52 protein-coding genes (1 of these 52 only partly in view) are annotated in these 57,671 nt (G+C 67.3%); 38 read left to right on the plus strand and 14 right to left on the minus strand.

The features are described from left to right. Positions 1–80: 80 nt before the first annotated feature. Complete coding sequence (locus tag ACQCSU_RS19690) at positions 81–950, minus strand: Fpg/Nei family DNA glycosylase (RefSeq protein WP_426976978.1); 870 nt, start codon at positions 948–950, stop codon at positions 81–83. A 147-nt stretch (positions 951–1,097) separates the two neighbouring features. Here ACQCSU_RS19690 and gcvH point away from each other — a divergent pair, with 147 nt between their 5' ends. The 5 genes from gcvH to ACQCSU_RS19715 all read left to right on the plus strand — a co-directional run bounded on the left by gcvH (position 1,098) and on the right by ACQCSU_RS19715 (position 4,235). Then, complete coding sequence (gcvH, locus tag ACQCSU_RS19695; RefSeq protein ID WP_426976980.1) at positions 1,098–1,484, plus strand: glycine cleavage system protein GcvH; 387 nt, start codon at positions 1,098–1,100, stop codon at positions 1,482–1,484. Positions 1,485–1,622: 138 nt separating this feature from the next. Next, positions 1,623–2,099, plus strand: coding sequence for an FHA domain-containing protein (locus ACQCSU_RS19700; RefSeq protein WP_426976982.1), 477 nt, complete (start codon positions 1,623–1,625; stop codon positions 2,097–2,099). A 23-nt stretch (positions 2,100–2,122) separates the two neighbouring features. Beyond that, positions 2,123–2,839, plus strand: a complete 717-nt coding sequence (locus ACQCSU_RS19705) for a MerR family transcriptional regulator (RefSeq protein WP_426976984.1) — start codon at positions 2,123–2,125, stop codon at positions 2,837–2,839. Beyond that, positions 2,839–3,342: a bifunctional nuclease family protein gene (locus ACQCSU_RS19710; protein WP_426976985.1), complete on the plus strand. Its 504-nt coding sequence runs from the start codon at positions 2,839–2,841 to the stop codon at positions 3,340–3,342. The genes ACQCSU_RS19705 and ACQCSU_RS19710 overlap by 1 nt, the downstream gene beginning before the upstream one ends. Before the next feature lie 296 nt (positions 3,343–3,638). Further along, positions 3,639–4,235 carry a MerR family transcriptional regulator gene (locus ACQCSU_RS19715; protein WP_426976986.1) on the plus strand — a complete coding sequence of 199 codons (597 nt, stop codon included), beginning with the start codon at positions 3,639–3,641 and terminating at the stop codon, positions 4,233–4,235. Positions 4,236–4,326: 91 nt separating this feature from the next. Here ACQCSU_RS19715 and ACQCSU_RS19720 read toward each other — a convergent pair whose 3' ends face one another. Continuing rightward, the gene (locus ACQCSU_RS19720; RefSeq protein ID WP_426976988.1) at positions 4,327–5,163 is read right to left on the minus strand and encodes a ParA family protein; all 837 of its coding nucleotides are present in this window, start codon (positions 5,161–5,163) and stop codon (positions 4,327–4,329) included. Between the two features lie 339 nt (positions 5,164–5,502). Here ACQCSU_RS19720 and ACQCSU_RS19725 point away from each other — a divergent pair, with 339 nt between their 5' ends. Beyond that, positions 5,503–8,898: a pyruvate carboxylase gene (locus ACQCSU_RS19725; protein WP_426976990.1), complete on the plus strand. Its 3,396-nt coding sequence runs from the start codon at positions 5,503–5,505 to the stop codon at positions 8,896–8,898. 112 nt (positions 8,899–9,010) lie between these two features. On the opposite strand, the gene ACQCSU_RS19730 is transcribed toward ACQCSU_RS19725, so the two are convergent. Continuing rightward, a complete protein-coding gene (locus tag ACQCSU_RS19730; RefSeq protein WP_426976992.1) occupies positions 9,011–10,831 on the minus strand; it encodes an AMP-dependent synthetase/ligase in 1,821 nt (606 codons plus the stop codon). 232 nt (positions 10,832–11,063) lie between these two features. Between ACQCSU_RS19730 and ACQCSU_RS19735 the strand changes: the two genes are divergently transcribed. Next, entirely contained in the window at positions 11,064–12,167 is a 1,104-nt protein-coding gene (locus ACQCSU_RS19735; RefSeq protein WP_426976994.1) for an ROK family glucokinase, read from the plus strand. 143 nt (positions 12,168–12,310) lie between these two features. Here ACQCSU_RS19735 and ACQCSU_RS19740 read toward each other — a convergent pair whose 3' ends face one another. Genes ACQCSU_RS19740 through ACQCSU_RS19750 form a run of 3 tightly spaced genes read right to left on the minus strand, consistent with a single transcriptional unit; the run spans position 12,311 to position 14,530 of the window. After that, positions 12,311–12,904: a hypothetical protein gene (locus ACQCSU_RS19740; RefSeq protein ID WP_426976995.1), complete on the minus strand. Its 594-nt coding sequence runs from the start codon at positions 12,902–12,904 to the stop codon at positions 12,311–12,313. After that, positions 12,897–13,700 (minus strand): alpha/beta hydrolase, encoded by an 804-nt coding sequence (locus ACQCSU_RS19745; protein ID WP_426976997.1) that lies wholly within the window; start codon positions 13,698–13,700, stop codon positions 12,897–12,899. Before ACQCSU_RS19745 ends, ACQCSU_RS19740 begins: the two co-directional genes overlap by 8 nt. Then, positions 13,697–14,530 carry an alpha/beta hydrolase gene (locus ACQCSU_RS19750; RefSeq protein WP_426976999.1) on the minus strand — a complete coding sequence of 278 codons (834 nt, stop codon included), beginning with the start codon at positions 14,528–14,530 and terminating at the stop codon, positions 13,697–13,699. Before ACQCSU_RS19750 ends, ACQCSU_RS19745 begins: the two co-directional genes overlap by 4 nt. Before the next feature lie 111 nt (positions 14,531–14,641). Between ACQCSU_RS19750 and ACQCSU_RS19755 the strand changes: the two genes are divergently transcribed. After that, positions 14,642–15,382 (plus strand): lysophospholipid acyltransferase family protein, encoded by a 741-nt coding sequence (locus ACQCSU_RS19755; protein WP_426977001.1) that lies wholly within the window; start codon positions 14,642–14,644, stop codon positions 15,380–15,382. Positions 15,383–15,447: 65 nt separating this feature from the next. Further along, the gene (locus tag ACQCSU_RS19760) at positions 15,448–16,854 is read left to right on the plus strand and encodes a class II 3-deoxy-7-phosphoheptulonate synthase (RefSeq protein ID WP_426977003.1); all 1,407 of its coding nucleotides are present in this window, start codon (positions 15,448–15,450) and stop codon (positions 16,852–16,854) included. 81 nt (positions 16,855–16,935) lie between these two features. Here ACQCSU_RS19760 and ACQCSU_RS19765 read toward each other — a convergent pair whose 3' ends face one another. Together ACQCSU_RS19765 and ACQCSU_RS19770 are read right to left on the minus strand one after the other, a co-directional pair. After that, positions 16,936–19,089, minus strand: a complete 2,154-nt coding sequence (locus ACQCSU_RS19765; protein ID WP_426977005.1) for a protein kinase domain-containing protein — start codon at positions 19,087–19,089, stop codon at positions 16,936–16,938. Between the two features lie 120 nt (positions 19,090–19,209). Then, positions 19,210–20,835, minus strand: coding sequence for a LysM peptidoglycan-binding domain-containing protein (locus ACQCSU_RS19770; RefSeq protein ID WP_426977007.1), 1,626 nt, complete (start codon positions 20,833–20,835; stop codon positions 19,210–19,212). A gap of 344 nt (positions 20,836–21,179) precedes the next feature. Between ACQCSU_RS19770 and ACQCSU_RS19775 the strand changes: the two genes are divergently transcribed. Then, a complete protein-coding gene (locus ACQCSU_RS19775) occupies positions 21,180–21,533 on the plus strand; it encodes an Rv2175c family DNA-binding protein (RefSeq protein ID WP_426977009.1) in 354 nt (117 codons plus the stop codon). A gap of 86 nt (positions 21,534–21,619) precedes the next feature. Here ACQCSU_RS19775 and ACQCSU_RS19780 read toward each other — a convergent pair whose 3' ends face one another. Continuing rightward, the gene (locus ACQCSU_RS19780; protein ID WP_426977011.1) at positions 21,620–22,714 is read right to left on the minus strand and encodes a polyprenyl synthetase family protein; all 1,095 of its coding nucleotides are present in this window, start codon (positions 22,712–22,714) and stop codon (positions 21,620–21,622) included. Next, the gene (locus ACQCSU_RS19785) at positions 22,711–23,253 is read right to left on the minus strand and encodes a hypothetical protein (protein WP_426977013.1); all 543 of its coding nucleotides are present in this window, start codon (positions 23,251–23,253) and stop codon (positions 22,711–22,713) included. The genes ACQCSU_RS19780 and ACQCSU_RS19785 overlap by 4 nt, the downstream gene beginning before the upstream one ends. A gap of 140 nt (positions 23,254–23,393) precedes the next feature. Here ACQCSU_RS19785 and dinB point away from each other — a divergent pair, with 140 nt between their 5' ends. The 23 genes from dinB (at position 23,394) to dnaE (ending at position 51,204) form a co-directional block, all read left to right on the plus strand. Beyond that, entirely contained in the window at positions 23,394–24,554 is a 1,161-nt protein-coding gene (dinB, locus tag ACQCSU_RS19790) for a DNA polymerase IV (RefSeq protein WP_426979866.1), read from the plus strand. Positions 24,555–24,844: 290 nt separating this feature from the next. Beyond that, a complete protein-coding gene (locus ACQCSU_RS19795) occupies positions 24,845–25,219 on the plus strand; it encodes a DUF3040 domain-containing protein (RefSeq protein WP_426977015.1) in 375 nt (124 codons plus the stop codon). 395 nt (positions 25,220–25,614) lie between these two features. Further along, a complete protein-coding gene (gene mraZ, locus ACQCSU_RS19800; RefSeq protein ID WP_354243998.1) occupies positions 25,615–26,043 on the plus strand; it encodes a division/cell wall cluster transcriptional repressor MraZ in 429 nt (142 codons plus the stop codon). 192 nt (positions 26,044–26,235) lie between these two features. Further along, entirely contained in the window at positions 26,236–27,231 is a 996-nt protein-coding gene (rsmH, locus tag ACQCSU_RS19805; protein WP_426977017.1) for a 16S rRNA (cytosine(1402)-N(4))-methyltransferase RsmH, read from the plus strand. Next, positions 27,228–27,950 carry a hypothetical protein gene (locus tag ACQCSU_RS19810; RefSeq protein WP_426977018.1) on the plus strand — a complete coding sequence of 241 codons (723 nt, stop codon included), beginning with the start codon at positions 27,228–27,230 and terminating at the stop codon, positions 27,948–27,950. The genes rsmH and ACQCSU_RS19810 overlap by 4 nt, the downstream gene beginning before the upstream one ends. A gap of 42 nt (positions 27,951–27,992) precedes the next feature. Next, a complete protein-coding gene (locus ACQCSU_RS19815) occupies positions 27,993–29,789 on the plus strand; it encodes a peptidoglycan D,D-transpeptidase FtsI family protein (RefSeq protein WP_426977019.1) in 1,797 nt (598 codons plus the stop codon). Positions 29,790–29,891: 102 nt separating this feature from the next. Continuing rightward, positions 29,892–31,547 (plus strand): UDP-N-acetylmuramoyl-L-alanyl-D-glutamate--2,6-diaminopimelate ligase, encoded by a 1,656-nt coding sequence (locus tag ACQCSU_RS19820; protein WP_426977020.1) that lies wholly within the window; start codon positions 29,892–29,894, stop codon positions 31,545–31,547. A 6-nt stretch (positions 31,548–31,553) separates the two neighbouring features. Further along, the gene (locus tag ACQCSU_RS19825; protein ID WP_426977021.1) at positions 31,554–33,116 is read left to right on the plus strand and encodes a UDP-N-acetylmuramoyl-tripeptide--D-alanyl-D-alanine ligase; all 1,563 of its coding nucleotides are present in this window, start codon (positions 31,554–31,556) and stop codon (positions 33,114–33,116) included. Further along, on the plus strand, positions 33,113–34,222 hold the full coding sequence (mraY, locus tag ACQCSU_RS19830) for a phospho-N-acetylmuramoyl-pentapeptide-transferase (RefSeq protein WP_426977022.1): 1,110 nt from the start codon (positions 33,113–33,115) through the stop codon (positions 34,220–34,222). The genes ACQCSU_RS19825 and mraY overlap by 4 nt, the downstream gene beginning before the upstream one ends. After that, a complete protein-coding gene (gene murD, locus ACQCSU_RS19835; RefSeq protein WP_426977023.1) occupies positions 34,204–35,805 on the plus strand; it encodes a UDP-N-acetylmuramoyl-L-alanine--D-glutamate ligase in 1,602 nt (533 codons plus the stop codon). The genes mraY and murD overlap by 19 nt, the downstream gene beginning before the upstream one ends. A 2-nt stretch (positions 35,806–35,807) precedes the next feature. Continuing rightward, positions 35,808–37,352, plus strand: a complete 1,545-nt coding sequence (gene ftsW / locus ACQCSU_RS19840) for a putative lipid II flippase FtsW (protein WP_426977024.1) — start codon at positions 35,808–35,810, stop codon at positions 37,350–37,352. Next, entirely contained in the window at positions 37,349–38,506 is a 1,158-nt protein-coding gene (locus ACQCSU_RS19845; protein ID WP_426977025.1) for a UDP-N-acetylglucosamine--N-acetylmuramyl-(pentapeptide) pyrophosphoryl-undecaprenol N-acetylglucosamine transferase, read from the plus strand. Before ftsW ends, ACQCSU_RS19845 begins: the two co-directional genes overlap by 4 nt. Positions 38,507–38,510: 4 nt before the next feature. Next, positions 38,511–39,956, plus strand: coding sequence for a UDP-N-acetylmuramate--L-alanine ligase (murC, locus tag ACQCSU_RS19850; RefSeq protein ID WP_426977026.1), 1,446 nt, complete (start codon positions 38,511–38,513; stop codon positions 39,954–39,956). Continuing rightward, positions 39,949–40,842 carry a cell division protein FtsQ/DivIB gene (locus tag ACQCSU_RS19855; RefSeq protein WP_426977027.1) on the plus strand — a complete coding sequence of 298 codons (894 nt, stop codon included), beginning with the start codon at positions 39,949–39,951 and terminating at the stop codon, positions 40,840–40,842. Before murC ends, ACQCSU_RS19855 begins: the two co-directional genes overlap by 8 nt. 298 nt (positions 40,843–41,140) lie before the next feature. Further along, positions 41,141–42,367: a cell division protein FtsZ gene (ftsZ, locus tag ACQCSU_RS19860; protein WP_426977028.1), complete on the plus strand. Its 1,227-nt coding sequence runs from the start codon at positions 41,141–41,143 to the stop codon at positions 42,365–42,367. A gap of 91 nt (positions 42,368–42,458) precedes the next feature. Then, a complete protein-coding gene (locus ACQCSU_RS19865; RefSeq protein ID WP_426977030.1) occupies positions 42,459–43,187 on the plus strand; it encodes a polyphenol oxidase family protein in 729 nt (242 codons plus the stop codon). After that, entirely contained in the window at positions 43,180–43,908 is a 729-nt protein-coding gene (locus ACQCSU_RS19870; protein WP_426977031.1) for a YggS family pyridoxal phosphate-dependent enzyme, read from the plus strand. The genes ACQCSU_RS19865 and ACQCSU_RS19870 overlap by 8 nt, the downstream gene beginning before the upstream one ends. A gap of 88 nt (positions 43,909–43,996) precedes the next feature. Then, a complete protein-coding gene (locus ACQCSU_RS19875) occupies positions 43,997–44,524 on the plus strand; it encodes a cell division protein SepF (protein WP_426977032.1) in 528 nt (175 codons plus the stop codon). Between the two features lie 136 nt (positions 44,525–44,660). Beyond that, positions 44,661–44,969: a YggT family protein gene (locus ACQCSU_RS19880; protein ID WP_426977033.1), complete on the plus strand. Its 309-nt coding sequence runs from the start codon at positions 44,661–44,663 to the stop codon at positions 44,967–44,969. Positions 44,970–45,118: 149 nt separating this feature from the next. After that, a complete protein-coding gene (locus ACQCSU_RS19885) occupies positions 45,119–45,802 on the plus strand; it encodes a DivIVA domain-containing protein (protein WP_426977034.1) in 684 nt (227 codons plus the stop codon). A 141-nt stretch (positions 45,803–45,943) separates the two neighbouring features. After that, positions 45,944–46,513, plus strand: coding sequence for a signal peptidase II (gene lspA / locus ACQCSU_RS19890; protein WP_426977035.1), 570 nt, complete (start codon positions 45,944–45,946; stop codon positions 46,511–46,513). A gap of 136 nt (positions 46,514–46,649) precedes the next feature. Continuing rightward, positions 46,650–47,507 carry an RluA family pseudouridine synthase gene (locus ACQCSU_RS19895; protein WP_426979867.1) on the plus strand — a complete coding sequence of 286 codons (858 nt, stop codon included), beginning with the start codon at positions 46,650–46,652 and terminating at the stop codon, positions 47,505–47,507. 139 nt (positions 47,508–47,646) lie between these two features. Further along, the gene (gene dnaE, locus ACQCSU_RS19900; protein ID WP_426977036.1) at positions 47,647–51,204 is read left to right on the plus strand and encodes a DNA polymerase III subunit alpha; all 3,558 of its coding nucleotides are present in this window, start codon (positions 47,647–47,649) and stop codon (positions 51,202–51,204) included. A gap of 51 nt (positions 51,205–51,255) precedes the next feature. Here the strand turns inward: dnaE and ACQCSU_RS19905 are convergent, their stop codons facing one another. After that, positions 51,256–51,714, minus strand: coding sequence for a flavin reductase family protein (locus ACQCSU_RS19905; RefSeq protein WP_426979868.1), 459 nt, complete (start codon positions 51,712–51,714; stop codon positions 51,256–51,258). Between the two features lie 210 nt (positions 51,715–51,924). Between ACQCSU_RS19905 and ACQCSU_RS19910 the strand changes: the two genes are divergently transcribed. From ACQCSU_RS19910 to nrdR, 3 genes are all read left to right on the plus strand, one after another. After that, positions 51,925–52,491, plus strand: a complete 567-nt coding sequence (locus ACQCSU_RS19910; RefSeq protein ID WP_426977037.1) for a hypothetical protein — start codon at positions 51,925–51,927, stop codon at positions 52,489–52,491. Positions 52,492–52,571: 80 nt separating this feature from the next. Further along, the gene (hisD, locus tag ACQCSU_RS19915) at positions 52,572–53,990 is read left to right on the plus strand and encodes a histidinol dehydrogenase (protein WP_426979869.1); all 1,419 of its coding nucleotides are present in this window, start codon (positions 52,572–52,574) and stop codon (positions 53,988–53,990) included. A 128-nt stretch (positions 53,991–54,118) separates the two neighbouring features. Further along, entirely contained in the window at positions 54,119–54,610 is a 492-nt protein-coding gene (gene nrdR / locus ACQCSU_RS19920; protein WP_426977038.1) for a transcriptional regulator NrdR, read from the plus strand. 90 nt (positions 54,611–54,700) lie between these two features. Here nrdR and ACQCSU_RS19925 read toward each other — a convergent pair whose 3' ends face one another. From ACQCSU_RS19925 to map, 3 genes are all read right to left on the minus strand, one after another. Next, a complete protein-coding gene (locus ACQCSU_RS19925; protein WP_426977040.1) occupies positions 54,701–55,459 on the minus strand; it encodes an SDR family oxidoreductase in 759 nt (252 codons plus the stop codon). Positions 55,460–55,463: 4 nt separating this feature from the next. Beyond that, positions 55,464–56,267, minus strand: coding sequence for a polyphosphate--glucose phosphotransferase (gene ppgK / locus ACQCSU_RS19930; RefSeq protein ID WP_426977041.1), 804 nt, complete (start codon positions 56,265–56,267; stop codon positions 55,464–55,466). An 89-nt stretch (positions 56,268–56,356) separates the two neighbouring features. Beyond that, on the minus strand, positions 56,357–57,235 hold the full coding sequence (map, locus tag ACQCSU_RS19935; protein ID WP_426977042.1) for a type I methionyl aminopeptidase: 879 nt from the start codon (positions 57,233–57,235) through the stop codon (positions 56,357–56,359). A 111-nt stretch (positions 57,236–57,346) separates the two neighbouring features. Here map and ACQCSU_RS19940 point away from each other — a divergent pair, with 111 nt between their 5' ends. Then, positions 57,347–57,511, plus strand: a complete 165-nt coding sequence (locus tag ACQCSU_RS19940) for an SPOR domain-containing protein (RefSeq protein ID WP_426977043.1) — start codon at positions 57,347–57,349, stop codon at positions 57,509–57,511. Positions 57,512–57,641: 130 nt separating this feature from the next. After that, a protein-coding gene (locus ACQCSU_RS19945) for a YceI family protein (protein ID WP_426977045.1) crosses the window boundary here: on the plus strand, positions 57,642–57,671 show its 5' end (the start). Its footprint extends 546 nt past the window's final position; 30 of the gene's 576 nt are visible here — the first part of the coding sequence; the start codon lies at positions 57,642–57,644; the stop codon falls past the right edge of the window.

Raw genomic sequence — 57,671 nt, forward strand, 5'->3', positions numbered from 1 at the left:
CGGAATGGCGGGGTTTTCTGTTGCCCCTGCCCCCGCCGATTCGGAGCCGGAGCCGCGCCGCAGCCTGAGGGTCTCGGCGCCTATTTCAGGAAGCGCGACGTCCGGCGGTCGGCCAGGATCTTTCCCTTCGTCTGGCAGGTCGGGCAGTATTGCAGGGCAGTGTCCGCAAAGGAAACCTCACGAATGGTGTCCCCGCACACCGGGCATGCTTCGCCGGTCCGGGCATGGACCCTCAGGTGGCTCCGCTTGGTGTCTTTGAGTTCACTTGGCGGTTTGCCTTGGGCTTCCTGCAGGGCTGTCCCGAGAATGCTGTGGATGGCATCGTAAAGCCGCAGGACCGCGTCACGGTCCAAGGACTTCGCCGTGGCGAATGGTGACGTCTTGGCCGCATGCAGGATCTCGTCGCTGTAGGCATTCCCGATGCCCGCGATCACGCTCTGGCTCCTCAGGAGACCCTTGACCTGCTGGGCACTGGATCCAAGGATCTCCGCCAAGGCATCGACGTCGAACCCGGGGCTGAAAGGATCCGGTCCGAGAGCAGCGATTCCGGGAACGTCGTACGGATCCCGCACCACATACACCGCCAGGCTCTTTTTCGTGCCGGCCTCGGTCAGATCCAGGCCAAGCGGGCCGGCCGGGCCGGAAAACGCCAGCCGCGCCGCTATGTGTCCCTTGCCCATTTTCAGTTGGATATCAGTGGGGGAGTCGGTGAACCGGACCCAGCCGGCCCTCGCCAGGTGGAAGACAAAATACAGCCCGTCGGCGTCCAAGCTGACAAATTTCCCAAAGCGGCGCACCCCTGTCACGGCCCTGCCCTGAAGTTCGGAGAAGGGGGGATCCGCCGTTTTGAGTACCGCGAACGAGACGATCTGGATCTGCGTCACAACAGCACCGCGCAACTGCTCGTCCAGAAAGTCCGTCAGGCCAGCCACTTCCGGAAGTTCGGGCATCGGCTAGCCGTTATCGCCTTGTTCTGTCATCGCACCATCATGTCAGAACCCACCCCGGGCACCGGCTGAATATGCCTATACTTTCAGCGGCGGGCAGTTCGATTGGCCGCCGTCGACATTGGTGATTGACCCGATGAAAGGCCCGTCATGAGCATCATTCCCGAACAGCTGTCCTACACCGCAGAACACGAGTGGGTTTCGGCCCCGAACGCCGACGGGGTCGTGCGCGTGGGCATCACCGATTTTGCCCAGGACGCCCTCGGAGACGTCGTTTTTGCCCAGATGCCCGAAGTAGGCACCACGATCAAGGCCAACGACGTCGTCGGCGAAGTCGAGTCCACCAAGAGCGTGAGCGACATCTACGCCCCGGTATCGGGCGAAGTGGTGTCCCGGAACGAGTCGCTGGACACCGATTCTGCCCTGATCAATTCGGATCCGTACGGCGAGGGCTGGCTGATTGAAATCAAGCTTGCGGAGGCCGACGCGGTCGAGTCGCTGCTCAGTGCGTCGGAGTACGAACAGCAGGTAGGCTAAAGGAAACGATCTTTCAGGCCGGGCCGTTGGAATACTAACGACGGCCCGCCGGAGGACCGAATACCGGATCTGCCAGGCATTTCCGGACGGCATGCGTTGTTTGCAGGGGGGACACCTGCAACGAATGAGGAGGACTCAATGTTTCGGCACGAACGGAACCACCCCGGTGACGGTCACGGCACGCGTGGAGTGAAAGCTTCGGAGACCACATCGATCAACCTCACGCCGGTCCGCGACGAGCCCCACTTCACACCGAAGCTTTCCACCGAGGAGCGGGCTGCAGTTGAGGCGCTGCCGTACGGCTCTGCCCTGCTGGTCGCCCACAGCGGGCCCAACACGGGCGCGCGCTTCCTGCTGGATTCGGACACCACGGCGGCGGGCCGCCACCCGGACGCCGACATCTTCCTTGACGACGTCACGGTTTCGCGCCGTCACGTCGAATTCCGCCGCACGGCACGCAGCTTCGAAGTCGTGGATACCGGAAGCCTGAACGGCACGTACGTGAATCATGACCGCGTCGACAGCGTGGAGCTGAAGTCCGGCAACGAAGTGCAGATCGGGAAGTTCCGCCTCACCTTCTACCTGAGCCCTGCCCGCGCAGCAGGCAACGTCTGATTCCGGGGTAGCTGCCTGTGGCAATGGCACAAGCGGAACGGCGCGGACCCCAGGTCCTGAACATCGGAGAAGTCCTGGCTCAGTTGAGCGACGATTTCCCGAACATGAGCGCGTCGAAAATCAGGTTCCTGGAGGAAAAGGGACTCATCAACCCGCAACGGACGCCTGCCGGCTACCGGCAGTACGCGGAGAGCGACGTCGAGCGCCTGAGGTTTGTCCTGTCCCTGCAGCGGGACCAGTATTTGCCGCTGAAGGTCATCAAGGACTACCTCGACGCGATCGACCGCGGCGAACGCCCGGACAACCTGCCCCCGGGCGTCACGGTGTCACCCCGGATCGTGTCCGCGGAGCTCGCCTCCGAACTGCAGAACCGGGTGCGGCGGCTGAGCGAGGAACAACTCCGGGCCGAGTCCGGCGCGAGCGTGCCTCTGCTCGAGTCGCTGCTCAGCTATGGCCTGATCGGTCACGTCAACGGCAAGTTCGACGAACACGCCCTCCAGGTGGCGCGCGCCTGCGTGCAGCTGGAGAGCCACGGCCTGGAGCCACGTCACCTGCGGCCCTTCCAGGCGGCCGCGGAACGCGAATTCGGGCTCGTGGAACGCGCGGTGGCAACCCTGACCTCGCGCAAGGACGCCGCCTCCCACGCCCGTGCCGCCGAGGCAGCGCGGGAAATCAGCGAGCTCTGCCTCTCGCTGCACCAGGCCCTGGTCCAGGACCGCATCTCAAGAATGGACATCTGATGATTGAGGTGGAGATTGTCGGCGTGCGGATTGAGCTGCCGTCCAACCAGCCGCTTGTCCTGCTCAAAGAGATCCATGGGGAACGCCACGTGCCGATCTGGATCGGGACGCCGGAAGCCAGCGCCATCGCCCTGGCCCAGCAGGGTGTGGTCCCGCCCCGCCCGATGACCCACGACCTCCTCGTCGACGTCGTCGAATCCCTGGGACACTCCATTGTCAGTGTCAACATCGTGGCAGTGGAAGACAACATTTTCTACGGCCAGCTCCAGTTTGAGAACGGCACCACCGTCAGCTCCCGGGCCTCGGACGCACTGGCCCTCGCCCTCCGCGCGAAATGCCGGATCTGGTGCGCGGACGCCGTCATGGAGGAGGCCGGGGTCCGGATCACCGAACACGACGAGGGCGAGGACACACACCCTGGCCCGGCCGTCGATGAAGAAGGCGAGCTGCGGCGGTTCCGCGAGTTCCTGGACGACGTCGAGCCTGAAGACTTCGCCGGTTGAGCCGGCGGGGGTCACGTTAAGGTTAAAGTCGAGGATTAGAGTTTCGACACGCCCCCCCAATATCGCGAACGTCTTTGACCTTGGGCCCCGGCAGGCCTAACGTCGGAGGTACAAGTTCCCATTGCATACAACAGCCGCGCAAGTCACACTGAAAGTGCGGCCCGGCCGAATTACACGGATGAATTTCACGGATGAATTTTACTGCTGAATTTCACTCCGTGGCCTGGTTACGTAGCCGGTCAGATGACCGGCGTTGCTGCAACTTCCCTCGGGGAGCCATGACAAGGAGGATCCACGTGAGTCCGAAAGGCGAAGCGGGCGAGCTCAAGCAGACCTCGACGGCTGGTATCGCCGTACCTGCCAGCGGTGCCCAAGGCCTGCTGTTCACCGAGGATCTTCCCGTCCTGGACGAGGACGCAGGCTACCGCGGGCCCACCGCATGCAAGGCCGCCGGCATCACCTACCGCCAACTGGACTACTGGGCCCGGACCGGACTCGTTGAACCTGCCGTGCGCGGTGCCGCCGGATCCGGTTCCCAGCGGCTCTATGGCTTCCGGGACATCCTGGTCCTCAAGGTCGTCAAGCGGCTTCTGGACACGGGCGTCTCGCTGCAGCAGATCCGCGCCGCCGTCGAGCACCTTCGGGAGCGCGGCGTCGAGGATCTGGCCCAGATCACGCTCATGAGCGACGGCGCCAGCGTCTATGAGTGCACCTCGGCGGACGAAGTCATCGACCTCGTCCAGGGCGGACAGGGTGTCTTCGGCATTGCCGTGGGCCGGGTGTGGCGCGAAGTGGAAGGCAGTCTCGCAGCTCTTCCCAGCGAACACGCCGCAGTCCAGTCCTTTCCCGACGATGAACTCAGCAAGCGACGGACCGCGCGCAAGACCGGCTAAGCCCCGGATTAACAGGACCTAGACGAAGGCCGCCTCCCGAAGGGGAGGCGGCCTTTGCCGTCCGGAGGAGGTTGTGCTGGAGCCCCGGATCCTAGCGCTGGCTGCGGTTCCGGACGCTGCCGTTGGACTTCAGCAGGTTCGCCAGCAGCGCATCGAAAAGCGCAGCGGCGTTCTTGGCCGAGTCGCCGGGCCAGTGATGGATGGCGTGGGCCGCACCCTGGATCTGCTGCCAGTTGGCCTGCTCCGGGATGTGCGGGGCCAGGAGAAGTTCACCGAACATGGACTGCATTTCGGAAAGCCTGAAGGTGTGCTCGGCGGAGCCGCTGCGCACCCGGTTGGCAACAATCCCCGCCGGAGACAGGTTCGGGGCGAACTCGTTCCGGAAGAGCTGGATCGCCCGCATCGTGCGTTCAGTGCCGGCAACGGAGAAGAGGCCCGGTTCGGCCACCAGGGTCACCTTGTCACTCGCGGACCATGCCATCCTCGTGAGGCCGTTGAGCGAGGGCGGGCAGTCGACGAGGACCAGTTCGTAGCCTTCGGCCCCGGCCAGCACCGCGGAGAGCCTGCGCAGATCGCGGCGGCCAAGATCCGGACGGTCGTAGATGCCGGTGTACGCGGAACCCACGGCCACATCCAATATAGATACGCCAGAGCCGGCGCGGGAGGAGCTGTTGGCACGCGCCCGTTCCACCCAGCCGCTGGGAACGACGTTTTCGGCCAGGCGTGCGCGCCGGGGTGACCTGAGCATCCTGCCGATGTCCAGCTGGTCTCCGGGCCGGACAGCGAGAGCCGTGCTCGCATCGGCATGGGGGTCAAGGTCGACGACGAGGGTGGGGATGCCGGCGGCCAGGGCCGCGGACGCCAATCCGGTGGTCACCGATGTCTTGCCGACACCGCCTTTGAGGCTGCTGATGCTGACTACTTGCACTTGAAAAACCAATACCTAACGCCGGTTGCCGGGACGGGGTCCTGCCGGCCCCTGCGTTCTGGAGCCGGGGCGTGCATGCGCCACCCACCCACTCATCATATGTTGATGGTCCGCCGAATCCTGTCTCATCGGGTGGAAGTGCGGCAGATCGTCAGGAAGGTTCGGCCGGGCCGCCCGTTCCCCTGCCAGCAGGCGGACTTGCGCGCAGGCGGGCTTGCGCGCAACCGGCATCCGTGACGGACATTGCTGTGACGGTGACCACAATGATTTGTATTTGCCCACGCCGGTCTTAGACACTGTGAGCACTTACCGATACGCCCGCGATGATGCAGGAGAAGTATGTTTTCCAAGATTCTGGTGGCCAACCGCGGCGAAATCGCGATCCGTGCCTTCCGCGCCGGCTACGAGCTGGGTGCCAAGACTGTAGCCGTGTTCCCCAACGAGGACCGTAATTCGATCCACCGCCAGAAGGCCGACGAGGCCTATCTGATCGGCGAAGAGGGCCATCCGGTCCGGGCCTACCTGGACGTCGACGAGGTGGTGCGGGTAGCCAAGGAATCCGGGGCCGACGCCATCTACCCCGGCTACGGATTCCTCTCCGAGAACCCGCGGCTGGCCCGGGCCGCCGCCGCAGCCGGCATCACGTTCGTCGGACCGCCGGCTGAAGTCCTGGAACTCGCCGGCAACAAGGTCGCGGCCCTCGAGGCGGCCCGCAAGGCCGGCGTCCCGGTGCTCAAGTCCAGCCAGCCGTCCAAGGACGTTGACGAGCTGATCGCAGCCGCGGACGAGATCGGCTTCCCTATCTTCGCCAAGGCCGTCGCAGGCGGCGGCGGCCGCGGCATGCGCCGCGTCGACACCCGGGAGGGACTGCCCGAAGCGCTGCAGGCCGCCATGCGCGAAGCCGACGCAGCCTTCGGTGATCCCACCATGTTCCTCGAGCAGGCGGTGCTGCGGCCCCGCCACATCGAAGTCCAGATCCTGGCCGATGCCGAGGGCAATGTCATGCACCTCTTCGAGCGTGACTGTTCCATCCAGCGCCGGCACCAGAAGGTCATCGAGATCGCGCCCGCACCGAACCTCGACGAGGGCATCCGGCAGGCGCTTTACCGCGACGCCGTGAAGTTCGCCAAGGCCCTGAATTACGTCAACGCCGGCACCGTGGAGTTCCTGGTCGACACCGTCGGGGAGCGCGCCGGGCAGCACGTGTTCATCGAAATGAACCCGCGCATCCAGGTTGAGCACACCGTCACCGAGGAAGTCACCGACGTCGACCTCGTCCAGGCGCAGCTGCGTATCGCCGCCGGCGAGACGCTCGCGGACCTGGGCCTCTCGCAGGAGACCGTCCAGCTCAAGGGCGCCGCCCTGCAGTGCCGCATCACCACCGAGGACCCGGCAAACGGCTTCCGGCCCGACGTCGGAAAGATCACCGGCTACCGTTCGGCCGGCGGCGCGGGGGTCCGGCTCGACGGCGGCACCGTGTACTCGGGTGCCGAGATCAGCCCGCATTTCGACTCGTTGCTGGTCAAGCTGACCTGCCGGGGCCGCGACTACCCGGCCGCCGTGGCCCGGGCCCGCCGCGCGCTGGCCGAATTCCGCATCCGCGGGGTGTCGACGAACATCTCCTTCCTGCAGGCCGTGCTGGACGATCCGGACTTCGTCGCCGGCAACGTGGCCACCTCGTTCATTGACGAACGCCCCGAACTGCTGAAGGCACGAGTCTCCGCGGACCGCGGAACCAAGCTGCTGACGTGGCTCGCCGAGGTCACCGTCAACAAGCCCAACGGCGAGCTCACGGTCCACAGCGACCCTGCCCACAAGCTCCCCGCCCTGGACGACTCGGCGGCCCCGGCCGGCTCCCGCCGCCGGCTGCTGGAGCTGGGCCCGGAAGGCTTCGCGAAGGCCCTGCGCGAACAGGCCCCCGTCGCCGTCACGGACACCACCTTCCGTGACGCGCACCAGTCCCTGCTCGCCACCCGGGTCCGCACCCGCGACCTGGTGGCGGCCGGCCCGGCAGTGTCCAAGCTGCTCCCCGAGCTGCTGTCCGTCGAAGCCTGGGGCGGTGCCACGTACGACGTCGCGCTGCGATTCCTGGGCGAGGACCCGTGGGACCGCCTGGCCGCGCTGCGCAAGGCGCTGCCGAACATCTGCCTGCAGATGCTCCTTCGCGGCCGCAATACCGTGGGCTACACGCCGTACCCGGAAGAAGTCACGGTGGCGTTCGTGAATGAGGCGGCCGCGACCGGCATCGACATTTTCCGCATCTTCGACGCGCTCAACGACGTCAACCAGATGGCGCCGGCCATCCGGGCCGTCCGTGAGACCGGCACCGCTGTCGCGGAGGTCGCCCTCTGCTACACCGCGGACATGCTTGATCCGGAGGAAAAGCTCTACACCCTGGACTACTACCTTGAGCTGGCCCAGAAGATCGTCGACGCCGGCGCGCACATCCTGGCAATCAAGGACATGGCCGGGCTGCTTCGCCCGGCTGCCGCCGCGCGCCTCGTGACTGCGCTGCGTGAACGGTTCGACCTCCCGGTCCACCTGCACACCCACGACACCGCAGGCGGTCAGCTGGCGACGCTGCTGGCCGCCGTGGACGCCGGCGTGGATGCGGTGGATGTGGCCTCGGCCTCCCTGGCCGGCACCACGAGCCAGCCCTCGGCCTCGGCCCTCGTCGCCGCGCTGGCCCACACGCCGCGCGACACCGGGCTCAGCCTCGCGAGTGTTTGCGCCCTGGAACCCTACTGGGAGGCCGTCCGCCGGGTCTACGCGCCCTTCGAATCCGGGCTGCCGGGCCCCACCGGCCGCGTCTACCAGCACGAAATCCCTGGCGGCCAGCTCTCCAACCTGCGGCAGCAGGCGATAGCGCTCGGCCTCGGCGAACGGTTCGAAGCGATCGAGGACATGTACACCGCCGCGGACCGGATCCTCGGCCGCCTCGTGAAGGTCACGCCGTCCTCCAAGGTGGTGGGTGACCTGGCCCTGCACCTTGTCGGCCTCAACGCCGACCCCGCGGACTTCAACGAGAACCCGCAGAAGTACGACATCCCGGATTCCGTGATCGGGTTCCTCTCCGGTGAGCTCGGCGACCCGCCCGGAGGCTGGCCCGAGCCCTTCCGGACCAAGGCCCTGCAGGGCCGCACCGTCAAGGTGCGCGACGTCGAGCTCAGCGCCGATGACAGCGCCGCGCTCGGCTCGGATTCCAAGACACGGCAGCAGACGCTCAACCGGCTGCTTTTCGCCGGCCCCACCAAGGACTACCAGAAGAGCGTTGAAACCTACGGAAACCTCTCGGTGCTGGACACCCGGGACTACCTCTTCGGCCTGCAGCGCGGCGCGGAGCACGAGATCGAGCTGGAGAAGGGCGTCCGCCTGATCGCATCCCTCGAAGCGGTCTCCGAACCGGACGAGAAGGGCATGCGCACCGTGATGTGCACGCTCAACGGCCAGTCCCGGCCGGTGGTGGTCCGTGACCGTTCCGTGGTGAGCAACGTGAAGGCCGCCGAACGCGCCGACACCTCCCAGCCGGGCCAGGTGGCCGCACCGTTCGCCGGAGCCGTCACACTGACCGTGAAGACCGGAGACACGGTCAAGGCCGGGGACGCCGTCGCCACCATCGAGGCCATGAAGATGGAGGCCTCCATTACGACGCCGGTGGCCGGCACCGTGTCACGGCTTGCCGTGGGCGCCGTCGAACAGGTCCAGGGCGGGGACCTGCTGCTGGTCGTCGAATAACAACAACCGTAAGGCAACGCGGGGTCAGATCCGGCCCGTCCGAAGGTGGCGGATGGGCGCGGAGTGACCCCGCGTTGCTGTGGAACCGATGATGCTGTGGAACCGATGAGGCTCAGGCGTGGGTGGGACGCGGGGCGCTGTACATATCCTCGATCACGTCCTCGAAGTCCTTCATGACCTGGGCGCGCTTGACCTTCATGGACGGGGTCAGGTGTCCCGATGCCTCGGTGAAGTCGGCCGGCACAATCCGGAAGGACTTGATGGCCTCCGCCTGCGACACCGACTGGTTGGCGTGGTTGATGAGCTCCTGCACTGCCGCTTTGATGGCCGCGTTTCCGGTCGCCTCGTTGAGAGTCGTCGAGACCGGCAGTCCGTGGCGGTGCAGCCAGCCCGGCAAGGCCTCCTCATCGAGGGTGACGAGGGCGCCGATGAACGGGCGGTTGTCACCGACCACGAGCACCTGCGAGACGAGTGCGTCGGCGCGGATCTGGTCCTCCAGCAGGGCAGGCACCACGTTCTTGCCGCCGGCCGTGACAATGATTTCCTTCTTGCGCCCCGTGATGGTCAGGAACCCCTGCTCGTCGAGCTGACCGATGTCACCGGTGCGCAGCCAGCCGTCTTCAAAGGCGTCCCCGGAGAGATCCTCGCGCTGGTAGTAGCCGTGCATGACGCAGACGCCCTTGGCGAGGATCTCGCCGTCGTCGGCAATTCTGACGGCGTTGCCGGGAATCGGGGCGCCGACGGTGCCGATCTTGATCAACTCCGGGGTATTGACGGTGACGGGCGCCGTCGTTTCGGTCAGCCCATAGCCCTCCAGGATCTGCATTCCGATGCCCTGGAAGAAGTGCCCGAGCCGTTCGCCCAGCGGACCGCCGCCGGAAACGGCGTGCGCCACCTGTCCGCCCATCGCGGCGCGGAGCTTGCTGTAGACGAGTTTGTCGAACACCTTGTGCTTGAGCCTGAGCCCGAGGCCTACCTTGCCGGCCTGCCGGGCCCGCGAGTAGGCGATAGCGGTGTCCGCGGCCCGGTGGAAGATGGCCCCCTTGCCGCCGTCCTCGGCCTTGGTCAGGGCCGAGTTGTAGACCTTCTCGAAGACCCGCGGTACCGCGAGGATGAAGGTGGGCCGGTAGCTCTGCAGGTCCGGCAGCAGGTTCTTGATGTCGGGCGTGTGCGCCACGGTCACGCCGGCCGCCACGGCGAGCACCGAGATGAAGCGGGCGAAGACGTGCGCCAGCGGCAGGAACATGATGGTCTTGGCATTTTCGTGGACGACGTTGCCCAGTGAGGTGGCCAGCACATTTTCGGAGAGCTCCACGAAGTTGCCGTGGGTCAGCTCGCAGCCCTTGGGGCGGCCGGTGGTGCCGGAGGTGTAGATGATCGTGGCGATGTCCAACAGGGACGCCTTGCTGCGCCGCGCCTCCAGCTCCTCGTCGCTGATCCCGGCGCCGGCGGCGCGGACCTCGTCCAGGCCGTTGCCCTCAAGCTGCCAGACGTGCGCCAGCGCGGTCAGGCCTTCCGACGCTGCGGCCTGCCGGATGAAGTCCTCATGGTGGGCCGATTCGCCGAAGGCGGCCACGGCTCCCGAGTCGCCAAGGTTCCAGGCGACCTGGGAGGGGGAGGACGTCTCGTAGATGGGAACGGAGACGGCGCCGGCGAACCAGATCGCGAAATCAATGAGGGCCCATTCGTACCGCGTGCGGGACATGATGCCGACCCGGTCGCCAGCGGTAACTCCGCTCGCCATCAGGCCCTTGGCGAGCAGCGACGCGTCGGCCAGGAAATCGGTGGCCCGGACGTCCTGCCACTGGCCCGCCGCGTCGAGGCGCGAGAACAGGGCGGGGTTTGACGCCTTGGCGGCCTGGCGCAACACCAGGTCCGTGACGTTCGATTCCGGGGGGACGAACACCTGGGGCGGGACACTGACTTCTCGCACGATAGCTCCTTTGATATCCATAGACCCGCAAGGGGTAGAGGGTACAGCTAAGACTAGTATGTGGTCCGCATCGAGTGTGTTCCACAACACCTACTGGCGGGTAACTCTATGGTTAAGGCTGCTGCCGCGCCAACCCGGGGGCGCGGCCGGCGCCAACCGGGGGCCGCCGCTGGCTCCCCGGGGGAGCCGGCCTCCGGGGAACCGGGCGGTCCGATGAATAGAATAAGGAACCATGCACACACCGACGCCCGGCCCGCAGCCAGCCCCCTACCGCCGGACGGCCGCGTGGCGGCGCAGGATGCACGGTGGAGCAGGCGCCGGCGGCGGTGCCCCAGCCGCGGGGCAGGGCCTGCGGGAGCACCTGAGGCTGGGGCGCAAGGGCCTGGCGATCGGCGTCGACATCGGGGGCACCAAGGTCGCGGCGGGCGTCGTGGACGCCGAGGGGCGGATCCTGAGCCAGGCCAAGCGCTCCACACCGGGCAATGACCCCCGGGCGGTGGAACAGGTCATCGTGGAACTCGTCGAAGAACTGGGCCAGGGGCACCGCATCTGGTCTGTCGGTATCGGCGCCGCCGGCTGGATGGACCTCGACGGCGGGACGGTGCTGTTCAGCCCGCATCTGGCCTGGCGCAACGAACCGTTAAGGGACAATCTGCAGCGGCTTCTGCGCCGTCCCGTGCTGCTGACCAACGACGCCGACGCCGCCGGCTGGGCCGAGTGGCGCTTCGGGGCGGGCCGGGGGGAGAACCGGCTGGTCTGCATCACGCTGGGCACCGGCATCGGCGGCACCATGGTGATGGACGGACGGGTGGAGCGGGGCCGCTTCGGCGTGGCCGGGGAATTCGGGCACCAGATCATCATGCCGGGCGGCCACCGCTGCGAATGCGGCAACCGCGGCTGCTGGGAGCAGTATGCCTCCGGCAATGCGCTCGGCCGGGAGGCCCGCGAGCTGGCGGCCGCGAATTCCCCCGTGGCCCAGGAGCTGCTCAAGGCCGTCGACGGCCACGTCGAAGGCATCACCGGGGTGATCGTCACGGAACTGGCCGAGGCCGGGGATCCCACTTCGCGCGAGCTCATCGAGGACGTCGGCGAGTGGCTCGGGCTGGGACTGGCCAATCTGGCCGCCGCGCTGGACCCGGGAGCGTTCGTCATTGGCGGCGGTCTCTGCGACGCCGGCGAACTGCTCGTCGCGCCGGCGCGGAAGGCCTTCGCCAGAAACCTGACCGGACGCGGGTTCCGGCCGGCGGCGCGGATTGAACTCGCGGCACTCGGTCCCAACGCCGGACTGATCGGTGCCGCCGACCTGTCCCGGGTCAGCAGCCGGATGCACAGCTAGTACTCCGCAGCGGCGCAGCCCCGGCGGTCCCCGGCGAAGGGCTGCAGGCGCAGGCCGCAGACAGCCAGGGCAGGCTCTGCCAGGGCAGGCACTCCGAGGGCAGGCACCGCGAGGGCAGGCACTGCAAGGGGAAGGGAACAGGCCTAGACGCGGGCGCCGTCGTCGTGCTCGTCCTTCTCGCCTGGAAGCTTCATGATCAGGAAGACCACTGACGCCGCAAAGGCCGCGACCATGCCCAGGATTGCCGTCAGCGGCGCGGAGCGCCAGAACATGGCGGACATCACGAGCGCAATAGGCCCGCCCACCGCGCCAAGCCAGGCAAGGACCGTCAGCGGGTCAGCCCCCGCCAGGCTGGGCGGATCCTCCGGCACAAACGCTCCGTCGTCCTCGGCCTCGTAGTCCCGGGGCCCGGCAACAGGCACCGCACCACCCGCGGCAGCACCCCCGCCCGCGGAACCCGGGGAACCCGCGCGCGGGGCTTCCGGGGGGAGGGCAAGCCGTTCCCGGGCGGAGAGTTCGACCGGCGGGGCGCCGGCGAGGCGCAGCGGGTCGAAGTCGCTGAACGGCCTGGCCGGAGCGGATCCCTCGGCCGGGCCGCCGGTCGCTTTGTCCTTCGGGTCTGCCGGGCTGGAGTCGGCCTCCAGCCTGGCCACCAGGTCCAGCCAGACGGCGTCGTCCTGGTTGGCGCGAGAATCCGATGAATCAGGGTCAGGAGAGTCGGGGTCCGGTCTAGTCATCTGCCGTGTCCTTCCGGCTAGCGTTGGCGGCGTCCTGAGTACCCGCGGCTACCACCGTGCGGATGAACTCGGCCGAGCCGCGGAAGATCTCAGGCGCGTCGTTGTCCATGGTAGCCACGTGGTAGCTGTTTTCCAGCCGGATCACCTCCAGCGGGGCATGGGTCAGCCCGCGGCGCAGGGCGAGCATGCTCGAATCGGAGACCACATGGTCCACTGCGGAGCGGTACACGCGGACCGGAGCCGTGATCCGCGGCAACAGGCGCACCGTGTCTTTGAACATCTTGTTCAGCTCGTGCGCCGCCGCGACCGGCGTCCTGGGATAGGCGCCCTCATCGATGCCTTCCTTGAGGGTGTCATTGGCGATGGCCGGGGTGCTCTTGAGCACGAGTTTGAGGATGCCCGCCAGCGGGGCGCGGCGGTCATCGATGACGAGGCCCGGGTTCACGACAACGACGCCGGCCACGGGACGGGTGGCGGCGATCCGGAGCGCGAGTGCCCCGCCCATGGACAGGCCGGCCACGACGACGTGTTCGCATTCGTCCGCGAGTTCGAGGTAGGCGGCGTCCAGGGCCATGTGCCAGTCCTGCCAGCGTGTCCGGGCCAGCTCCTGCCAGCTGGTGCCGTGGCCGGGCAGAAGCGGCATCCGCACGGCGTAACCGGCGTCCGCGAGCGACCTTGCCCAGTCCCGGACGCCGTGAGGGCTGCCGGTGAAGCCATGGGACACCACGACGCCGGTCCGGGGGCCGGTACCCGTGAACGGGCTGCTGAACGGCGTGTGATCGGGGCTCATGCTCATGGGGTCTCCAGGGCTGTTGTGGTCGACGACGGGGCTTTCGGCACGGCCGGTGCCGGTGCGTGCTGCAGGAAAAAACGGGCGGATCGCTCGAAAATCAGGGGCGCCTCGACGTCGAGCGTGGCCACGTGCCCGCTGTCCCGCAGCGGCACCACGTCCAGCTCGCGGGAGCCCAGGCGGTTCCGCAGCAGCTCCAGGGAGGACGGCGGGACCACGACGTCGGTGTCCGACTTGAAGACGAGCGCCGGCGCCTCGACGCCGGAAAGGTCCCGGACCGTGGCCTTGAACAGCCGGCTCAGTTGATGGACCGCCGCCAGCGGGGTCAGCGAGTAGTCGCCGTCCTCGGTGGGCGACGCGGTCGGGTTCTGTTCCTGGACCGGCACGGTGGTGCGCTGGACATACTTCAGCAGGCCGATGTACCGCACCCGGCGGTCGTAGAAGCTCAAGCCCGGGTTCACGACGGCGACCCCGGCTAGGTTGTGCCGGGCGGCGTTGTGCCGGGCGGCGGTGCGCAGGGCAATCGTCCCGCCCATGGAGAGCCCGGCGACGAAGCAGCCGCGGGTTCCCGCGGCCAGTTCCAGGTACGCGGCCTCGAAAGCCGTGTACCACTCCTGCCAGCCATGGCGGGCGAGGTCGCGCCAGTCGGTGCCGTGGCCGGGCAGCAGCGGTACGGACACGGCGAAGCCGCGGGCGGCGAGGTACTCGGCCCAGGGAAGGACGCTCAGGGGGCTGCCGGTGAAGCCGTGGCAGATCGCCACCCCGATGCCCGCGTTGCCGCCGTGGCCGTGGTAACTGAACGCTGCCGGCGCCACGGGAGTGCTGCTTCCGGTCATGTGCCCATCGTGTCACTGTTCGGCACAAAACTCACTAGAGTAGGGTGTCATTGAAGCCCTGGCCGGACCCGACGGAGGGCCGGCCAGACGCCTTCCGGAGAGGTACACCCAGTGTTCTATTGGTTCATGAAGACGTTCGTTCTCGGGCCGGTGCTGAAGCTGCTGTTCCGGCCCTGGGTCAAGGGTCTGGACCATGTTCCCGCCGGGGGCGCCGCCATCCTGGCCTCGAACCACCTCTCCTTCTCCGATTCCATCTTCATGCCGCTCACGGTGCCCCGTCCCGTGGTGTTCCTGGCGAAGTCGGAGTACTTCACGGGCAAGGGGATCAAGGGCAGGCTGACCGCCGCCTTCTTCCGGCTGACGAACCAGCTGCCGATGGACAGGTCCGGTGGAACGGCCTCGGCGATGTCGCTCAACGCCGGCATGGACGTGCTTAACAACGGATCGCTTCTCGGGATCTATCCCGAAGGCACGCGCAGCCCCGACGGCCGGCTCTACCGCGGCAAGGTGGGTGTGGCACGGCTGGCGCTGCAGGCCCGGGTCCCGGTCATTCCGGTGGCCATGATCGGCACGGACAAGGTCCAGCCGATCGGCAGGCGGCTGCCCAACATCCGGCGCATCGGAATGATCTTCGGGGCGCCGCTCGACTTCAGCCGCTACTACGGCATGGAGGATGACCGGCTGATCCAGCGTTCCGTGACCGACGAGATCATGTACGAACTGATGCGGCTCTCCGGCCAGGAATACGTCGACGAGTACGCCGCCGTCGTCAAGCTCCGGCTGGCCGGAAAAGCAACGGACAAGCCCGACGACGGAGCCGCCGGAGACCCGGCAACACCCGGAACTGTGTGACGGTACCCGTCCTGTCGATGACGGGCGGCTCCGTCGATCACCGCGAAGGCAACTATCCTAGGAAGGTGACTGAGTTATCTGCGCCTTCGGCCTCCCCGTTCACCGGTTCCTCCCTGAGCAGCACTGCCCAGAGCGGTGCCGCCAACTATCCCGGCCTGGACCGCTGGCGGGAGCTGCCGGCCTCCCAGCAGCCAAGCTGGTCGGACGGGGCAGTCTTCGAAGCCTCGGTCAAGGAACTCTCCGTCCTTCCGCCGCTCGTTTTTGCGGGCGAAGTGGACATCCTGCGGGAACGGCTCGCAGCGGCGGCGCAGGGCAAGGCGTTCCTGCTCCAGGGCGGCGACTGCGCGGAGACGTTCGAGGCCGCGACGGCGGACAGGATCAGCGCCCGGGTCCGCACGATCCTCCAGATGGCTGTCGTTCTCACCTACGGCGCGGCCATGCCGGTCATCAAGATGGGCCGCATGGCAGGCCAGTTCGCCAAGCCGCGCTCGTCCAATGACGAGACCCGCGACGGCGTCACGCTGCCGGCGTACCGCGGCGACATCGTCAACGGCTACGACTTCACTCCGGAGTCCCGGGCGCACGATGCCAGCCGGATGCTCAACGCGTACCACACCTCCGCCTCAACCCTGAACCTGATCCGTGCCTTCACGCAGGGTGGTTTCGCGGACCTGCGCCTCGTGCACCAGTGGAACAAGGGCTTCACGGAGAACCCGGCCCACGCCCGCTACGAGTCGCTGGCGCGGGATATCGACCGTGCGATCAAGTTCATGGCCTCCTGCGGGGCCGACTTCGAGGCGCTCAAGCGCGTGGAGTTCTACGCCAGCCACGAGGCGCTGCTGCTGGAATACGAACGCGCCCTCACCCGGATCGATTCGCGCACCGGCTTCCCCTACGACACCTCCGCGCACTTCCTCTGGATCGGCGAGCGGACCCGCGAGCTGGACCACGCCCACGTCGATTTCCTGTCCCGGGTGCGCAACCCGATCGGTGTGAAGCTGGGGCCGTCCACGAGCGGCGACGACGCACTGCGCCTGATCGACAAACTGGATCCGGACCGCGAGCCCGGCCGCCTCACGTTCATCACCCGGATGGGCGCGTCCAATATCCGCGAGAAGCTGCCGTCGATCGTGGAGCGGGTCACGGCCTCCGGCGCGCAGGTCCTGTGGGTTACCGATCCCATGCACGGCAACACGGTCACTTCGCCCAACGGCTACAAGACCCGCAACTTCGACGACGTCATCAACGAGGTGCGCGGCTTCTTCGAGGTGCACCACGCCCTCGGAACCGTCCCGGGCGGACTGCACGTGGAGATGACCGGCGACGACGTGGCCGAATGCCTCGGCGGGGCGGACCCGATCGACCAGGAAGCGTTCCTGGACCGCTATGAATCCGTCTGCGATCCGCGCCTGAACCACATGCAGTCGCTGGAGATGGCCTTCCTGGTGGCAGGCGCCCTGTCCAAGCGCTAGGGACCAGGTCTCAAGCAGCAGAACGCTCCGCCCGGCCGGTTTCAGCCGGGCGGAGCTCGTTAACTGCTGATCCGGCTCTGGTCAGACCACCTTCAGGGTGACAACGGAACCCTCGGGGGCTTTCTCGTTCTTCGGGTCCTGTTCCCGGACCGTGCCGAAGAATCCGCCAAAGATGTTCTCCACGCGGACTTCAAACCCGAGGTCCTCGAGGGCCTCTTGCGCTTCCTTGGCCTGCTTCCCGATGAAGCTGGGGACGTCGACGAGCTTGGGGCCCTTGGAGATCGTGAGGTTCACGGTTCCGCCCTTGGTGAGGTTGCCGGAGGCCGGGTCCTGTGCCACGACGGAGCCCTTCGGGATCTTCCGGTCGTTGACCGTTTCCGGCGAGATCACGGCTTTCAGCCCGGCCGCTTCCAGGGCCTTGACCGCCGCGCCTTGTTCCTGGCCGCGCACATCCGGCACCGGGATGGGCTGGGGGCCCTTGGACACCGTCAGGTCCACGGGGGTGCCGTGCCGCACCGGATTGCTGCTGCGGGGAGCCTGGGCCAGGACAGTGCCGGCGGCTGCCGATTCGTCGAAGGTCTCGGTGATCAGCCCCAGCGCCATTCCGGTGCCGTTGAGGGCCGTCTTGGCCTCGTCCAGGGTCTTTCCGGTCAGCTCCGGTAGGGGGAACAGCTCGGGCCCCTTGGAGACGGCAAGGGACACGGTCTGGAACTTCCGGATGACCTGTCCGGCTTCGGGTTCCGAGCCGACGACGAGCCCTGGCGGGACGTTGTCGTCGTAGACGTCCTTGGTGGTGGACTGGAAGCCGGCCGTCCGCAGCAGCTGCTGCGCTTCCGCCACGGTTCTGTTCGCCAGTTCCGGAATCGTCCCCGGGGCGCCGGGACCCATGCCGAAGAACCAGCCGGCGCCGGCGGCCAGCAACGCTGCAATGACCAGCAGCACAATCCACAGCAGCCCCCGGCGTCGTGCATTGCCCCCGCGCAGGCTCCGGACGGGCGTGGCCGCGGCCCGCTGGCGGGCCCTCTCCTCATCGCGGTCCTGCTTTCGTTGGGCACGCTTGCCGGCGGGGGCCGCCACGGGTTTCAGACCGTCATCGCTGTACGTTTCCTGGTCCGGGAGCTCCTCCGGGGCGGACAGCGGGCCGTAGGACGGGCGCCGGGGCGGCGCGGACATCACGGTGGTGGGATTGCTGCCCCGGGAGATGACTTCGGTAGGCCGTTGGATCCCGCCGATCACCTCGGTCCGGGACTGGGCAGCGTAGTCCTCCGGGGGACCTTCCGAGCGATCTTGCCGGGGGTCCGCGGAGGCGGCGACGCCGGCCGGCGGTGCCGGTGCGGCCGCAACCGCGGGCAGGGCGCTGCGGCCCGCCGGGGGCTGGATATCGAGTTCGGCGTCGCTCAGGTTGGTCCTGATGTGGCGCAGCTCAGACAACAGTGCGTTCCCGTCCACGGGCCGTTTATCGGGATCGTTGGCGGTGCACCACTGCACCAGTTCATCGATTTCTTCGGCCAGGCCCGGCACCAGCTCCGAGGGTGCCCCCACGGTCGAGTTGACGTGCTGGTACGCCACCTGGATGGGAACCTCGCCGTCGAACGGCTGCCGGCCGGTGATCATCTCGTACAGCATGATGCCGACGGAGTAGATGTCGCTGCGGGCGTCAGCCTGCTTGCCGAGCACCAGTTCGGGGGAGAGGTAGGCCACCGTTCCGATCAGCGCGCCCGTGCTGGTCGAGGTGGACACGGCCCGGGCCAGTCCGAAGTCGCCGACCTTGATCCGGCCGTCGTCGGCAATAAGCACGTTTTCGGGTTTGATGTCCCGGTGGATGAGGCCGGCCTCGTGGGCTGCCCCCAGACCTTCCACGACGGGGGCGATCAGTGCCAGGGCGAGGCGCGGCGCGAGCGCACCCTTGTCCGTGATGACGTCCCGGAGGGTATGGCCCTTGATGTACTCCATCACGAGGTAGGCGATCCGGCCGTCCTCGCCCTGGTCAAGGACGCCGACGACGTGCGGATGGGACAGCCTGGCCGCAGCCTTGGCTTCGCGGCCGAGGCGGTCCAGGAATTGGGGGTCGCCGGCCAGATGGGGGTGCAGCACCTTCAGCGCGACGCCGCGCTCGAGGCGGCGGTCCGTGGCCAGATAGACCGTGGACATCCCGCCGCTGGCCAATCTGGACTGAATCAGGTACCGGCCATCCACCAGGGTGCCAACGAGAGGGTCCGACGTGTAATCCTGCACCTTACGATCCTAGTCGCTGCACGGAAACGGGTCCGGATCAACATGCGATCCGGACCCGTATCGTTATCCTTCGAGGGCCTGGCGGAGCGCCTTAACGCCCCACCGGTTCTGTCCCGGGACTTAGCCGAAGTTCTGCTGGTTGGCCTTGATGGAGGCAACGTACTGCTTGGTGTCCTCGTACATTCCGTACTTGCTCACCGAGTACTGGCCCTGGTAATAACCCGCAATGGCGTCGTCCAGGTCGCTGCTGGTGCGGATGAGCTGGCGGATGATGGCGACGCCGGCGGTGGCGTTGTCATAGGGGTCCAGCAGGTTGAGCTTGCGGCCCACGAGATCCGAGGCCCACTCGCCCGAGGACGGGATCACCTGCATGGTGCCGATCGCGTTGGCGGGGGACACCGAGCGGTGGTTGAAGCCGGATTCCTGAAGGGCAAAGGCCAACGCCAGCGAGACGTCGACGCCCATCCGGCGGGCTGTGTCGGCCACAATCGACTTCATCTGCTCGCGGCTCGGGACCGGGGAAGCGTTCAGGACTGCCTTGTTCTCGTTGGCGGAGCTCACCACGGCGGCCGGGTAAGTGAATCCGAGGAAGGTGCTCGGCACCAGCGGCGTCACCGGGGCCGGAGGCTGGCTCGACGCCGGTGCGATCGATCCGCCCGGAAGCACCAGCTTCTGGCCCGGGTAGATCACGGTGCTCATGGTCAGCCGGTTGGCGGAGAGGATGTCGGACAGCTTGACGCCGTTCCTGGCCGCGATGCCGGAGAGGGTGTCACCGGCCTTGATGGTGTACGAACCGGAGGCCGGGGCCGTGGGAGTCGAGGCCGGTGCCACTGGAGCCGGCGCGGCCGGTGCGGACGGTGCGGGAGCGGACGGCGCCGTGGTGCCGGAGCCGATCGTGATCTTCTGGCCGGGGTAGATGATGGAGCCCATGTTGAGCCCGTTCCAGCCGAAGACCTCGGAGAGCTTGACGCCGTGGCGGGCTGCGATGGCGCCCAGGGTGTCTCCCGGCTTGACGGTGTAGGACCCTCCGGTGGAGGACCCGCCGGGGGAGGCCGGGGCCGCTGGAGTCGAGGCCGGTGCCACCGGAGCCGGCGCTGCCGGATCGGCAGCGGACGGCGCCGTTGTGCCGGGGCCGATCGTGATCTTCTGGCCCGGGTAGATGATGGAGCCCATGGTGAGCCCGTTCCAGCCGAAGACCTCGGAGAGCTGGACGCCGTGGCGGGCTGCGATGGCGCCCAGGGTGTCTCCCGGCTTGACGGTGTAGGACCCGCCGGCGGAGGCCGGGGTGCTCGGCTGAGCCGCCGGAGCAGGTGCCGGGGCAGGTGTGTTGCCGCCAAGCTTGATCCTCTGCCCGGGGTAAATGATCGTGTTGGCCTGCAGATTGTTCAGCGCCAGGACGGCGTCGGTGTCCAGACCGAATTTGCCGGCGATTCCGCTGACCGTGTCACCGCGCGCGATCGTGTACTCGGCGGGGGCCGTCACCTGGGCCGGGCGGAACGAGCTGGGGATGGCCGCCGAGACGGAGCTGGACGGAATCATGGCGGATGCCGGCAGGGTTGCCGATTGTGCCTGTGCGCGCATGGCAGCTGCCAGCGTCGCCGGGATCGCGCGGCTGCGGACTTCGGCCGACGCCGGCTGGGCGATCGCCAAAGAGGAAAGGACGACGGCAGGCAGGGCGGCGGTCGTGGCCGCAATCATCGGCAGGCTGGGCCTCGCCTGGTGCTTCGGCGAACGTGACGTCGTCATGGGAAAAATCCTCTTCTCAGCGGCGAACGCTGCGGGTCAGGCCGGTGTTACTGGTGTTACCAGTGTGACCAAAGTTATTGCTGTTACAAATGTGATCTATGTGAATCTCTCATGAATTGGGAGTTAGCACAAGAACCTCCGGACATTCTGCAAACAAACACTTGCGGAGTGTCGGTGGAATTGCCGATTCGGATGCGTTGAACAAAGTATGTCGATCCGCGTGAGCCTTGCAAGGGCCTGCCGCCAGGGTCCGGCACCGGTATCAGCGGCGGCCAAACAGGTGCCCGCAGTAATCGCTCAGCCTCGACTAGGCGCAGAAGCGTCCGCCATGGCAATCTTGATCCGTGAGTACTGTAGAAAGCCTCGTGGGCGAATGGCTGCCCCTGCCCGATGTTGCCCAGCTTCTGAATGTTTCCATTACGAAGGTCCATGCGCTGCTCGATGAACGCGCACTGGCGGCACTGAGGGTCGGTGACCGGCGTATCCGTTCGGTGCCGGCGGCTTTCGTCCAGGACGGCCACGCCGTGGAGAGCCTGAAGGGCACCATAGTGGTCCTCGCAGACGCTGGCTACTCGGACGAGGAACTCATCACCTGGCTCTTTACGCCCGACGAATCCCTGCGCGGACGGCCGATCGACGCCCTCCGCGAAGGACGTAAGACGGAGATCCGCCGCCGGGCACAGTCCCTGGCCTGGTAGCACGTGCCACTCCCGTAGAGTCCGTCCACGGACTCCACGGGGTGGCTGGCCTGACCGGCGGCAGGCCTCTCAGGCCGTTCGGCTGATCAGGCCGTTCGGCTCACGGTGGCTTCGGCGAGCTTCCGGAGCGCCGTCTTGGGCAGCTCCTCGAGCGGCAACAGGTCCAGGGCCGCGAAGGCCGCGTGACCGAACTCCTCAATCAGCACTTCGGTGGCCTGCAGCGCACCGCAGTCCACGATGATGCGTCGGATCGCGTCCACGTCCGCCTCGCTCAGCCCGGGGTTGCCCAGCTGGGCATCGATGAACGCTGATTCGGCAGGGGTGGCCTGGTCCAGGGTGAAAGCCACCAGGACGGTGCGTTTGCCTTCGCGCAGATCGTCTCCGGCGGGCTTACCCGTACTGACCGGATCGCCGAAGACCCCCAGCACGTCGTCCCGGAGCTGGAAGGCCTCGCCGAGCGGGAGGGCGAAGGCCGAATAGCCGCGGAGCAGCTCATCGGGCGCACCCGCCAGGGCACCGCCGAGGGCCAACGGGTGCTCGGTGGAGTATTTGGCCGACTTGAACCGGATGATGGACTGGGCACGGCCGACGGCGCCGGCGCGGTCCCGCCGCGGTCCGGCGACCTCCTCGAGAATGTCGAGGTACTGGCCGGCCATGACCTCGGCGCGCATCAGGTTGAAGATGAGCCGGGCCTGGCTTCCGGAAGCGGCCCGGTCCCCGATTTCGGTGAAGGACTCCTCGCTGAAGGACAGGCACAGGTCGCCGGTCAGGATGGCCGCAGCGTGCCCGAACCGTTCGCGGTCCAGAGCCCAGCCCTGCGTCTCATGCAGATCGCTGAAACGGCGGTGCACGCTGGGTCCGCCGCGGCGGGTGTCCGAGCGGTCAATGATGTCGTCGTGGATAAGGGCGGCAGCCTGGAACAGTTCCAGGGCGGACCCGGCCGTGACCACTTCGCCGGCCCCGGCCTCACCGCCTGCACCGCGCCAGCCCCAGTAACACATGAGCGCCCGCAGTCTCTTACCGCCGGTGACAAGGTTGGAGATGGAGCCCATCAGCGGATCGATGTCCTGGGATATTGAAGACATGACGGCCTGGCGGGTGGTCAGGAAATCGGTGAGCTTGCCGGCGACGGCGGCTACGTAGGCAGTCTGCTCGAGGCGCAGCTGTTCCGCGAGGGTCACTTGACGGACTCGGCGGCGACGTTTGCGCCGATGGTGAAGGTCGAGACGCCCGCGGTCTCGATCACCGAGGTGTTGACCGTTTCATTGTCACCGCGCAGGAAGTCCTTGGACGGGACCGAGCCCACGGCCTCGCCCGGAACGGCAGTGAAGCCTTGGGCCTCCAGCTGCGTGGTGTAGAAGGCCAGGACCGCGGCGGCCGGCGAGGTGATGCTGCCGACCAGTGCCACCGTGGCCGGCGCCGTGGTCTTGTCGAAACTGCTCGAGACCACCTTTGCTCCGGGCATCAGGGGCAGCAGTTGCTGCGGGAAACCGGAAACCACGGCCCCTACCGTGGCCGAGGTGCCGGGCTCCGCGGAAGGGCTGGGGGGTGCGGTGGTGGTGGGCGGGGCGGTCGATGTCACCGCCGGCCCCGCCTGCGCCGCCGAGGAAGCCGAGGAAGCGGTCCCGGGGGCGGCGGGCGTGCAAGCGGCCAGGGCCATGATGGCGCCTGCCGCAATAACGGCAACCGCAGCACGTTTGCGCTCTCCAAAAACCTTCACAGACACTTTCCTCCTGGTGTTGACGCCGGATTCAGCCTCCAGTTTAGTCAGTCCCGGGGCATAGGATTGAAGTTGTGGGGCCGGACAGGGAGAAACAGCAGCTTGAAGCGACGCTTCGCGAACTCCGGCGCAGCAGCATCATGCACGTGGACATGGACGCGTTCTTCGTCTCCGTGGAGCTGCGCAGCCGGCCCCAGCTGTTGGGAAAACCCGTCATCGTCGGCTACCCCGCGGACCGGTCCGTGGTGCTCTCCGCCTCGTACGAAGCCCGCGCCTTCGGCGTGCGCTCGGCGATGCCGATGGTGGTCGCGGCCCGCATGTGCCCCTCGGCCGTCATCATCGAGCCCCGGCACAAGCTGTACTACGAAGTGTCCGGCCAGATCATGGCAATCTTCGGCTCCATCACCGATCTGGTGGAACCGCTGAGCGTGGATGAGGCCTTCCTCGACGTCGGCGGGGCGATCCGCCGGCTGGGTACACCCCGCGAGATCGGCGAACTCATCCGGGCCCGGGTCCATCGGGAACTGGGAATCACGGCATCCGTCGGGATCGCGGCCAGCAAGTTCGTGGCGAAAATCGCCTCCACCCGGTGCAAGCCGGACGGACTGCTGCTGATCGGACCGGAGGAGACGGTGCCGTACCTTCACAGTCTTCCTGTCAGCGCACTCTGGGGCGTCGGCGCCAAGACGGTCGAGGTGCTCGCCCGAATGGGCATCCGGACCGTGGCGGACGTCGCCGCCTCGCCGCTGCCTTCCCTGCGCAAGGTGCTCGGCGCCTCCGGCGAACACGTCTACAACCTGTCATGGGGGATCGATCCCCGTCCGGTAACACCGGTCCGGCTGGAAAAGAGCATCGGGGCGGAAGAGACCTTCGCGGTGGACACGGCCGACGAGGCGCTGTTGCATCGCGAACTGCTGCGGCTCTCACACCGCACGGCGGAGAGGCTCCGCAGCGCCGGCATGCATGCCCGGACAGTGGCACTCAAGCTGCGGTACGCCGATTTCTCCACCATCACGCGCAGCCGGACCGTCAGCACCCCGATCGACAGCGCCCAGCTGCTCTACGCCGTGGCCGTCCAGCTCCTGGAATCCGTCGGGGACCGGCCCATGACGGTGCGGCTCGTCGGCATCCGGGCGGAGCAGCTTGAGGAAGCCGCCCAGGCGCCGCTGCAGCTGAGCCTGGACCGCAGGGATGACAACTGGCGTGCAGCCGAACAGGTACTCGACGCGGTGACGCGGAAATTCGGGACAAAATCGGTGCTGCCGGCCCGGCTTCTCGATCCCGGCAGCGGCTCCGGCTGACATCTGCGGCCGGGTCGGCCGTCTTGAATGCGCCAAGCTTGTGCAGCGTCTTTCAGAACGGGCCGCAACAAACTATCCTTAGATGTACGTAGGTTTAGAACGACTGGAACGAGCGTTCGGGCTGATGCGTGACCAGTTGAACACCCAAAAGGGACCGTGGAAAACCACCGGTGGGAACCCCGATTCGCGCAACGACGGCGGACGGGAACCACTCCGGAATCCCGGTCGTTATGGGATTAGGGACACTGGCCACGTCAAGTCTGGACGTTGGCCGACTTAAGGAGGTCGTGATGCCGCTCTCGGAGCACGAACAGAAGTTGCTTGAGCAACTTGAGAAGCAGCTGCATGAGGACGATCCCAAGTTCGCCAGCTCGATGGACTCGGACCATGGACGTTCATGGTCTACCCGCCATCTGGTGATTGGGGTCTTGGCCACCCTGGCAGGCATAATGCTCCTGCTGGTCGGCGTTACCGTCCAAAACATCTTGGTCGGGGTCTTGGGTTTTGTCGTGATGGGAGCCGGCGTCTATTTCGCGACAATGCGCAGCTCCACCTCCGGCAAGGCAAAAGCCGCCGGGTCGTCCCGGAAGTCCGGAAAGCCCAGGAAATCGTTCATGAGCAACCTCGAGGAACGTTGGGACGAACGGCACCGCGGGGATTCCTGAGCGAACTCGGGAGCATCCTCCATTTCCCGCCACCCGGCTAGCCCGGAGGCGCGCAAAGACCCGCTTCGGCGGGTCTTTTGCCGTTATCGGGGGCTTTTGGCGGCAACCGCAGGCGATTCGCCAGCTCGCGCGGACGCGGGTACGCCCGGCCGTGTCCGTCGTCGTGATTGTAGGGGTGCCCGCCCGCGCCGGATGCCGGAATCCCTCCACTACGCACCACCGGGCCCTGTTCGCTGCCGTTGCACGGAACTTCGGGACCCACATGCCCACGGAAATGCGCAATTGTCTTCGGCGTGTCGTTGACTGTGGAGGGATGTGGAGTAATGTGGAGGACGTAAGAGGGTAGTGGCAGCAAGGGGACGTTGGGCTTCCTACGAACAGACAGGCGGTGGGCCGTGTTTCTCGGCACACATTCGCCGCGTCTGGACGAAAAGGGCCGGATCATCCTTCCCGCCAAGTTCCGCGAGGAACTTGCCGGCGGGCTGGTTCTCACAAGGGGCCAGGAACGTTGCATCTATGTCTTCAGTGAGGCTGAATTCGGCCGGGTGCACGAGCAGATGCGGGAGGCTCCAATCTCCAGTAAGCAGGCGCGTGACTACATCCGGGTGTTCCTCTCTGGAGCCTCTGACGAGGTACCTGACAAGCAGGGGCGCGTGACGATTCCGCCGGCGCTCCGGGAGTACGCAGGACTCGGCAGGGAACTGGCCGTCATCGGCGCCGGTACCCGGGCGGAGATCTGGGACGCCCAAGCCTGGAATGAGTACCTGGCCGAAAAGGAAACAGCCTTCTCGGAGACAGACGACGCCATACCGGGGATTTTCTGAGCCCCACGGATCCACCAGCACTACGTTTCTTGACCAAGATCTCCAGCCGCCCATCCAGTTGTTCTCCTGGCTCACTTCCCCGGAGCCAGGCGGACGCCGGGTAGGCGCGGATGGGGATCTGGATCAAGAAGCGGGAAGCGCAGCTGCGCAGGCAGCACAGCAAGCACGCCCGGACAAGGAAAGGACGCAGGCATGACTGACCCTCACCAGAAGCCCACGTCCGAACGCCATGTACCGGTCCTCAAGGACCGGTGCATCAATTTGTTGGCACCGGCATTCGAGGCGGCCCGCGGCCGCGGCGAGTCCCCGGTGGTCATCGACGCCACCCTTGGCATGGGCGGGCACTCCGAGGCCATGCTCCAGCGCTTCCCGGATCTCCACCTGATCGGCATCGACCGCGACGAGGAAGCCCTGGCCCTGGCGGGGGAGCGGCTCAAGCCCTTCGCCAGCCGGATCGACCTCGTGCACGCCGTGTACGACGAAATCCCGGAGGTCCTGGCGGACCTTGGCTTCAGCCAGGTCCACGGCGTCCTGATGGACCTGGGTGTCTCCTCGCTCCAGCTGGACGAGCGGGAACGCGGTTTCGCCTACTCCTTCGATGCCCCACTGGACATGCGGATGGACACGAGCCGCGGCCAGACCGCCGCCGACGTCGTCAACAACTACAGCGAAGAGGACCTCGTCCGGATCATCCGGAAGTGGGGCGAAGAGAAGTTCGCCGGCCGCATCGCCAACAGGATCGTCACCGCCCGCGCCGGGAAGCCCTTCAGCACCACCGGTGAGCTCGTCGAACAGATCCGCGGGGTTGTCCCGGCGGGCGCTGCGAAATCCGGCGGGCACCCCGCCAAGCGCACTTTCCAGGCGCTCCGGATCGAGGTCAATGAGGAACTCGACGTGCTGGAGCGCGCGATCCCCGCGGCGGTCAGCGCAATCGCCGTCGGTGGCCGCGTCGTCGTCATGTCCTACCACTCGCTGGAGGACAAGATCGTCAAGGGCTTCTTCCAGGCCGGCTCCAAATCTTCTGCCCCGCTCGGTTTCCCGGTGGAGCTTGAGGAACACAAGGCTGAACTGAAGACCCTGACGAAGGGCACCGAGGTGCCTACCGCAGCCGAAATTGCCGAGAACCCGCGCGCAGCCTCCGCCAGGCTCCGCGCCGTGGAACGCATCAAAGCCAGGAGAGCCGTATGAGCACCGCTGCCGTCAACCGATTCCCCGTTGCCACTGGCGCCACCGCCCGCGCCCTTCCCGGGCTGAACCCCGGTCCGGCCCGCAAGTCCCGCACCCCGCTCTCGCTGGTTCGCTCGGCCCCGCGCAAGCGCCGGGCGCCGTTCGTCGTGCTCTGCTTCGGCATCCTTGCCGTAGCCCTGATGGCGGTGCTGGTCCTGAACATCTCCGTATCCACCTCGCAGTACCAGCTGGTCCAGCTCAGGAGCGATCAGCTGACCTTGACGAAGCAGAACCAGGACCTGACGCAGCAGGTGCAGCACTTCGACGCCCCCCAGAACCTGGCGGCAAAAGCCACCGAGCTGGGCATGGTGGCCTCCACCGGCAAGGGCCAGATCGACCTGTCCACCCTCCGCGTCACCGGCAAGGCCAAGGCCGCGGTGAAGGGCGACGCCCCGGGTGCCGTCATCGCCGCGCCGGCTGTCGCGGGGCAGCTTAATGTCGTCCCGCCCGCCATCGGCAAGGAGCCGCTTGTGAACCGCAAACCGGCAGCCGACGTGCCGGCACAGCCCGCCGCGGAGGCAACACCGGCACGGGCTACTGCCGCTGCGCCCGCCGCAGAAGCCACACCGCGCACGGCAGCCGCACCAGACCTACCGGCTGCGCCGGCTGTGGAACTCCATGGCGGGTCCGTTCCGGCCCCGGCCCAGAAAGTTCCAGCCCAAAAGGTCCCCGGACAGTAACCCAGGACGGATCACGAGCCAGGCAAGCAGCAAGGAATCATCGTGGCGCAGAACACCGGCAAGGCACGCAAGGCAAAAGTGCCAAGCGCCACGCGGCGGCTTCGGCTCGGCCTCGGCCTCATGCTCACGCTCTTGCTCGTCGTCGGCGGCAAGCTCTTCCTGGTCCAGGGACTCGACGTCGGAGGCATGGCCGAGGCCGCCCTCAAGAACCGCCTCACGCCGATCGAACTCCCTGCCGAACGCGGCAGCATCCTGGACTCCGGCGGCACCGTTCTGGCCAGCAGCGTGATCCGCTACAACATCGTGGTGGACCAGACCGTCAACACCAAAACCCAGACGTTCCCAAGGCTCGACGAGGGCAAGGACGAGATTGTCAAGGTAACCCGGGACCAGGGCATCTCCGAGCTCGCCGCGGCGCTTGGCATGGACCGGGACGACGTGAAGGACGCCCTCACGGGCGACAAGCGGTACTACATCGTGGCCAAGGACCTGTTGCCCGACGTCGAAGACCGGATCTCCAAGCTGCATGTCCCCGGCGTCGAGAGCGAAGGCACCAGCAAGCGGGTTTATCCCAACGGGGCAGTCGCCGGCGGAATCGTGGGTTTCCTGAAGGATGGCACAACCGGCCAGGCCGGGCTCGAACAGACCCAGGACGAGATCCTCAAGGGCACACCCGGTAAGCGGCTCTTCGAAATCGGCGCCGACGGGCTGCGCATCCCGGTAGGCGTGGACCAGTTGACCCCGGCCGTGAACGGCAAGGACATCAGGCTCACGCTCAACTCTGATCTCCAGTACTTCGCGCAGCAGGCGATCCAGAGCCAGAAGGACAAGTTCAGCGCCGAGTGGGGCGTCATCATCGTCTCGGACGCCAAGACAGGCAACATCATCGCGATGGCGGACACCAATACCCCGGATCCCAACGACCCCGGAAACTCCGCGCCGGAGGACCGCGGTGTCCGGGCAGTCACCGCCGCCTATGAGCCCGGGTCGGTGGAGAAAATGATCACCGCCGCCGCGCTCATCGAGGAAGGCAAGTCCAGTCCGCTGGACACTTTCACCATCCCGCCGACCTACACCGTGGACGGGCAGACCTTCAGCGATGCGTTCGAACACGGCACAGAGGAACGGACCCTGGCCGGCATCCTGGGCTGGTCGATGAACACCGGCACAGTCATGGCAGGCCAGCGGCTGAGCAAGGACCAGCGCCACGACTGGCTGCAGAAGTTCGGCATCGGCGAGGCACCCGACATCGGGCTTCCCGCCGAAGCCAAGGGCATCCTGACGCCGGCTGAACAATGGGACGGACGCCAGGAGTACACAGTCCTCTTCGGCCAGGGGGTGTCGCAGTCGACCCTCCAGACGGTGCGGGCCTTCCAGTCCGTCGCCAACGACGGCGTCATGCTCCAGCCGCGCCTGATCGACAGCTACATCAGCCCCGACGGCACCGAGGAAAAGGTCCCGGCCCAGCCCCCGCGGCAGGTCGTCTCCAAGGACACCGCCAAGCAGGTCCGCGACATCCTCGAAAGCGCCGTCACGGAAGGCCAGATCAAGGAAGCCGGCATCGACGGCTACCGGGTCGGCGCCAAGACGGGAACGTCACAGTCGCCGTGCGACGACGGCAAATCCGGGTTCTGCGGCTTGACCGCCTCCATGGTGGGGATGGCGCCGATGGACGATCCGCGGTTTATTGTTGAAGTGGTCCTGCAACGGCCCAAGGGCGATATTCACGGCATCTCGAACGGACCGGTGTTCCGCTCGGTGATGAGCCAGACGCTGCGCGCCTTCAACGTCCAGCCGTCCACCGGCGAACCCGTCCGGCTGCCGCAGTACGCCAAGTAGCGCCCGCACCATTCAGCACCCAGTACGAATACGAAGCCTGCGGGCCGGAGCATCTTTCCGTGCGCAGCGCCAGATCCACTAGCACCGCAAACGGAGATCCCCTTGTCAGAGCTCAACGCCCCAGACGCTTCCACCGCGCCCTCCGGCCAGGACGCCACCTCGGGCTTCCGGCCCGCTATGGTCGCCGCGGTGCCGCTGGAAACCATCGGTGAGGCGATCGGCGTCGTCGTTCCCGGGGAATCCGGCTCAGTAGCCGTCACCGGGATCTCACTGAACTCCCGAGCCGTTCAGCCGGGCGACCTGTACGTCGCCCTGCCGGGCGCCACCCGGCACGGGGCCGACTTTGTTTCCCAGGCAGTGGAGGCCGGGGCCGCCGCGGTGCTGACGGACGACGCCGGAGCGCGCCTGCTGGCGCTCTCGAACGACATCTCCGTGCCCGTGCTGCTGGCCGGGGAACCCCGCGGGCTCGTCGGACGGCTCTCCGCCCTGATTTACCGGAGCGGGTCGGACGACGCGGCCGCGCCTGCCCTCTACGGCGTCACCGGCACGAACGGCAAGACGACCACCACGTACTTCATCAACGCCCTGCTGCAGGCCCTGGGCCAGAAGACCGGCCTGATCGGGACCATCGAGATCCTCGCCGGCGGCGAGCCGATTCCCAGTCTGCTCACAACACCCGAATCCACGGACGTCCACGCGCTGCTCGCCCTCATGCGTGAACGCGGCCTCGATGCGGCCTCCATGGAGGTCTCCTCGCATGCCGTCTCCTTCCACCGCGTGGACGGTGTGGTGTTCGACGTCGCCGGCTTCAGCAACCTGACCCAGGACCATCTGGACCTGCACGGCAGTATGGAGGAGTACTTCCGGACCAAGGCCCGGCTCTTCACGGCAGAACGCGCCCGCACCGCCGTAGTCACAGTGGACGATGAATGGGGCGTGAAGCTGGCAGCCTCAGCCGAAATCCCGGTCACGACCCTCGCGGCCGCCCCGGCACCACACGACGCCGGCGGGAAAGTAGCCGACTGGACCGTCACCGGCCTGTCCCCGCGCGGACTCGGCACCGATTTCACGCTCCAGCACCGCGACGGCACCGCCCTGCGCGTTCACACCGGCCTCCCGGGCAGCTTCAACGTCGCCAACGCCGCACTGGCCACCGTCATGGTGCTCGCAGGCGGCCACGACGCCGCGGCGGTGCAGGCCGCCCTCGAGGCCCGGGATCCCTTCACCGTCGCCGTCCCCGGCCGCATGCAGCTCGTCTCCACGGCGCCCGCCTCGGTGGTCGACTTTGCCCACAACCCGGATGCCCTGGCCCGGGCCCTGGCGGCCGTCCGCTCACCGGAGCCGGGCTCGAAGCTGATCATCGTCTTCGGCGCCACCGGTCAGCGCGACCAGGGCAAACGCCCGGCGATGGGTGCCATCGCCGCCCGGCTCGCGGACACCGTGATCGTCAGCGACGATGACCCGCACGACGAGGACGCCGCCGCCATCCGGGCAGGCGTACTGGCCGGAGCCCTCGATGCCAAGGACCGCGAGGGCCTTGACTGCACGGTGGAGGAGGTCTTCCCGCGCGACGCCGCCATCCGCAGGGCCGTCGAGCTGGCCGGGCCGGAGGACACCATCCTCGTCGCAGGACGGGGCCACGAAGTATGGCAGGAAGTCAAGGGCGTCAACCTCGCCCTCGACGACAGGGTGGAGCTCCGCTCCGCCTTGACAGCACGGGGATTCACCGTTCTGCAAGACCAGCGGATAGAGTCCTAAACCGAGATGATTGCATTTACCGCGGCGGAAATCGCCGACCTGACCAACGGCCGGCTGGCCGCCGAACCGGGCATCACGCCCGGCTCCGTGGTGACCGACTCCCGCGAAGCCACAGCGGGTTCCCTCTACGTGGCCAAGCCGGGGGAGACGGCCGACGGCCACGACTTCGTGGGCGCCGCCTTCGCGCTCGGTGCTGTGCTGGCCCTCGTGGAGCATGACGTCGCCGACGCCGCGGGCCGGAACTACCCTGCCGTCGTGGTTGAGGACTCGGTCCTCGCCATGGGGGCACTCGCTGCCGAGTCTGTCCGCCGGATCCGGGCCCGCCGCGAAGCCGAAGGCGCTGCGCTGACCGTCATCGGCATCACCGGTTCCGCCGGCAAGACCACCACCAAGGACCTGCTCGCCGGGATCCTCGCCGAAGAATCCGGCGCGGGCCACACCGTCGCCCCGCAGGGCTCCTACAACGGTGAGGTCGGCGTCCCGCTCACCGTCTTCAAGGCCGGCTACGACACCCGGTACCTCGTGATCGAGATGGGCGCCACGGGCGTCGGGCACATCCGCTACCTCGCGGACATGGTGCGCCCGGACATCGGCGTCGTGCTCGGCGTCGGCACCGCCCACGCCGGCGAATTCGGCGGCGTGGAGAACATCGCCGTCGCCAAGGGCGAACTTGTCGAAGCCCTTCCGGCCACCGGCACCGCCGTGCTCAACCTGGACGACGCCCGCGTCGCAGCCATGGCGGGCCGCACCGGTGCCGCCGTGCTCGGCTACTCTTCCCAGCCCTCCCGCGACCGCCGCTCCGACAGAGTCGGTGCAGAGCGTGTCCGCGCGGAAGGCGTCGAACTGAACGCCGCCGGCCACCCCGAATTCGAACTCTTCCTGCCCGGCGACAGCGCCCCGGATGGGACGGCCCCGCAGCACGTCACAGCCAAGCTGATCGGCGCCCACCACGTGTCCAACCTGCTGGCAGCCGCCGCAGCAGCCCACGCCGCGGGCATTCCCGCAGCGCGCATCGCGGCCTCGCTGAGCGCACAGACGGCTGCCAGCCGGTGGCGGATGGAACGCACCGAGCGCGCCGACGGCGTCACCGTCATCAACGATGCGTACAACGCGAACCCGGAATCCATGCGGGCCGCCTTGCGGACACTGGCCGACCTCGGCCGCGGACGCCGGACCTGGGCGGTGCTCGGCGCCATGCTCGAACTGGGACCCGACTCCATCCGGGAGCACATGGCCGTCGGCACCCAGGTGGTCCGGCTCAACATCTCCCGGCTGGTCGTCGTCGGACGGGAGGCACGATCGCTCTACGTCTCCGCCGTCAACGAAGGATCCTGGGGCAACGAATGCGTCTTCGCCGAGACCGCGGAGGAGGCCTACCAGCTCCTGCAGGCCGAGCTTGAGCCGGGTGACCTGGTGCTGTTCAAATCCTCGAACAGCATCGGCCTGCGCCATCTGGGCGATCGGATAGCATTACCTCCACAAGCCGCCCGACGCGGTGCCGAAGTCACTGCTGGAAATGCCGCTGGAAAACCTGCCGGAACCGCCGTTGAAGGGAGTTCGCTGCCGTGATTGCACTGCTGATGGGCTCCGGCCTGGCGTTGCTCTTTGCCCTCGTGGGCACCCCGCTGTTGATCCGGCTGCTGGTCCGTAGGAGCTACGGGCAATTCATCCGCGATGACGGTCCCACCTCGCACCACACGAAACGCGGCACCCCCACCATGGGCGGCACCATCGTGGTCCTGGCGGTCCTCGCCAGCTACGGGCTCACCCACCTCATCATGTGGATGATCAACCCGGTCTCACCGGGCCCCTCCGCCTCGGCACTGCTCCTGCTGTTCCTCATGGTCGGGATGGGACTCGTCGGTTTCCTGGACGATTTCATCAAGATCTCCAAGCAGCGCAGCCTCGGCCTGGACGCCAAGGCCAAACTGATCCTGCAGGCCGGCGTAGGCATTATTTTCGCGGTCCTGGCGCTGCGGTTCCCGGACGAGAACGGGCTGACTCCCGCGTCCACGCAGATTTCCTTGGTCCGCGACATCCCGTGGCTGAACCTGGCCTTCGGCGGAACCGTGCTCGGCGCCATCCTGTTCGTGCTGTGGTCGAACCTGATTATCACGGCCGCGACCAACGGGGTGAACCTCACCGACGGCCTCGACGGGCTCGCAGCCGGCGCCTCGATAATGGTTTTTGGCGCCTACACGCTGATGGGTATCTGGCAGAGCAACCAGGCCTGCGGCTCCCCGCGGCAGGCCGGCAGCGGCTGTTACTCCGTCCGCGATCCGCTGGATCTCGCGCTGCTGGCGGCCATCCTCAGCGCCGCCTTGGTCGGTTTCCTCTGGTGGAACACCTCACCGGCAAAAATCTTCATGGGAGACACCGGATCGCTCGCCATCGGCGGCGCCGTCGCAGGCTTCGCGATCCTCTCCCGGACCGAACTGCTCCTTGCCTTCATCGGCGGCCTGTTCGTCCTGATCACCCTGTCCGTCATCATCCAGGTCGGCTACTTCAAGATCACCAAGGGAAAGCGGTTCTTCAAAATGGCCCCGCTCCAGCACCACTTTGAACTCAAGGGCTGGGCGGAAGTCACCGTCGTTGTCCGGTTCTGGATCCTCTGCGGACTGTTCGTCGCCGCCGGGCTCGGGATCTTCTACGCCGAATGGGTGGTGCTCCTGTGACCGACTCCATCCCGGCAGCGCTCACCACCTCGCCCCGGCTGAAGGACCTGGTCAGCTGGGATTCGGACTGGGCCGGCCTGCGCGTTGTGGTCACTGGCATCGGCGTCTCCGGCTTTGCCGCCGCCGACACCCTGATCGAGCTCGGCGCGCGGGTGGTCGTCGTGGACTCCGCTACCAGCCCGAAGGCGCAGGCGCAGGCGGAAACGCTGCGGATTGTCGGGGCCGTGGACGTGCTGCTGGGCGAAGAGGGCGTGACCGCCGTGCCCAGGATCGACGGCGGGAAGCCCGATCTGATCGTCACCTCCCCGGGCTGGCGGCCGGACCAGTCGTTGCTGGCCGCCGCGGCGAGGGCACACATCCCGGTCTGGGGCGACGTCGAACTCGCCTGGCGCGTGCGCGAACGCAAGGGCCGCAAGACCGCCGACTGGCTCACCATCACGGGCACCAACGGCAAGACGACGACCGTGGGCCTGACCGAGTCCATGCTGCAGGCCGCCGGACTCAAGGCGATCGCCGTCGGCAACGTCGGGACGCCGATCCTGGACGCTCTCCGGGACCCGGTGGACTATGACGTCTTCGCCGTCGAGCTCTCCAGCTTCCAGCTGCACTGGAGCCATTCCGTGTCCCCGGTCGCCAGTGTGTGCCTCAACGTCGCGGAAGACCATGTGGACTGGCACGGCTCCTACGCCTCCTACCTGGCCGACAAGGCGAAGGTCTACGAAAACACCCAGAAGGCCTGCATCTACAACGCGGAGCAGATCGAAACCGAACGCATGGTGGAGGAAGCCGACGTCGTGGAGGGCTGCCGCGCCGTGGGCTTCACCACCGTCACGCCCGCCGTCAGCATGCTCGGCGTCGTCGAGGGCCTCCTGGTGGACCGCGCCTTCATCGCCGAGCGCAGGGACAGCGCCGTCGAGCTGGCCTCCGTCGCCGACCTGGGCCCGGTGGCACCGCGGCACATGGTGGCGAACGCCCTGGCCGCGGCAGCCCTGGTCCGGGCCTACGGGGCGGAGCCGTCCGCAGTCCGCAAGGGCCTGCTGGACTACCTGCCGGGCGACCACCGCATCCAGCTGGTCGCCCGCCACAACGGCGTGCTCTGGATCAACGATTCCAAGGCCACCAACCCGCACGCCGCCGCAGCCTCGCTGTCAACGTTCGAAAACGTGGTGTGGATCGCCGGGGGACTCTCCAAGGGCGTCAACTATGAAGCGCTGGTCCGGGAGCAGGCCCACCGGCTCAAGGCAGTGGTGCTGATCGGGGCGGACTCCAGCGCGCTCCGGTCCGCGCTGCAGCGACACGCACCCGATGTCCCCGTGATCGGGCAGGCGAAGGGCGACACTGAAGACGTGCAGACTGCCGGACCGGCCGATGCCGAAGCAGGTCCTTCGCCGATTTTCGGTGAGACTGTGATGGCCCGGGCCGTTGCGTCGGCGGCGCAGTTGGCCGCCTCCGGGGACACTGTGCTCCTGGCCCCGGCGGCTGCATCCATGGATCAGTTCTCTTCCTACGCTCACCGTGGCGACGCCTTCATCGAAGCCGTCCGCGGGCTCGTGGAAGGGCAGGCTCAGACCAGCGAGGAGTAACAATGGTCAGCACGCCCACACGCACGCCGGCGGCCAGGCCCGCCGCAGCGAGACCCGCCGCGGCCAAGCCCGCCGAGGCCAAGCCCGCCGCGGCAAGACATGGCACAGCCGGGAACAAAGCGCCCGCCGCAAAGGTGCCCGGCCAAGCGCCGGGAAAAAGACTGTCACCCGCAGCAAGGGTCCGCGGCTGGTTCCGGGGCTTCTGGTCCGCGCTGGAAGGCACCGGAAAGTCCCGCAACGGCTCCACTTACTACCTGATCCTCGGCGCCACGCTGGCGCTGACGGCGATCGGCATCATGATGGTGCTCTCCGCTTCCAGCGTGGAGGCCATCGCTGCGGGGGAGTCGCCCTACTCGGCCGCCCTCAAGCAGGGCGTGTTCGCCGCCATCGGCGTCTTCTGCATGTTCCTGCTCTCCCGCGTCAACGTCGTGTGGCTCAAACGTTTCGCGTGGCTCGCCATCTTTCTCGCGCTGATCCTGCTGGTGCTGGTGCTCGTGATGGGGCGCAGCGCCCTGGGCAACAAGAACTGGATCGACGTCGGGCCGTTCACCTTCCAGCCCTCCGAGGCCGCCAAGCTGGCCCTCGCCCTGTGGATGGCGACGGTGCTTGGCGCCAAGACGAAGCTCCTCAGCCAGTCGAAGCACGCACTGATCCCCGTTGCCCCGGTAGCCGTGCTCGTGATCGGCCTCATCCTGGCCGGCAACGACCTCGGCACGGCGATGATCGTCATGATCATCACCGCAGCGGCGCTCTTTTTCGCGGGTGTCCGGCTCTACGTGTTCGGCATTGGCGCGATATTCCTCGGCGCCGCCACCGCTGTCCTGGCCATCACGAGCCCCAACCGCGTCTGCCGCATCCTGTCCTGGACCGGCCAGACCTGCGCCGACGGCTCGGATCTGAATTACCAGTCGACCAACGGCCTCTACGGGCTCGCCTCCGGCGGCTGGTTCGGGGTGGGGCTGGGCCAGAGCCGGCAGAAGTACAGCTGGATCCCGGAAGCCCACAATGACTTCATCTTCGCGATCATCGGCGAAGAACTCGGGCTGATCGGCACCCTCGTGGTCCTGGTCCTGTTCGGCATCCTGGGAACCGCCATCTACCGCGTCGTCGTGGCCCAGAAGGACATGTTCCACCGGGTCCTTGCCGGCACCATCATGGTCTGGCTGCTGGGCCAGGCGACCGTTAACATGGCCGTTGTCACCGGCCTGGCTCCGGTGGTGGGCATTCCGTTGCCGTTCATTTCCTATGGTGGCTCCGCCCTGCTCATGTCCTTGTGCGCCATCGGCGTAGTCTTGTCTCTGGCCCGGGCGCAGATGGCGCCGGGCCTGCAGCCCAAGCGGATGTTCAAGTTCGGCCCGGCCGGGCTGGCCAAGATCCTGCGGAAGCGGTTCGGGACCAGCAGTTCCGCCGCCCGGGCCGCTGCCAGGAACGCGCCGACGAACCCGGCGCCCAAGAAGCCCGCCCCTCAGGACTCCGCCCCCGGAAGCCCACCCTCAAGAACCCCGCCCCCAAGAACCCAGCACGAAAGCGTAAATAGGCCTTCATGAGCACCGAGTCCTCTTTGTCCGTCGTCCTCGCCGGCGGCGGTACAGCCGGGCACATCAGCCCGCTCCTGGCCATCGCCAACGCGGTCCGGGAAGCCCGTCCCGGTGCGCGGCTGCTCGCGGTCGGCACGCCCAACGGGATGGAGGCCCGGCTGGTCCCGGCCGCGGGGCTGGACCTCGCCACGATCAGCCGTGTCCCCTTCCCGCGCAAACCGTCGCTGGACCTGCTGCGGCTCCCCGGCCGGCTCGCCGGTGCGGTGAAGCAGGCAGGGGTCATTCTCGATGAGGCCGGAGCTGACGTGCTGGTCGGCGTCGGCGGATACGTGTGCACGCCCATGTACCTCGCCGCCCGGCGCCGGAATATCCCGATTGTCATCCATGAAGCCAACACCCGGCCCGGCCTCGCGAACCGGGTGGGGGCACGGCTGGGCGCCAAGGTGGCTGTCGCCTTCGCCGGCACCAGGCTCCCCGGGGCGGTGCACGTCGGCATGCCCATGCGCCGTGAGATCTCCGGACTCGACCGCGCGGCAGCCATGGCGGCCGCCCGGACGGCACTGGGGCTCGATCCACAGCAGCCTGCGCTGATCGTCACCGGCGGTTCCTCGGGAGCGCAGAGCATCAACCGGACCATCGCGGCGTCCGTCGGAGCCCTCGCCGAGGCCGGCATCCAGACCCTGCACATCACCGGACGCGGCAAGTCGGTCCACGACGCCGACGGCAAGCCGCTCGCAGCACCCGGCTACCGGCAGGTGGAATTCGTGGACGTAATGGAATCCGTCTACGCCGCGGCCGGGTTGCTGCTGGCACGCGCCGGGGCCGCCACCGTCTGCGAAGCCGCCGCCGTCGGCGTGCCCGCGGTCTTCGTGCCGTTGCCCATCGGCAACGGGGAGCAGGCGCTCAACGCCGCCGGCCTCGTCGAAGCCGGCGGCGCCCTGATCGTGGCAGACAGTGCGTTCACCCCCGAGTGGTTGCGCCAGAACCTCATCCCGCTGCTGCTGGACGGCGCGAGGCTCGCCCGGATGGCAGCCAGCTCCGGCCAGCTCGGCATTCGAAATGCTGACCGGCGCATGGCCGATCTCGTCATTGCAGCGGCAGCGTCTTCGAAGGCTAAGCCGTTGAAGTCAGCGCCTTTGAAAAAGCACAGCAGGAAGCGGTAGAGCCATGATCCAGCCCCAACACCAGCCGGAGCCGCAGGCCGGCCGCACCCAGGAGTCCCTCGGCCGGGTGCACTTCATCGGCATTGGCGGCGTGGGCATGTCCGCCGTCGCCCGGATCATGGTGGCCCGCGGCCTGCCGGTCAGCGGCTCGGACGCCAAGGACCTGCCCGTGATGGCCGAACTCGCCGCAGCCGGTGCCCGGATCCACGTCGGCTATGCCGCCGCCAACCTCGGCGACGCCCAATCGGTCGTGGCCGGCTCCGCGATCCGCCCGGACAACCCCGAGCTGGCCGCAGCACGGGCCGCCGGGCTGCCCGTCCTGCACCGCTCCGAGGCGCTGGCGGCCACGATGGCGGACGACACGGTGGTGACCGTGGCCGGCACCCACGGAAAATCCACCACGACGTCGATGATCACCATTCTGCTGCAGGGCGCCGGGCTGGACCCGTCCTTCGCGATCGGCGCGAACGTGCCGGCGCTGGGCGTCAACGCCGCCCACGGCAGTTCCAGCATCTTCGTCGCGGAAGCCGACGAGTCCGACGGTTCCTTCCTGAACTACCGCCCGCGGATCGCCGTGGTCACCAACGTCGAACCGGACCACCTGGACCATTACGGCACTGCCGAAGCAGTGTACGCCTCGTTTGACAGCTTCACCGCCTTGCTGCCCGCCGACGGCGTGCTGGTGGCCTGCGCGGACGACGACGGCGCCCGGGCTCTGGCCCGCCGCACCCTGGAGCGGGGCAACACCCGGGTGGTCCTCTACGGCACGGCGGACGGTGCCGCGCTCAAGCTGCACGACGGCGGTCCGGGCGACGTCTGGATCGAAACCCCCGGGGGACGGTTCGCCGTCGATCTCCAGGTTCCCGGGCGGCACAACGCGCTCAACGCGGCGGCGGCGTTCGCCGTCGCGCTCGAACTCGGCGTCGCGCCCGAGGCCGCTGCGGGAGCCCTCGCGCATTTCGCCGGAGCCTCGCGGCGCTTCGAATTCAAGGGCGAGGGCCGTGGAGTGCGTGTCTATGATGACTACGCCCACCACCCCACGGAGGTCCGGGCCGCGCTGTCCGCCGCACGGTCCGTGGCCGGCGGGCATAGGGTGCACGTGCTCTTCCAGCCCCACCTGTTTTCCCGGACCCGCGAATTTGCCCGTGAATTCGCCGAAGCCCTCAACGCTGCGGACACGGCCCTGGTCCTGGACATCTATCCCGCCCGTGAGGACCCCATCCCCGGCGTCAGCAGCCAGCTGATCGGCGACCACCTGGCCCCGGGCGGCCGGCTGATCGGCCCGGACGAGGCGGCCGTGCAGGCCGTAGTGGCCGCGGCAGCCCCCGGCGACATCGTGCTGACGGCCGGAGCCGGCGATGTCACGGCCTACGGCCCGCTGATCGTCGCGGCCCTGAACGCCGGCGCCCCGGACCACGGCGCCGCGGCAGCTGGAGCAGCCGGTGCCTAGCACCCGCCGCCCCACCTATAAGACCGGGACACGGCGTCCGTCGTCGGACGGTCAGGCCCAGGCGCCAACGGATGTGATTTCGGCGTCAAAGGCCGATTCCGGGCCGGGCGCCCGGACCGCGGCCGGCGGAACCCCTGCCGCCAGCGGTCCGGAGCGGCAGCAGGACAATGTGCTGTCCTTTCCCGAGCCCAAGGCCAAGCGGCGGAAACGGATCCTCCTGAGCACCATCGGGGTCGTCGCCGGGCTCGTCGCCGCGATCGTGCTGGCGGCCGTCTACACGCCAGTGCTGGCGCTGCGGACCGTCACCGTGGAGGGCACGAAGCTGCTGAGCGCAGGGCAGGTGCAGGCCGCCCTGGCGCCATTGCAGGGCAAGCCGCTGCCGCAGATCGGCGACGAGGACGTAACAGCCCTCCTGCAGCCGTTCGTCCAGATCAAAGAGGTGACCACCCAGGCACGCCCGCCGGGCACGCTGGCAGTGCACATCACGGAGCGCCTCCCGGTGGCCATGCTCAAGCAGGGCGACGGCTTCCAGCTGGTGGATGTTGACGGCGTCCGGCTCAGCAGCACCACGGACTCCGCCTCGATAGCGCTGCCGGTGATCGACGCCGGGGACGGCGCGCTGGCTCCGGAGCTGTTCCACGCGATCACCGGCGTCCTGGGCGCGCTCCCGGCAGACGTGCTCGCCAGGCTCTCCGATGCCTCGGCGAAGTCCGCGGACGCCGTCGAACTCAAACTCGTTGACGGCCAGACGATCATCTGGGGAAATGCGGGGGAGAAGGAACTCAAGGCCCGGGTCCTCGCCGCGCTCCTCAAGGCTCCCGTCGACCCGAAAAATCCGGTCCGGATCTACGATGTCAGCGTGCCCAGGCACCCGGTCACCCGATAGCAGCCGATCGGTTAGCCTGGAATTCCGATACGCGTGCGAGGCACCACGCCCCAGGTGGCAAACCGCCGGGCACCCGGCGGTCGCAGGACAGCAGCAAATGCAGCACAAATTAAGGGTATTTGACCGGTATTCCCGCGACACGCGGCGCCGGTTATTGAATGTCCCCTACATAGGAAATAGCGTCACAGACATGAGTTACTTGACATAACTATAACCTTCAACTCGAAGGTTAAGGTTCGAAGCTTCAAGCCCGACTCCATCAGTTTTCGCAACAGAACACGAACAAGGGACACGTAACGTGGCAGCTCCGCAGAATTACTTGGCCGTCATCAAGGTCGTCGGCATCGGCGGCGGTGGCGTGAACGCAGTCAACCGCATGATCGAGGTCGGTCTTCGCGGCGTCGAATTCATCGCGGTCAACACCGATGCGCAGGCATTGTTGATGAGCGATGCCGACGTCAAACTCGACATCGGGCGTGAGCTGACGCGCGGGCTGGGAGCCGGTGCGAACCCCGAGGTCGGCAAGCAGGCTGCCGAGGACCACGCCGAGGAAATCGAAGAGGTCATCCGTGGCGCTGACATGGTCTTCGTCACCGCCGGCGAAGGCGGCGGCACCGGCACCGGTGGCGCGCCCGTCGTGGCCCGCATTGCCCGCTCGCTCGGCGCCCTGACCATCGGCGTCGTCACCCGCCCGTTCACCTTCGAGGGCCGGCGCCGCGCCGGCTCTGCCGAGGCGGGCATCGACGCCCTGCGCGACGAAGTCGACACCCTGATCGTGATTCCGAACGACCGGCTGCTGTCCATCAGCGACCGCAACGTCTCCGTGCTGGACGCATTCCGTTCCGCCGACCAGGTCCTGCTGTCCGGTGTCCAGGGCATCACCGATCTGATCACCACCCCGGGCCTGATCAACCTGGACTTCGCCGATGTCAAGTCCGTCATGCAGGGCGCTGGTTCGGCGCTCATGGGCATCGGTTCGGCCCGCGGTGAGGACCGTGCCGTCAAGGCTGCGGAGCTCGCCATCGCCTCACCGCTGCTCGAGGCCTCCATTGACGGCGCGCACGGCGTCCTGCTGTCCATCCAGGGCGGCTCGGACCTGGGCCTCTTCGAAATCAACGAGGCGGCCCGCCTGGTCCAGGAAGTCGCCCACCCGGAGGCCAACATCATCTTCGGCGCCGTCATCGACGACGCCCTCGGCGACGAAGCCCGTGTCACCGTCATCGCCGCCGGCTTCGACGACGTCAAGGCCACCTCGCCGTCGATGGACCAGTCGCTCCCGCAGACGGCACCGCAGCGCCCGGCAGCCCCGGCCGCCGCACCGGCTCCGGCGCAGGCCCCGGCCTCGGCCCACGTCCAGCCGCTGCACGCAACCGTCGGCGCCTCCGCCCTGGGCGGCTGGGGCCAGCAGCGTTCGTCCGCCGTGCCGGCAGACTCCGGCTTCGACGTCGACCTGCCGTCCGTCGTGGAACCGGACCTGTCCGGCCGCCATTCGGATGACCTGGATGTCCCCGATTTCCTGAAGTAGGTCCTGAGGCACCATGGCACTGCCGGATGGCAGTGCCATGGTGCTTTCTCGTAGGATTGAAGCTCTGCAAACAAGTTTGGCGGTGTTCTGAGTGTTCTCGTGGCGGACGGAAGCCCGGCCCGGCGTCTGGGTGGCTTTCACCGACGCCGACGCCGGCAACCTGGCGCTCCATGTTGGCGACGATCCGGCGGAAGTCCGGCGCCGCCGCAGGGAGCTCGACCTGGCCGCCGGCCTCGGCAGCCGCGGCTTCCACTACATGAACCAGGTCCACGGCCACGAGGTCGCCACGATCGCCGGCAGCGTCCCCGCTGCACCGACCGCCGACGCCATGGTGTCCGCCGGTCAGCCTTTGGCGGTCATGGTGGCCGACTGCGTGCCCGTGGTCCTGGTGGGGGAGCAGGCTGCCGGGGGAGCGCCGGTGCTCGGTGCGGTGCATGCGGGACGGCCCGGCGTCGCCTCCGGTGTGGTGCCCGCCGCGGTGGCGCGCATGCGTGAGCTCGGCGCTGCGGAGATCAGCGCCTGGATCGGCCCGTCCATCTGCGGGCGGTGCTACGAGGTGCCGGCCGGGATGCGGGCGGACGTAGTGGCCATCGTCCCCGCTACCTGGTGCAGCACTTCCCGAGGTACGCCCGGGCTGGACCTGCCGGCGGGAGTCTGCAGCCAGCTGGAGGCCGCAGGCGTGCGGGTCGAATACTCCGGCGGCTGCACCCTGGAAGACGAAAAGCTGTTTTCCTACCGCCGCAACAGCAACACCGGCCGGTTCGCCGGCCTGGTCTGGACAGGTTCCCCGCTCGGGGCGGGGCCACGCCACGATGGATGAGCAGCAGGATCCCCGGCTGGCCGAGCTCCGGGGGCGCCTCGCCGCGGTCAGGTCCCGGATCGACGGCGCCGCGGCGGCCGTCGGACGGCAGGAATCGCCGCCGCGGCTGATCGTCGTCACCAAGTTCCACCCCGCGGAGGACGTGCGGCGGCTCGCATCACTGGGCGTCACCGACGTCGGCGAAAACAGGGACCAGGAAGCCTCGGACAAGGCGGCCGGGCTCGGCGACCTTGACCTCCGCTGGCACTTCATCGGCCAGCTCCAGAGCAACAAGGCCAAATCCGTCGTGAAGTACGCCCACGCCGTACACGCCGTTGACCGGCCCCAGCTCGCCGGTGCCCTGGCCAAGGCCATGGCTGCCGAGCGCGAACGCACTGGCCGGGACCCGCTGGACTGCTTTATCCAGGTCAGCCTGGACGACGACGCCGACGGTCACCGGGGCGGCGCGCTTCCCGACGACGTCCCCGCGCTGGCCGACCGCCTGGCAAGCTCCGACGGGCTGCGGCTGGCGGGGGTCATGGCGGTGGCTCCGCTCGGCGCGGATCCCGGCCGCGCTTTCGAGAAGCTTGCTGAGATCTCGGCCCGGCTGAGGACCGGATACCCGGACGCCACAGGTATTTCCGCCGGCATGAGCCAGGACCTCGAAGCTGCCATCCGGTTCGGTGCGACACACCTTCGTATTGGCTCGGATATTCTCGGTCCGCGTCCGGCGTTGCGGTAGGTTCAACGTATTGGAAGGTAATGGCGGGAATTCCAAGGCTGTCAGGTCATTTTGAGCGGCCCGCTGACGGACACGATAGGAGTCGACCATGGCTGGCGCTCTGCGCAAGACAATGATCTATCTTGGGCTCGCCGACGGCGAGGAACACTACGAGTCCGAGCACCCCACACCGCACAAGGATGAGGACAATTCCATGGAGCACGACCGCGAGGAGCGCCGTGCGGCGCCGGTCCGCGAGGTCCCCCGGGAAGAGCCCCACGCCGCTGAAGAGGAATATCGCGCACCTGTGACACCCATCAAGCGAGCGGCATCGAGCCGCGAAGAGACCACCGGACTCCGGCAGATCACCACGATCCACCCGCGCTCCTACAACGACGCCAAACTCATCGGCGAAAGCTTCCGTGACGGCATCCCCGTCATCATGAACGTCACCGACATGGGCGAAGCGGACGCCAAGCGCCTCGTCGACTTCTCCGCTGGACTGGTCTTCGGCCTGCGTGGCAGCATCGAACGGGTCACGAACAAGGTATTCCTGCTCTCGCCGTCGTACGTTGAAGTCATCGGCGATGACAAGAAGGTCAGCGAGACGCAGGCCGCCTTCTTCAACCAGAGCTAGCGCAGGATTTTTCCACGGATGCCAGGCAGGGACACCTGTCTGGCATCCGTGCTGAATTATCCGTGTTGAAATAGAGGCGTAACCATTTTAAGGACACTGCGGTTTCCGGAATGAACATGGAGATATGAGTTAACTCATGGGAATTGTTTTCGGACTTGTCTATATCGCGCTGCTGTTCTTTTTTGTAGCCCTGATTGTTCGGCTTGTCTTTGACTGGGTACAGATGTTCGCGCGGAGCTGGCGGCCGAGCGGCGTGGCTCTCGTAGCCGCGCACGCTGTGTATTCCGTCACAGACAAACCCCTCAAACTGCTCCGGCGGCTCATCCCACCGCTCCGGCTCGGCGGGATATCGCTCGACCTGGGCTTCCTGCTGCTTTTCGTGGCCGTGACGGTGGCGATGGCGGTCGCCAAAAGCCTCGTATACGCCCAGCCCATCGCGGCTTAGCGGGAAGGCGGACCCGCGCCGCGCCCAAACTGATACAAAACTCCGGTTTGACACTGCGGTGTTGAATTAGAGGAACCAGACCATATTTAGGTACCGTAGTTTTGACGGCCGGAAGGCCTCCTGACTAACTAGACCAACGAGGTGACCAGATGGCTTTGACGCCAGAAGACGTTGTCAACAAGCGCTTTCAGCCGACCAAGTTCCGCGAAGGCTACGACCAGGACGAAGTTGATGACTTCCTGGACGAGATCGTCGTGGAACTGCGACGTCTGAACCAGGAGAACGACGAGCTGCGCAAGAAGCTCGCCGAACTCGGCGCCGGCACGCCCGCCAGCTCCGCCGCCGCGGCCCCCGTCGTGGAAAAGGTGCCGGCCCCCGTCAAGGTCGACAAGGACAAAGAAGACCGCGCCAAGGCAGAAGCCGAGGCCAAGGCAGCCGAAGCTGCGAAGAAGAAGGAAGCCGAGAAGGCTCCCGCGCCTGCCGCTGCCCCGGCACCCGCCGCCGCCACCCCTGTCTCGGAGTCCGCTGCCGGCCTGCTCGCCATGGCGCAGCAGATGCACGACAAGCACATCGCCGACGGCGAGCAGCAGCGGGACAAGATCATCGCTGAAGCCCAGATCGAAGCCAGCAGCCTTGTCAACGACGCCCAGGAAAAGTCCCGCAAGATCCTCGGTGCCCTCGAGCAGCAGCGCTCCGTGCTGGAACGCAAGGTCGAGCAGCTCCGCGGCTTCGAGCGCGACTACCGCTCTCGTCTGAAGGCCTACATCGAAGGCCAGCTCCGCGACCTGGACGCCCGCGGTTCCGTGGCGGCCCCTGAGGTCGAAGCCAGCTAGGGCAAAAAGCCAAGTATTCTGAAAGCCGGTGGCTGAGGATTCCTCGGCCGCCGGCTTTTGCCATTCACCGCCATCTTCCGTGGCCTGCTCGGCCAAGCGGCAAGCCCCCAGTCCCCGCACTGGCTCCCGAATGAAAGCCCTATGACTGACGCCCCAACACCAGACGCCACGACACCCGCGCCCGTAGCGCACGCCAAGCCTCGACGGGGGCTGTTGCTCTCGGTTTTCTCGGCCCTGGCGGTGTTCGCCTACGTGTTCGACCAGCTGACCAAGCTGTGGGTCACCAGCCATATGATCGAGGGTGAACGGATCCCCGTGCTGCCCCCGCTGTTGCACTGGTACTACATCCGCAACTCCGGGGCCGCGTTCTCCATCGGCGAGAACGTCACCTGGGTCTTCACCATCATCATGGCGGCCGTGTCCGTGGCGATCCTGCTCCAGCTGCGGAAGCTGGGCTCGGTCTGGTGGGCCCTGGCGCTGGGCCTGCTGCTGGGCGGGGCCCTGGGAAACCTCACGGACCGGCTGTTCCGGGAGCCCTCCTTCGCAATGGGCCACGTGGTGGACTTCATCCAGTTGCCAAACTTCGCGATTTTCAACATTGCCGATTCCGCCGTGGTGTCCTCCGTCGTGATCATCTGCCTGCTCACGCTCAGGGGCATCGCTCTCGACGGCTCGCACCATACCAAGGAAGCAGCGGAACGCGATGTCTGACCATACGCCGAAGAACCTGAGCGAAGACGAGGCCGAGGACCTGGCGGACCTCGCCGAGGAATCCGGCGCGCCACGGCGGATCGTGGTCCCGGAGGAGTTGGCAGGGACCCGGGTGGACTCCGGACTGGCCGAACTGATGGACATCTCCCGTTCCCAGGCTGCCGTGCTGATCGCCGAAGGCAACGTCACGAGCGCCGGCAAAGCCGTCGGAAAATCCCTCAAGCTCAGCCCCGGCGCCGTGCTCGACGTCGTCGTCCCGGACCGGCGGGACCCCCTGGAAGTCGTGGAGGAAGTCGTGGAAGGCCTCAAGATCCTGCTGGATGATGACGAGTTCGTCGCCATCGACAAACCGGTCGGCGTCGCGGCGCATCCGTCTCCCGGCTGGGTCGGTCCCACTGTTGTGGGCGGTCTGGCGGGCCTCGGCTACCGCATCTCCACCTCCGGCTCGCCGGAGCGCGCCGGCATCGTTCACCGGCTCGACGTCGGGACCTCCGGCGTGATGGTGGTCGCCAAGACCGAGAGGGCCTATACGGCCCTGAAGCGTGCCTTCAAGGAGCGGACTGTGGACAAGGTGTACCACGCCGTCGTCCAGGGCCTCCCGGACCCGCTGGCTGGCACGATCGACGCACCGATCGGCCGCCACCCGGGCCACGACTGGCGCTTCGCCGTGATCGAGGACGGCCGCGACTCCATCACGCACTACGAGGTCCTGGAAGCCTTCGGCAAAGCCACGCTCGTGGAGGTGCACCTGGAAACCGGGCGCACGCACCAGATCCGCGTACACTTCTCGGCACTGCGGCACCCGTGTGTCGGTGACCTGACCTACGGCGCGGACCCGCGCCTCGCGGCGAACCTGGGACTCACGCGGCAGTGGCTGCACGCCCGTCAGCTGTCCTTCGACCACCCCCGCACAGGGGAGCGGGTCACCGTCACGAGCGAATACCCGGAAGACCTGCGCTACGCGCTGGAAGTCCTGGAATCCGGACAGGCTTGATTCCGCGTCCTTGATTCCGCGTCCCTGATCCGGCGGTGCCTGATCCCGCGTCCCTGGTCCGGCGGTGCCGGGGCGCCGGGGCGCCGGCCACGGTGCGTGCCTGGCAGCGGGGGCCGGTGCCCGGCACTAGAATGGTCCGGTGACTTCCAGCAACGACTCGTTTGTCCATCTCCACAACCACACCGAGTACTCCATGCTGGACGGCGCCGCCCGGCTCGGAGAGCTATTCGATGAAACCGAGCGGCTGGGTATGCCCGCTCTGGCCACGACGGACCACGGCTATCTGTTCGGCGCCTTCGACTTCTGGAAACGGGCCACGGACAAGGGCATCAAGCCGATCATCGGCGTCGAAGCCTATGTGACGCCGGGAACCGCGCGCAATGACAAGAGCCGCGTCCGCTGGGGCGAAGAGAACCAGCGCAAGGACGACATCTCCGGTGGTGGCTCCTACACGCACATGACCCTGCTCAGCTACAACAACGTGGGCATGCGGAACCTCTTCCGGGCTTCCTCCATCGCCTCGCTGGACGCCGTCTTCGGCAAATGGCCGCGGCTGGACCGGGAACTGCTGAACACGTACTCCGAAGGGCTCATCGCCACGACCGGCTGCCCCTCGGGTGAAGTCCAGACCCGGCTCCGGCTCGGCCAGTACCGGGAGGCGCTGGAGGCGGCCTCCGAGTTCCGCGATATCTTCGGGGCGGAAAACTACTTCTGCGAACTCATGGACCACGGCCTGGACATCGAGCGGCGCGTCACCGGCGACCTGCTGCGCCTCGCGAAGGACCTGAACCTGCCGCTCGTGGCCACCAACGACCTGCACTACACGCACGAGCACGACGCCAAGGCGCACGAGGCCCTGCTGGCCATCCAGTCCGGTTCGACGCTCCTGGAGCCAAGCTACGACAACGGCGGGTCCCGGTTCGCGTTCTCGGGCAGCGGCTACTACCTGAAGTCCCCGCAGGAGATGCGGGAGCTGTTCCGCGACCACCCCGAGGCCTGCGACAACACCCTGCTGATCGCCGAGCGCTGCGAAGTCTCCTTCAACACCGGCGCCAACTACATGCCCCGCTTCCCCTGCCCGCCCGGCGAGGACGAGACCTCCTGGCTGGTCAAGGAAGTGGCCACGGGACTGGCCTACCGCTACCCGGGCGGCGTGCCGGACAAGGTGCGCACCCAGGCGGACTACGAGCTCGGCGTCATCACCTCCATGGGCTTCCCGGGGTACTTCCTCGTGGTGGCCGACTTCATCAACTGGGCCAAGAACAACGGCATCCGGGTAGGTCCCGGCCGCGGCTCGGGCGCCGGCTCCATGGTGGCGTACGCGATGCGCATCACCGACCTCGACCCGCTGCTGCACGGCCTCATCTTCGAGCGGTTCCTGAACCCGGACCGCGTCTCGATGCCTGACTTCGACGTCGACTTCGATGACCGGCGCCGCTCCGAAGTGATCGACTACGTCACGCGCAAGTACGGTGACGAGCGCGTCGCCATGATCGTCACCTACGGCACCATCAAGACCAAGCAGGCCCTCAAGGACTCCTCGCGCGTGCTGGGCTACCCGTTCAGCATGGGCGAACAGCTCACCAAGGCGCTCCCGCCGGCCGTGATGGCCAAGGACATCCCGCTCGCGGACATCCAGAACAAGGACTCCAAGCGCTACAGCGAGGCCGGGGACTTCCGGCAGCTGGTCGCCACCGACCCCGAGGCCGCCAAGGTGTTCGAGACCGCCCTGGGCATCGAGGGCCTGAAGCGCCAGTGGGGTGTGCACGCGGCCGGTGTGATCATGTCCTCGGACCCGATCATCGACGTCATCCCGATCATGCGCCGCTTCCAGGACGGCCAGGTCATCACGCAGTTCGACTACCCCACCTGCGAGGGCCTCGGCCTGATCAAGATGGACTTCCTCGGCCTGCGGAACCTCACGATCATTTCCGACGCCCTGGAAAACATCACGATGAACCGCGGCGTGGACCTGGACCTCGAGTCCCTGGCCCTCGACGACGCCCCGTCCTACGAGCTGCTGGCCCGCGGCGACACCCTGGGTGTGTTCCAGCTCGACGGCGGGCCCATGCGCTCCCTGCTCAAGCTCATGAAGCCTGACAACTTCGAAGACATCTCCGCCGTGCTGGCCCTCTACCGGCCCGGGCCCATGGGCGCCAACGCGCACACCGACTACGCGCTGCGCAAGAACAAGATCCAGGACGTCATTCCGATCCACCCGGAACTGGAGGAACCGCTCTCCGAAATCCTCGGCGGCACGTACGGCCTGATCGTGTACCAGGAGCAGGTTATGGCGGTGGCGCAGAAACTCGCCGGCTATACCCTCGGCCAGGCCGACATCCTGCGCCGGGCCATGGGCAAGAAGAAGAAATCCGAGCTGGACAAGCAGTTCGCCGGCTTCTCCCAGGGCATGCAGGACAACGGCTACTCGATGGCCGCCGTCAAGACCCTCTGGGACATCCTGCTGCCCTTCTCCGACTACGCCTTCAACAAGGCGCACTCGGCCGCGTACGGCGTGATCTCCTACTGGACCGCCTACCTGAAGGCGCACTACGCCCCGGAGTACATGGCCGCCCTGCTGACCAGCGTCGGCGACGACAAGGACAAATCGGCGATTTACCTCAACGAATGCCGGCGCATGGGCATCACCGTGCTGCCGCCGGACGTCAACGAGTCAGCCCTCAACTTCACCCCTGTCGGCAACGACATCCGCTTCGGCATGGGCGCCATCCGCAACGTCGGCGTCAACGTCGTCGAGGCCATGGTGGCGGCGCGCGAAAAAGAAGGTGCCTACACGTCCTTCAAGGATTACCTCATGAAGGTCCCGGCCGTTGTGTGCAACAAGCGCACCATTGAATCCCTGATCAAGGCCGGCGCCTTCGACTCCCTGAACCACCACCGGCGCGCCCTGGCCATGATCCATGAAGAAGCCATCGACTCCGTCATTACGCTCAAGCGCAACGAGGCAATCGGCCAGTTCGACCTCTTCGCAGGCTTCGACGAAGCCGAATCGGAGTCGTCCCTCAGCATCGAGATTCCCGACCTTCCGGAATGGGAGAAGAAGGACAAGCTCTCGTTCGAACGTGACATGCTCGGGCTCTACGTCTCGGACCACCCGCTGCAGGGGCTCGAAGGGCTCCTGAGCCAACACGCCGACCAGTCCATCACCTCGCTCATCGCCGAGGACGGCCCGCACGACGGCGCCATAGTCACCATTTCGGGCATGATCACCTCCCTGAGCCGGCGGATCGCCAAAGCCAGCGGCAACGCCTATGCCCGAGCGGAGATCGAGGACCTGGGCGGTTCCGTCGAGGTCATGTTCTTCGGCCAGGTCTACGGCCCGATCGCCTCCGTGCTGGCCGAAGACCTGATCGTGGTGGTCAAGGGTCGGCTGCAGCGCCGGGACGACGGCGCCGTCGCGTTGAACTGCATGGAACTCTCGGTCCCGGACCTCAGCGAGGGCCTGAACGGCCCGCTGGTGATCACCATGCAGACGCACAAGGCAACCGAAGCCGTGGTGACCGAACTCGGGGACGTCCTCAGGACGCACCGCGGCAAGTCCGAGGTCCGGCTGCACCTGCAGGGCGATGCCCGGGTGGAGGTCATGGGGCTGCCCGTGCACTTGCGGGTCAACCCTAGCCCCTCATTGTTCGGTGACCTGAAGGTGCTCCTCGGCCCGACCTGCCTGGATAGCTGACGCCGCCGTCGCTTGGATAGCTGACGCCGCCGTCGCTGCCCTGGTAAGGACTCAGATCTCGTAGTCGAGCGGGATAGGCTGGCTGTATGCCCCCGAGTGGTACAGCAGGGGAGTGCCGTCCTCGCCGACCTCGCCTTCCACCACCTCGACAACCACCACGGCGTTGTTCTCGAAGGAGAGCCGCATCTGGACCTTGCCGATCAGCCAGCCGGCGACGTCCTTCAGGATGGGCACCTCGTGGGGGCCGAGCTCCCAGTGGTCGCCTTCGAAGCGGGTGCTGGTCCGGGCAAAACGGTCGGCCAGCTCCTGGTTCTCCAGTCCGAGCATGTGCACGCCGATGTAGGTGGTGTTGGCCACCGCCGGCCACGAACTCGAGGTGCGCGCCATGTTGAACGTGAACCGCGGGGGCTTGGCCGAGAGCGACGCCACCGAGGTCGCCGTGAAACCGAACGGCACGCCGTTGTAGTTCGCGGTGATGATCGCCACGCCGGCCGCATGCCGGCGGAACATTTCCTTGAACGTTCCTTCGAAGGCTCCGTCGTCTGAGGCCACTGCGATCCAACTCCCTGCTGCACGTGCATGTGATGTACCTACCCTGCCAGCGTATTGCGTCCGCGATCGGCCGCGGTACTTGTTTACCCGGGCCGTCATGAGGAACGTCATCCGGGGACGCCCGGTGTCATGTGCCCGGCCGGCGCAAAGCTTGTTAAGGTTTGTTGCATGACACAGCCCGCAGTACACGGCCCGGACGAGCATATGGAAGATGGCCAGGGACAGCCCGGTCCGGAACATGGGCGTGGCCGCCGCTCAACGCCGTGGCGGAAGGCCGCGGCCATCACCGCGGCCGGCGTGCCGCTGGGGCTGCTCTGGTGGGTGCTGGCGCCAGCGGGCCTGAACCTGCTCTCGGGCGACGCGGCCCTGCGGAGCGGCAGCAACCCGGAGACCTGGCTGCCCCGGGATCTGGTGCTGGCCGGGCTGTTCCTGCTCGCCGGCTGCATTGCCGGAGCCCTTGTCTCCGGCACGAAAGACCAGGGGCCGTCGGCGCGGGACGTTGTCATCGCCGTTGTCGCCGGGGCGCTGGGGGCGGTCATCGCCTGGCGGACCGGAGTGCTGTGCGGCTTCTGGTGGGGGCCGGCGGCGGACGCCTCGGCCAGCGCGAGCACCGCCTTTTCGCTGCGGTCTTACGCAGTCCTGGCCATCTGGCCGGCCGCCGTCGCCCTCTCCGTCTTCCTGGGCGGTGTCGTCACCAATCCCCGGAAGCCTGCGTCCGGGGAACCCGCCGCGTAACAGCGTCAGGGCTCCCCGGTGCCGGCACGTAAAATGTAGGGGTGACCCTTACTCCTGACAGCCCCGTGCCCCCGGCTACCGTGCCCCCGGCTACTGCGCCCCCGGTTCCCGTCGATCTCACCTTCCGCACCGTTGATCTGCGCGGCCAGCGGCTGACCCTGGCAGGGCTCCGCGCCGCAGTGCCGCGGGCGCAGACCGGCATCATGGCCGACGCCGAAGAGAAGGTCCTCAGCATCATCTCGGCGGTCCGCAGCCGCGGCTTCGAGGCCCTTCGCGAGCTGGCCCTGACGTTCGACGGCGTCGAGCAGCAGCGCCCCCGGGTCCCCGCGGAGGCCCTGGAGGCAGCGCTGGCCGGGCTCGATCCCGCGGTGCGCGCTGCCCTGGAAGAATCCATCCGGCGGGCCCGCCGTTTCGCCGACGCCCAGCGCCCGGCGGACACCGACGTCGAACTCGGCGAAGGCGCCGTCGTCAGCCAGAAGTGGGTCCCGGTGGCCCGGGTGGGCCTGTACGTTCCCGGCGGCCTCGCCGTGTATCCGTCCTCGGTGATCATGAACGTCGTCCCGGCCCTGGCCGCCGGCGTCGAGTCCATCGCCCTGGCGTCGCCGCCGCAGAAGGACTTCGGCGGTCTCCCGCACCCCACGATCCTCGCGGCGGCCTGCCTGCTGGGCATCGAAGAGGTCTACGCGATCGGCGGGGCGCAGGCCATCGCGGCGTTCGCCTACGGCATCCCCGCCGGCTCCGGGACGGAGGGCGACCCCGGCGCGGGCCTGGACCCGGTCGACGTCGTCACCGGCCCCGGGAACATCTTTGTCGCCACCGCCAAGCGGCTGGTGAAGGGCGTCGTCGGCATCGACTCCGAGGCCGGCACCACGGAAATCGCGATCCTGGCCGACTCCACGGCCCGGCCGGACCTCGTAGCGGCCGACCTGATCAGCCAGGCCGAACACGATCCCCAGGCAGCCTCCGTGCTGTTCACGGATTCGGAGGAGCTCGCCGCGGAAGTGCGTGCCGAGCTGGAGCGCCAGGCCGCCGCCACCAAGCACAGTGCGCGGGTGCGCGAGGCGCTTTCCGGGCCGCAGTCCGGAGTCGTCCTGGTGGAAGACCTGGAGCAGGGCATCGCGGCCTGTGACGCCTACGCCGCGGAACACCTGGAAATCATGACGGCCGACGCCGCCCGGGTGGCTGGCCGGATCCGCAACGCCGGGGCAATCTTCGTGGGCGACTACAGCCCTGTCAGCCTGGGGGACTACTGCGCCGGATCCAACCATGTGCTGCCCACCAGCGGCACCGCGGCTTTCTCCTCGGGATTGAACGTGGCCACCTTCCTGCGCGCCATCCAAGTCATCAACTACAGCCGGGCGGCGCTGGAACAGGTCAGCGGGCACATCGTGAGCCTCTCCGGCGCGGAGGACCTGCCCGCCCACGGCGAGGCCGTCACGGCCAGGTTCAGCACAGGCTCAGCACAGGGTTCAGTACATGCGCCTGACCACTACATGTAGTAATTACAGGCTTGTTATTCAGCTACATCTAGTCGTAAACTGATGACGACAGCAGACTGCCGGTGCCCACTCCGGTGTTCATTGGCGCTGGGCGGCTTGTCCAGGATTGCGACAGGGGAGGAAACGACGTGTATTGCCCGTTCTGCCGTAACCCTGATTCCCGCGTGGTGGACAGCCGGATCGCCGACGACGGCTCAGCCATCCGGCGCCGCCGGCAGTGTCCCGAGTGCGGCCGGCGGTTCACCACCGTCGAGACCACCAGCCTGACCGTCATCAAGCGCTCCGGCGTCGGCGAACCGTTCAGCCGCAGCAAGGTCATCAACGGCGTCCGGAAGGCCTGCCAGGGCCGTCCCGTGACCGAAGACGACCTCGCCATGCTCGCGCAGGAGGTCGAGGAGACCATCCGTGCCTCCGGCGCCGCGGAGATCGACGCCCACGAAGTCGGCCTCGCCATCCTCAACCCGCTGCAGAAGCTGGATGAGGTCGCCTACCTGCGCTTCGCGAGCGTGTACCAGGCCTTTGAATCCCTCGAGGACTTCGAGTCCGCCATCTCGCTGCTGCGCCACGAGGCCGGCGCGAAGGGCCTGGAGGGCAAGAGCTCGCAGAAGAGCCCGCTCTAGGCTCCCGACCAGGATGCCGGACCATAGACTCCGGTGGTGGCAGCGGAGGGGAAGCCGCGGCCACCACCGGCTCCAACCCACCGGGTGGAGTCATCTGCCGCCGGACACCGGCAGCACGGCGCCGGTGATGTACCCGGCCTCGGCAGACAGCAGCCAGAGCACGGCGGCCGCGACCTCGTCCGGCTCGGCCCCGCGTCCCATCGGAATTGTGGAGTTGAGCCGTTCCACCCGGTCCGGCATGCCCGCGGCCGCGTGCAGCCCGGTGTTGGTGCTTCCGGGGGCCACACAGTTCACCCTGATGCCCTGCGCCGCCACTTCGGCCGCAAGGCCCACAGTCAGCACGTCCACGGCGCCCTTGGACGCCGCGTAGTGCACCCACGTTCCGGGCGAGCCGGCTTTCGTGGCGGTCGAGGAGATGTTGATAATGGAGCCGCCGCGGCCTCCGCGGTCCCGGCTGAGCCGCCGCACGGCCTCCTGGCAGACAAAGATGAGGCCGGCCGCGTTCACCTCGAGGACGCGCCGGACCGTGGCCGCGGGCACGTCCGCGAGGGGTCCGATCAGGTTGCCGGTGATCCCGGCATTGTTGACGACGGCGGCCAGCGGACCCAGCGCCCGGGCGGCGTCGAACAAGGCCGTCACGGCGTCGGGGTCGCCGACGTCCGCCCGGACTGCCAGCGCGGAACCGCCCCCGGCGAGGATGGTGCCGACCACCGCGTCGGCGCCGTCGGCGTCGGCCGAATAATTGACGAGGACGGCGTACCCGGCGCGAGCGGCCCGCAGGGCGATCGCCGCGCCGATGCCGCGGCTGCCGCCCGTGACGATGACGACGTCGGGCCCGGAGTCAGCCATGGTGCTACTTGGCCAGTTTGTGCTTCAGCGCGATCTCGATCGCGGCGCCGACGATGCCGGCGTCGTTCTTCAGCTCCGCCGGGACAATCGGCGTGCGGAGCTTCATCCGCGGGAGGTACTCGTCGGCACGCTTCGAGATGCCGCCGCCGACGATGAACAGCTCGGGGGAGAAAAGGAACTCAACGTGGGAGAAGTAGCGTTGCAGCAGCACGGCGTACTCTTCCCAGCTGAGGCCGTCCCGCTCACGGGCCACGGCCGAGGCCTTGCTCTCGGCGTCGAATCCGTCAATTTCCAGGTGGCCCAGCTCGGCGTTGGGGACGAGCTTGCCGTCGAAAATGAAGGCGGAGCCGATCCCGGTGCCGAGCGTGATGACCAGCACGGTGCCTGCCACGCCTTCGCCGGCGCCGTAGCGGGCCTCGGCCAGGCCGGCGGCGTCGGCGTCGTTGATGACCTCCACGGGGCGGCCGAGGCGGGCGGTGAGCAGGGCATCGATATCGAGGTCCAGCCAGGCTTTGTCGACGTTGGCCGTCGAGTGCACCACGCCGTGCTGGATGATGCCCGGGAAGGTCACGCCGACCGGGGAGTCAGGGGCCGGGGCGTCGGGACGCTTGGACAGCTCGGCCACGACGTGCGCTACGACTTCGGCGACAGCCTCGGGAGTTGACGGCTGGGGGGTGGGCACGCGGAGCCGGTCACCCACCAGCTTGCCCTTCTTGAGATCGACAATCCCGCCTTTGATCCCGGTACCGCCGATGTCAATCCCGATCAGCAGGGAGTTCTTGTGCGACTTCTCGTCCTTCTTGGCCAATGTGGTTCCGTTCGTGGCAGGGGGCGGGCTAGGAAAGGTGCGGCCCAGGGCCGGCGGCGAAGACGGGATCTTCGGGGGACGTGCAGGGCTCAGGGGAGGGTGAGGACCTCGGCGCCGGACTCGGTCACCAGCAGGGTGTGTTCGAACTGGGCGGTGCGCTTGCGGTCCCGGGTCACCACCGTCCAGTCATCCGCCCACATATCCCAGTCGACGATCCCCAGGGTCAGCATGGGTTCAATGGTGAAGACCATGCCGGTCTCCATGACAGTGTTGTAGGCGGGGGCGGCGTCGTAGTGCGGAATGATCAGCCCGGTGTGGAAGGCCTCGCCGACGCCGTGTCCGGTGAAGTCGCGGACCACGCCGTAGCCGAAGCGCTTGGCGTAGGACTCGATGGTCCGTCCGATCACGTTGATTTCGCGGCCCGGCGCCACCGCACGGATGGCGCGGTTCAGCGATTCCTGGGTGCGCTCGACGAGCAGCCGGGATTCCTCGTCGACGTCGCCGGCCAGGAAGGTGTAGTTGGTGTCGCCGTGCACGCCGCCGATGAACGCGGTGATGTCGATGTTGAGGATGTCGCCGTCCTGGACGACGGTGCTGTCCGGGATGCCGTGGCAGATCACTTCATTCAGCGAGGAGCACAGTGACTTGGGGAAGCCGCGGTAGCCGAGGGTGGACGGGTACGCCTTGTGGTCGAGCAGGAACTCGTGGCCCACCCGGTCCAGGTGGTCGGTGGTGACACCGGGCTGGATGTGCTTTCCGACCTCCACGATCGCCTGGGCTGCGATCCGTGAGGCAATCCGGATCTTCTCGATGGTCTCCGCCGTCTTGACCTCCGAGCCGGTGAACTTCGCCGGTGACGGCTTCCCCACGTATTCAGGGCGCGGGATGGACGCCGGCACGGGAAGCTGCGGGCTGACTGTTCCCGGGACGAGGGTGCCGATTGGTGCAGTCGAGGCGAGAGAAGGCATAGATTGATCATATAAGGCCCCGGCCGAAGGCCGGAAAACAAAGCGGAAACACAGCGGAAAACAATTCCGGAAAACAACTCCGGAATGTACGGCGGAACAAGAGGAGTAGCGATGCCCGAATACTGGTACAACGTCAAAACCCACGAGGTCGAGGAAGACGCCTTGTCAGACTGGACCCAGTTGATCGGACCCTACAAGACACGTGAGGAAGCCGAGCACGCCCTCGAAAAGGTCCGGGCCCGCAATGAGGCCTGGGAAAAGGGCGAGGACGACTAACACCGTCAACAGGCACCCCCAGTGCCGCCGTCGGGTTCTGCGAACCACGCCTGCTCCGACGGCCACCCCCAGCCAAGCGGTATTACACAAGTCGGGATACCGGGCCTGCCGGAACCCAAGGAGGCAAATCATGGCCGAACTCAAGTCAGAATACTCAGGG

The sequence above is a fragment of the Pseudarthrobacter sp. O4 genome (assembly GCF_050157025.1).
Classification (GTDB): domain Bacteria; phylum Actinomycetota; class Actinomycetes; order Actinomycetales; family Micrococcaceae; genus Arthrobacter.

Bases quoted from the DNA above. Each gene is read 5' to 3' on its own strand.
- ACQCSU_RS19690 (WP_426976978.1), bottom strand. From the start codon at position 950: ATGCCCGAACTTCCGGAAGTGGCTGGCCTGACGGACTTTCTGGACGAG.
- gcvH (WP_426976980.1), top strand. From the start codon at position 1,098: ATGAGCATCATTCCCGAACAGCTGTCCTACACCGCAGAACACGAGTGG.
- ACQCSU_RS19700 (WP_426976982.1), top strand. From the start codon at position 1,623: ATGTTTCGGCACGAACGGAACCACCCCGGTGACGGTCACGGCACGCGT.
- ACQCSU_RS19705 (WP_426976984.1), top strand. From the start codon at position 2,123: ATGGCACAAGCGGAACGGCGCGGACCCCAGGTCCTGAACATCGGAGAA.
- ACQCSU_RS19710 (WP_426976985.1), top strand. From the start codon at position 2,839: ATGATTGAGGTGGAGATTGTCGGCGTGCGGATTGAGCTGCCGTCCAAC.
- ACQCSU_RS19725 (WP_426976990.1), top strand. From the start codon at position 5,503: ATGTTTTCCAAGATTCTGGTGGCCAACCGCGGCGAAATCGCGATCCGT.
- ACQCSU_RS19735 (WP_426976994.1), top strand. From the start codon at position 11,064: ATGCACACACCGACGCCCGGCCCGCAGCCAGCCCCCTACCGCCGGACG.
- ACQCSU_RS19740 (WP_426976995.1), bottom strand. From the start codon at position 12,904: ATGACTAGACCGGACCCCGACTCTCCTGACCCTGATTCATCGGATTCT.
- ACQCSU_RS19745 (WP_426976997.1), bottom strand. From the start codon at position 13,700: ATGAGCATGAGCCCCGATCACACGCCGTTCAGCAGCCCGTTCACGGGT.
- ACQCSU_RS19750 (WP_426976999.1), bottom strand. From the start codon at position 14,530: ATGACCGGAAGCAGCACTCCCGTGGCGCCGGCAGCGTTCAGTTACCAC.
- ACQCSU_RS19770 (WP_426977007.1), bottom strand. From the start codon at position 20,835: ATGACGACGTCACGTTCGCCGAAGCACCAGGCGAGGCCCAGCCTGCCG.
- dinB (WP_426979866.1), top strand. From the start codon at position 23,394: ATGCACGTGGACATGGACGCGTTCTTCGTCTCCGTGGAGCTGCGCAGC.
- ACQCSU_RS19795 (WP_426977015.1), top strand. From the start codon at position 24,845: ATGCCGCTCTCGGAGCACGAACAGAAGTTGCTTGAGCAACTTGAGAAG.
- rsmH (WP_426977017.1), top strand. From the start codon at position 26,236: ATGACTGACCCTCACCAGAAGCCCACGTCCGAACGCCATGTACCGGTC.
- ACQCSU_RS19810 (WP_426977018.1), top strand. From the start codon at position 27,228: ATGAGCACCGCTGCCGTCAACCGATTCCCCGTTGCCACTGGCGCCACC.
- ACQCSU_RS19825 (WP_426977021.1), top strand. From the start codon at position 31,554: ATGATTGCATTTACCGCGGCGGAAATCGCCGACCTGACCAACGGCCGG.
- murD (WP_426977023.1), top strand. From the start codon at position 34,204: ATGGGTGGTGCTCCTGTGACCGACTCCATCCCGGCAGCGCTCACCACC.
- ftsW (WP_426977024.1), top strand. From the start codon at position 35,808: ATGGTCAGCACGCCCACACGCACGCCGGCGGCCAGGCCCGCCGCAGCG.
- ACQCSU_RS19845 (WP_426977025.1), top strand. From the start codon at position 37,349: ATGAGCACCGAGTCCTCTTTGTCCGTCGTCCTCGCCGGCGGCGGTACA.
- murC (WP_426977026.1), top strand. From the start codon at position 38,511: ATGATCCAGCCCCAACACCAGCCGGAGCCGCAGGCCGGCCGCACCCAG.
- ACQCSU_RS19870 (WP_426977031.1), top strand. From the start codon at position 43,180: ATGGATGAGCAGCAGGATCCCCGGCTGGCCGAGCTCCGGGGGCGCCTC.
- ACQCSU_RS19875 (WP_426977032.1), top strand. From the start codon at position 43,997: ATGGCTGGCGCTCTGCGCAAGACAATGATCTATCTTGGGCTCGCCGAC.
- ACQCSU_RS19880 (WP_426977033.1), top strand. From the start codon at position 44,661: ATGGGAATTGTTTTCGGACTTGTCTATATCGCGCTGCTGTTCTTTTTT.
- ACQCSU_RS19885 (WP_426977034.1), top strand. From the start codon at position 45,119: ATGGCTTTGACGCCAGAAGACGTTGTCAACAAGCGCTTTCAGCCGACC.
- lspA (WP_426977035.1), top strand. From the start codon at position 45,944: ATGACTGACGCCCCAACACCAGACGCCACGACACCCGCGCCCGTAGCG.
- ACQCSU_RS19895 (WP_426979867.1), top strand. From the start codon at position 46,650: ATGGACATCTCCCGTTCCCAGGCTGCCGTGCTGATCGCCGAAGGCAAC.
- ACQCSU_RS19905 (WP_426979868.1), bottom strand. From the start codon at position 51,714: ATGTTCCGCCGGCATGCGGCCGGCGTGGCGATCATCACCGCGAACTAC.
- ACQCSU_RS19910 (WP_426977037.1), top strand. From the start codon at position 51,925: ATGACACAGCCCGCAGTACACGGCCCGGACGAGCATATGGAAGATGGC.
- ACQCSU_RS19925 (WP_426977040.1), bottom strand. From the start codon at position 55,459: ATGGCTGACTCCGGGCCCGACGTCGTCATCGTCACGGGCGGCAGCCGC.
- map (WP_426977042.1), bottom strand. From the start codon at position 57,235: ATGCCTTCTCTCGCCTCGACTGCACCAATCGGCACCCTCGTCCCGGGA.
- ACQCSU_RS19940 (WP_426977043.1), top strand. From the start codon at position 57,347: ATGCCCGAATACTGGTACAACGTCAAAACCCACGAGGTCGAGGAAGAC.